Below are 56,800 nucleotides of genomic sequence, written 5' to 3'. Positions count from 1 at the left end.
TCGCAGCTCCGGCGACGGGTGACGCGCCGAGCACTGACGGATCAGCAGCACCTTAGCCCCCCGGCTACCCCGGAGTAACGTCTGACCCATGCCCGACCAGCAGAATGTCGACGAACTCGCCGCCATGCGAGTCGAATACGCCGCCTCGCAGGCCGACGGCGCCGGTGACCTGGACGAGTCCTGGGTGGCGGAGGGCTGGGCCCCGCTGCTCCGCCGCTGGATCGACGAGGCCCGCGCGGCAGGCGCGGTCGACCCCAACGCCATGGTGCTCGCCACCGTGCGCGCGGTGGACGGCACGCCGCGCCCGGTCGCCCGCACCGTGCTGTGCAAGGGGCTCTCGCCCGACGGCGTCGACTTCTATACCAACTACGAATCGGCCAAGGGCACCCAGCTCGCGGCGGTGCCCTTCGCCGCGGCGACCTTCCTCTGGCAGCCGGTGTCGCGGCAGGTGCACCTGCGCGGCCCGGTCGACAGGGTGGCGCCGGAGGTCACCGCGGCGTACTGGCGCTCCCGGCCGCGGGACTCCCGGCTCGGCGCCTGGGCCTCGGCGCAGTCGCGGCCGATCGGCTCGCGCGCCGCGCTCGACGCCGCGCTGGCCGAGGTCACCGCCCGCTTCGCCGATGTCGACGAGGTGCCGCTGCCGCCGTTCTGGGGCGGTTTCCGGCTGCGGCCGGAGGAGGTGGAGTTCTGGCAGGGCAGGCGGGGCAGGCTGCACAACCGGATAGTGGTCCGGCTCGGCGCCGAGCCGGAGGTCGCCCGGCTCCAGCCGTGAAATCGTCCCACCTTTAGGCTCGACGCGGTGAGACTGCTCGCCGACACCACTCCGCTGCGCACCCCCGCCTACCGGCGGCTCTGGACCTCCAACGTGGTCACGGTGATCGGCGCGCAGCTCTCGGTCGTCGCGGTGCCGCAGCAGATCTTCGCGATCACCGGCAGCTCCGGGTACGTGGGGCTGGCCGGGCTCTTCGGGCTGGTACCGCTGGTGGTCTTCGGGCTGTGGGGCGGCGCGCTCGCCGATGTCATGGACCGGCGGCTGCTGCTGCTGATCACGACCGCGGGCACCGGCCTCACCGCGCTCGCCTTCTGGGCGCAGGCCGCCGCCGGGCTCGGCAATGTCTGGGTGGTGCTCGGGCTCTTCGCGGTGCAGCAGGCGTTCTTCGCGGTCAACCAGCCGACCCGCAGTGCCGCCATCTCCCGGCTGCTCCCGCCGGAGCAGATGGCGGCGGCGAGCTCCCTGAACATGACCGTCATGCAGACCGGCGCCATCGCGGGGCCGGTGCTGGCAGGCGTGTTCATCCCGGTGGTCGGGCTGGCCACGCTCTACCTGATCGACGCCGTCGCGCTGCTCGCCACGCTCTGGGCGGTCTGGCGGCTGCCAGCCATCCCGCCCACCGGGGCCGTGCGCCGGGCCGGATTCCGTACGGTCTGGGCGGGTTTCCGCTACCTGGCCGGGCAGAAAGTTCTGCTCGCCTCGTTCGTGGTCGACATCATCGCCATGGTCTTCGGCATGCCGCGCGCGCTCTTCCCGCAGATCGCGCACGAGACCTTCGGCGACCCGGCCTCCGGCGGGATGGCGCTCGGGCTGCTCTTCGCCGCGCTCTCCGCCGGCGCGGTGCTGGGCGGGGTCTTCTCCGGCTGGATCCCGCGGATTCGCCGGCAGGGGCTCGCGGTGCTGGTCTGCATCGTGCTGTGGGGCGTGGCCATGATCGGCTTCGGGCTGGCCGTCGGCTTCGCCGGGCACCTGTTCGGGCTCGGCGTCTGGCTCTGGATCGCGCTCGCCTTCCTCGCCGTCGGTGGCGCGGTGGACATGGTCTCCGCGGCGCTGCGCACGGCGATGTTGCTGACCGTCGCCACCGACGAGATGCGCGGGCGGCTGCAGGGGGTATTCATTGTGGTCGTGGCCGGGGGGCCGCGGATCGGTGACGTTGCCCACGGTTTCGCCGCGGCCTCCCTGGGTACCGCTGTCGCCGCGGCCGGTGGCGGTGTGCTGGTGGTGCTGGCGACGGTGCTCGCCGCGGTCGCCTTCCCGGCATTCCTCCGCTACCGGATCACCCGGTCCGCGCAGGTACCCGCCGCCGGCTGAGCCCGGCAACCCTCACGTGACGATCCGCGGATTGTGAGGTCGCAGGCCCGGGCACCCTCGTGCGCCGTGGTCGGCGGGATGCGACTAGCGTCTAGGGGAAGCGCACCGACGTGCCGAGGCGCATGTCGATGCCGACGGTCCTAGCCTGAGAGGGATCCTGCCGTGCCCGTTGAGAACAACTCCAAGGTCGACAACGACGCCAAGCCGGTACTCGAGTACCCCGGCGGTCACTTCCCGATGACGGTCACCCCGGCCGCCGAGGGCAACGACGGCATCGACCTGGGAAAGCTGCTTGCCAGCACCGGGTATGTCACCTACGACCCCGGTTTCATGAACACCGCGCCGACCAAGTCGGCGATCACCTACATCGACGGCGCGGAGGGCATCCTGCGCTACCGCGGGTACCCGATCGAGCAGCTGGCCGAGTCCTCGACCTTCATCGAGGTCAGCTACCTGCTCATCTACGGTGAGCTGCCGACGCAGGCCCAGCTGGACGACTTCACAGACAAGATCCGCAGGCACACCCTGCTGCACGAGGATCTCAAGCGCTTCTTCGACGGCTTCCCGCGCAACGCGCACCCGATGCCGGTGCTCTCCTCGGCGGTCAACGCGCTCTCGGCGTACTACCAGGACTCGCTCGACCCGCGCGACCCCGAGCAGGTCGAGCTCTCCACCATCCGGCTGCTGGCCAAGCTGCCCACCATCGCCGCGTACTCGTACAAGAAGTCCGTGGGCCAGCCCTTCCTCTACCCGGACAACTCGCTCTCGCTGGTGGAGAACTTCCTCCGGATGACCTTCGGCTTCCCGGCCGAGCCGTACCTGGTCGACCCCGAGGTCGCCGCCGCGCTGGACATGCTGCTCATCCTGCACGCCGACCACGAGCAGAACTGCTCCACCTCGACGGTGCGGCTGGTCGGCTCCTCCGACGCCAACCTCTTCACCTCGGTCTCCGGCGGCATCAACGCGCTCTGGGGCCCGCTGCACGGCGGCGCCAACCAGGCCGTGCTGGAGATGCTGGACGGCATCAAGCAGTCCGGCGGCGACGTCAACGAGTTCATCCGCAAGGTCAAGAACAAGGAAGACGGCGTGAAGCTCATGGGCTTCGGGCACCGCGTCTACCGCAATTACGACCCGCGCGCCGCGCTCGCCAAGAAGCACGCCGACCGCATCCTGAGCAAGATCGGCGGCGGCGACGAGCTCTTCGACATCGCGCAGGCGCTGGAGGAGGCCGCGCTCACCGACGACTACTTCGTCGAGCGCAAGCTCTACCCGAACGTCGATTTCTACACCGGCGTCGTCTATAAGGCCATGGGCTTCCCGACCCGCATGTTCACCGTGCTCTTCGCCATGGGCAGGCTGCCCGGCTGGATCGCGCACTGGCGCGAGATGCACAGCGAGCCGCTGAAGATCGGCCGCCCGCGGCAGATCTACACCGGGTACGGCGCCCGCGACTACAACGACATCACCGCCCGCTGACAACTATCGAAGGGGATAGCGAATGACCAAGCCGGAGATCGAATTCCAGGCCGGCCCTGCGCCCACCGAGCTCGTGATCAAGGACATCGTCGAGGGTTCCGGGCAGGAAGCGGTGCCGGGTGGCACCGTGGAAGTGCACTACGTCGGCGTCGAGTTCGATACCGGTGCGGAGTTCGACTCCTCGTGGACCAGGGGCGAGTCGATCACCTTCCCGCTGCGCGGGCTGATCCAGGGGTGGCAGGACGGGATTCCCGGGATGAAGGTGGGTGGGCGGCGGCAGCTCACGATTCCGCCGGAGCTGGCGTACGGGCCCGCCGGGGGCGGGCACCAGCTCTCCGGCAAGACGCTGGTCTTCGTCATCGATCTGCTGAACGCCAACTGATCTCTCGCCACATGGCCCGTCACTTCGGTGACGGGCCATGTGGCGTTTCCAGGGGTTTTGCACCCCCTCCGGGGGTGCGCCCACTCGACGGCGAGCTTCGCCGCCGGGCAGTGCGGTGCGCTGTACTCGAAGGTGCCGGGCGGGAGCCCAGCGGGTCGCGCTGCTGGGGCGATCGGGAGGAGCTGTTCGGGGGCGCACCCGGGTCAGTCGCGGACTACCTCGACGGGGTCGGTGAGGGCGAGGGCGATCGCGGACTGCTGCGGGGCGGGGCGGGCCGGGAGGGCGGAGACGGCGGCGTCGGTCTGGGTATTGAGATTGCCGACGACCGTGCGGAGCTGGGTGATGCCCGCGGTGAGCTGGGCGATGGCGTCGAGGAGCTGGGCGCCGCCCTGCTCGGCGAGGCGGGGGAGATCCTTGGCTAATTCGGCGCCCTGGCCGAGCTGGGTGCTTGCGTCACGCAGGCGGGCGACGACGGTGCGGAGGAGGGTGCCGAGGTCGGTCTCGGGGTCGACGGCGCCGCCGACCAGTTCACCGAGGCCGGTGAGCTGCGTTCCCGCCTGGGCGGCGACCCCGCGCAACCCCTCCAGCCTCGCGATGATCTCGGCGAGCGCCGGATCGTCGGCGAAGGGCAGCGCCCGCAGCAGCGGCACGACCTGGTCCAGCCCGGCTCCGACGGTGTTCGCGGTGCCCTCCACCTGCGCGATGGTGACCCCGGTGGTGTCCAGCGCACCGGCCAGCTGATCGGCCTGCGCCGCCGCGCCGTCCACCGTCTCGTTCAGCAACTCGACGGCCGAGGTGAGCGACGCCGCACCGGTTTTCGCGAAATCCAGGAACCCGAGCAGCTGCTCCGCACCACCGCTGAACTGCTCGGCCCCGGTCGCCGCCGCGGCCACCCCGGCATTGAGCAGCTGCGCCGTGAACTGCACCCCGGTCATCCGGCTGCGTGCGTTCGCGGTGGCGGCCAGGGCCGCGTCCACCCCCGCCGCGCCGATCCGGTGCGTCACCAGATCGACCGCCCCGTCCACGAAGGCGCTGTCGGCGTCCGGGTGCGACCGCACGTTCAGCGTGGCCCGATGCGGCCGATCGGTGGCGAGCGTGCCCATGGCCTCGGTGAGATCGGCGGGCAGCGTGACCACCGCGGCGAAGGCGCCCGCGTCCACCTCGCCGGGCGCGACCGCGGTCCAGCTGTACCCGCCGCCGTCCTGCGCGAGCTGCTGCGCGACCTTCGCTCCCGTCGGCCCGGTATCGGCATTGACCAGCGCGATCCCGGTCGGCGCGGAATCCGCGCCCGCACAGGCGACGGCGGTGCCCGCCAGCAGGACACCGGTGAGCAGCAGGGGGAGGCGGAGAATCTTCACGGCATCCGACCGTAGCCATCGAACCTGGCTGTACCGCAGCAGAACTCTGAGAGTTCAGTGAGGTTCGCGCGGCGGCAGGTCGAGCACCAGCCGCACCCCACCCAGCGTGCCGTCGTCGAAATACGCCCGCCCCCGGTGCAATCGGGCCTGCTGCGCCACGAGTGCCAGCCCGAGCCCGGAGCCGCCCTTGCCCGCCGCGCTGCCCCGGAAGAACCGCGCGAACACCCGCCCGCGCTCCGCCTCCGGCAGCCCGCTGCCATTGTCGTCGACGGTCAGCACGATGTGCCCGTCCGCCCGCCGGTGCGCCGCGACCAGCGCCTCGGTGGCGCCGCCGTGCCGCACCGAATTGGCGAGCGCATTGTCCACCGCCAGCCGGAGCCCGGCGGGCAGCCCGGTGGTGACCAGCTCGGCATCGGTCTCGATCCGCACCTTCAACCCGGGGAAGTGCCGCATGGCGTCGTGCGCGGCCTGGTCGCAGAGCTCGGCGACATCGGTGGCCACGTGGTCGCGGTCCTGCACCAGGTCGCCGGTGGCCAGCCGCTCCAGCGCGGCCAGCGTGGTCTCCACCCTGGTCTGGCCGCGCTGCAGGTCGGCCAGGATTTCGGCGCGCTGCGATTCGTCCAGGTCCAGGGTGCGCAGCACCTCCAGGTCGGTGCGCATGGCGGTGAGCGGGGTGCGCAGCTCGTGCGCGGCGACGGCGGCGAAATCGCGCGCCGTCTCCAGCGCGGCGGCGGTCTCGGCCTGGGCCAGATCCACCCGCTCCAGCATGGTGTTCACCGCGTCGGCCAGCTTCTCCGCCTCGTGCACCCCGGCCGCGGCCACCGGATGCGTGGCGTCCGGGTCGGGGAAGGCGCTGCGCGCGCTGACCTGCCGGGTGAGCCGGGTGATCGGCCGCACCGCGGCGCCGGCCAGCAGCCAGCCGAGCGCCGCCGCCGCCGCGATGGCAAGCAGTGCGCCGCCGAGCACCCAGCGCTGTTGCTGCGCGGTGAGCTCGGCGGCGTCGGCGGCCGGGATGCCGATCGCGACCACCCGGCCGTCGGGTTGGTTCGCCGACGTGGTCAGCACCCGGTAGGGCACCCCGCCCACCTCCTCGGTGCGCGAGCCGAGCGGTAGCTCCGGGAGCTGCGGCGGGCTGGCGGCGGTGACGGCGCCGCCGTCCCGCACGGTGACCGAGAGCTCCGCGTCGAGCCCGATCAGCCCGAGGAAGTTCACCGCGACCACCGGCTCGATCAGGATGATCCGGGAGGCGATGCCGAGCTGCTGGTCGATCTGCTGCAGGTTGTTGCGCTCGATGGCGCGCAGGCTGATCAGGCTGATCAGCGTCACCACCACGATCGCGCCCGCGGCGGCCGAGCCCGCGACCCGGGTGCGCAGCGAGAAGGAGCGCTTCACCGGGGTGGGCGCAGCACGAAGCCGACGCCGCGAATGGTGTGCAGCAGCCGCGGGGTGCCGTCCGCCTCCAGCTTGCGGCGCAGGTAGCCGACGAAGACATCGACCACATTGGTGTCGGCCACGAAGTCGTAGCCCCAGACCAGCTCGAGCAGCCGCTCCCGGCTCAGCACGACACCGGTATTCCTGGCCAGCGTGGAGAGCAGCTCGAATTCCCGCTTGGTGAGCTCGATCTCGGCGCCGTGCAGCAGCGCGCGGTACCCCGCGACATCCACCTCCAGCGGGCCGATGGTGATCGCGCCGGGCGCGGAGGGGGCCACCGGGTCGGTGCGGCGGCGCAGCAGCGCCCGGATCCTGGCCACCAGTTCGGCCAGCACGAACGGCTTGACCAGGTAGTCGTCGGCGCCGGACTCCAGCCCCGAGATCCGGTCGTCCACCGAGGCGCGGGCGCTGAGCACGCAGATCGGCACCTCGTTGCCCATGGCGCGCAGCGCCGTCACCACGCCCGCGCCGTCCAGCACCGGCATGTTCATATCCAGCACGATGGCGTCCGGGGTGTGCTCGCTGACGCTGCGCAGCGCGACCGCGCCGTCCCTGGCCACCAGCACCTGGAAGCCGGAGAGCCGCAAGCCGCGCTCGACGGACGCGAGCACATCCTCGTCGTCGTCCACAACGAGCACAGTGGGATTAATGGTCACAGCTCCCATTCTCCAAGTCGCCCCCGAGTAACAAGCCCACAAGGGGGCGAGTCTTACGAGCCCCGTTCGCGGCCCGTCCCGCCGCCGAGTGCTCGAAGCGCATGCGCCGTAGGCGCGAGTCTCGAGTACTCGGCGGCGGGACTTTCAGGGGCCGCGAACACGTCCGGCGAAGCCGGACCGATTAATACTGCGCGCAGGTGTTTGCGACCCTCTGGAGGACGCCCGCGAGCTGCTGGGTGCGGGGGTCGTTCTGGGCCTGCTGCGCCGCCTCCGGGTTCTCCTGGATGGCACGCTCCAACTCGGCGCGGCGCTGCGCGGGCGGAACGTCGAAGCGCTCGGCCAGCTCGGCCTTCTGCTCCGGGTAGGCATCGATCAGCGCGGCGATCTGCGGCGCTTCGGCGTGCAGCGCGGCATCCACCTGGGCGAAGCTGCAGTCGGAGCGCAGCAGCGGCTCGGCCAGCTGATCCAGCGGGGCGGCCGAGGCGGCGCCCGACGAGAGCAGCACGCCGACGGCGGCGATACCGCTGGCGGCGAGCGAGGCGACGATGGGGCGACTGCGGAAGGACTTCATGTGTAGCTCCAGATCATCGGGGGTGCGCCGCCCTCGCGAGCGGCGATCACCCGAAGGGTATTGCCGTGAACTGGCATGCCCATGAAGCGTCTCTGAGGAAACTGTGAGGACGAATCGTCGCGAGATCGTAAAGCGCGCTACTCGCCCGCGGGCAGGTTCAGCCGCACCCGGTCCTCGAACGCGGTGAGCACCGCCGGATCCTCGATGGTGGCGGGCATCTCGACCTCCTCACCCGCGGTGATCTGCCGGATCGTGCGCCGCAGGATCTTCCCGGACCTGGTCTTGGGCAGCGCCGTCACCACCACCACGTCGTGTAGCGCGGCGATCGCCCCGATCTGCTCCCGCACCCGGGCGATCAGCTCGGCCTTCAGCTCCTCCGGCGCCACCTCGACCCCGGCCTTGAGCACCACGTAGGCCAGCGGCCGGTGCCCCTTGAGCTCGTCCGGCACCCCGACCACCGCGCACTCCGCCACCGCCGCGTGCCCGGCCACCGCGGCCTCGATGCTGCCGGCGGAGAGCCGGTGCCCGGCCATATTGATCACGTCGTCGCTGCGCCCGAGCACGAAGAGGTAGCCGTCCTCGTCGAAGTAGCCGGAGTCGCCGGTCAGGTAGTGCCCGGGGAAGGCGGCGGTGTAGCTGCGCTCGAAGCGGTCGTCGTCGTGCCACAGCCCGGTCAGGGTGCCGGGCGGCAGCGGCAGCCCGATGACGATATTGCCCTCGGTACCGGCGGGCACCGGGTTGCCCTCGGCGTCGAGCACCCGGATCCGGAAGCCGGGCACCGGCACGCTGGCCGACCCCGGCTTGATCGGCAGCTGCTGCAGCCCGAGCGGGTTGGCGCAGATCGGCCAGCCGGTCTCGGTCTGCCACCAGTGGTCGACCACCGGGCACTCGGGGCGATCGGCGAGCAGCACGTCGGCGGCCCACTCGTAGGTGGCCGGGTCCAGCCGCTCGCCCGCGCAGAAGAGCGCGCGCAGCCCGGAGAGGTCCGAGCGGTGCGCCAGCGCGGCGTCCGGGTCGGCTCGGCGGATGGCGCGCAGCGCGGTCGGCGCGGTGAAGAGCACCCGCACGCGCTGCTCCTGCACGATCCGCCAGAACACCCCGGCGTCCGGGGTGCCGACCGGCTTGCCCTCGTACATCAGCGTGGTCGCGCCGACCAGCAGCGGGGCATAGACGATATAGGAGTGGCCGACAACCCAGCCGACATCGGAGGCGGCCCACATCACCTGTCCCGGCCCCACGTCATAGATATTGCGCATGGACCAGGCGAGCGCGACGGCGTGCCCGCCGTTGTCCCGCACCACGCCCTTCGGCTTGCCGGTGGTGCCCGAGGTGTAGAGGACATAGAGCGGGTCGCTCGCCCGCACCGGCACCGGCTCGGCGGCGGGGGCGTCGCGCACCGCCTCCGCCCAGTCCAGCCAGCGGCCCTCGGACTCGGCGAAATCGCGGGGCTGCCCCCACTGCGGCCGCTGCTTGACAATCACCGTCGCCGTCGACCCGGCCAGCTCCAGCGCCCGCTCGACGATCGGCAGGTAGTCGATGTTCCGGCTGGGCTCGAGGCCGCCGGAGGCGGTGAGGATCAGCACCGGCTCGGCGTCGGAGATCCGGGCCGCCAGCTCCGGCGCCGCGAAGCCGCCGAACACCACCGAGTGCACCGCGCCGATCCGGGCGCAGGCCAGCATGGCGACCGCGGCCTCCGGGATCATCGGCAGATAGATCACGACACGATCGCCCGCCCGCACCCCGAGCCCGGCCATGGCGCCGGCGAAGCGCGCGACCCGGTCCAGCAGCTCGGTGTAGGTGAGCGTGCCGGTCACCAGCTCGCCGGGCTTGGTCATCGAGGAGACGTGGATCAAGGCGGGTAGATCGCCGTGGCCGGCCGCGATGTGCCGGTCGAGCGCGTTCACCGAGGTGTTCAGCGTGGCCTCCGGGAACCACTCGGCGACCGGCTTGTGCGCGGACTCGACGATCTTGCCGGGCGGGACCACCCACTCGATATGCTCGGCGGCCGCCGCCCAGAACTCCGCGGGATCCACCAGGCTGGTCTGGTAGACCGGCCGATATTCGTGTTCGGTGCTCACCGGTGCTCCCTCGTTCGCCTGTCCTGCGATGTCTACTCGGTGACCTTCCGCTCGGCCGTACCCGCCTCGATAGATCAGCACGATTGTGGCAGACTTCACGCGACGCCCGGACGGGTGCCGCGACCTCCGGTTTTGCCTGGAACAGGCGATTCCTGGTCGCTACCCGTAGACGGCGTCACCCGAGACGTTATTGATCCGTTAGAATCCGATGTCACTTGTTTGGGCCGTCGCAGACGCAAATTCTCGGCCAGCCGCACCTCCGGGCCAGCTCCACCTGTCGAGCCAAGCACGCGATTGTGGAAGTTCGCTGATGGTGCGTGGCGGAGGCCAGTTTGGAAAGTGAGTGGGAAATGCGTGACGCCGCTAGGTCCGGCAGGAAGCGCTGGGCGCTCGGCAACTGGGACCTGCGCTGGAAGGTCACGGCCGTGCTCGCCGTGCCGCTCGCGGTCGCGGTCGGGCTCGGCGTTTCGAGGATCACCTCGGAGTTCGCGGAGGCCGGCCGGCTGGCCCGGGTCGCCGAGAACGTCACCGCGATTCCGGCGGTCACGGGCCTGAGCGCGGGCACGGCCACCGTGGTCGGTTCCCAAATGGTGTCGCTCATGCCGAATTCCTCCGTCGTCACCGATCAAAACCTGGCCGACCTGGACACGGCGATCGCCGAGGCCGAGGCCGCCGCGGGCAGCCTGGACGGCGTGAGCGGGGCACGGGCGGCGCTGGACAGCATGATCAACGACGCCAAGGCCGTGCGCACCCAGGGCAAGGCGCCGACGACGCAGTTCTCGGACGGTCTCGCGGTGATCGACCGGGTGCGCAACAACAGCGTCCGGGTCGTGGAGGCCGCGGTCGGCCAGGTCAGCGACCCCCGCGTGGACCAGGCGAAGCTGCGGCTGGTCGATTCGATGAACACCCGCTCCACACTGGTCGCCGAGCTGGCCGGCTTCGGCGAGGTGCTGCGCGACCGGGAGGCGGGCGTGCAGGCCTTCCTCACCGCCGCCGCCGCCGAGCGCCAGCTGCTGAACGTGCTCGCCAACCGCTTTCCGGCGGGCGACACCTCCATCGCCGACCTGCGCGCAGGCATCGACACCCGCACCGAGCTGCTCACCGGTCCGGCCGCGATGGCCGGCCAGCTGCCCATCGGCGAGCTCAAGAACTCGCTCACCGGCAGCCTGGATGTCTACGAGCGCGTCGTCGCCAGAGCGACCCGCGATATCGACACCGCGATGAACGACCTGGCCTCCACCGCCAACCGCGGCGCCATCACCTACACCGGCGTCGTGATCGCGACCATCCTGGCCGCGCTGCTGCTCGCCGTCTTCGTCGCGCGCTCGATGATCGTGCCGCTGCACCGGTTGCGGCTGGCCGCGCTCCGGGTCGCCGAGAGCGACCTGCCGCACGAGGTCGCCCAGCTCCGCACCGGCGCCGCCCCCGAGGACGTGCCGCTGGAGCCGATGCCGATCCGCAGCACCGAGGAGATCGGCCAGCTGGCCCGCGCGGTGGACGACATCCACGGCCAGGCGCTGCGCCTCGCGAGCGACCAGGCGCAGATGCGCTCGCAGGTCAACGACATGTTCGAGACCCTGGCCCGGCGCTCCAAGTCGCTCGTCGACCATCAGCTCAGCCTGATCGAGGCGATGGAGTACGACGAGAAGGACCCGCGGCTGCTGGAGAACCTCTTCCGGCTCGACCACCTCGCCGCCCGCATGCGCCGCAACGGCGACAACCTGCTGATTCTGGCCGGCACCAAGCAGCGCAGGGCCAAGTCGGCCCCGGTCGAGATCGCCGACGTGCTGCGCGCCGCGATCTCCGAGGTGGAGGATTACGAGCGGGTCAAGCTGGGCGCCACCCCGCGCGGCTCGCTCAAGGAGCCCGCCGCCTCCGACCTCGCGCACCTCTTCGCCGAGCTGCTCGACAACGCGCTGCGCGCCTCGCCGCCGGAGACCGACGTCAAGTTCACCTTCGCGCAGGCGCACGACCAGGGGCTGCTCATCGAGGTCGCGGACCGCGGCATCGGCATGCCGCCGCCGGAGATGGCCGAGATCAACCGCAGGCTGGAGAAGACCGCCGAGCCGGGGCCGGACACCGCCCGCCACATGGGGCTCTTCGTGGTCGGCAGGCTGGCCGAGCGGCACGGGCTCACCGTGCGGCTGCGCCCGACCTTCGACACCGCGCGCGATCCCGGCGTCACCGTCACCGTGCACGTCCCGGTCGGGCTGATCGTCTCCGGCCAGGCCGGTGTGCCCAAGGCGGCGCCGGTGGTGCCGTCGCCCGGCCAGCCGCAGCGGCCGCAGCAGACGGCTCCGGCCGCGCCCGCCGCCCCGGCTGCGCCGATGCAGACCCGATCGATCCAGCGGACGACGGGAGGAAACGTCATGGTGACCGTTGATCCCGGGGTCAGCGGACCGATCTCGACCCGCCCGGGTCCCGGCGCCGCGGCCGGCGGGCTACCGCAGCGGCAGCCGGGCGATGCCATGGCCAAGGCGAGCGGGCAGCCGGGCGGGGCCAGCCTGCGCTCGGCCTCCGAAGCCGCTGCCGCCGCCGCTGCCTCCGCGCCCGCCGCCGGGCCGGGAAGCGCGCCGCAGCTGGGCAAGCTGGCGGCGGCGAATCTGCCCAAGCGCACCGTCGGCGGGGCCGTGCCGCCCCGTCAGCCGGGTACACCGCAGCCCGGGCCGGGCGGTACTCCGCAGCCCGGGCCGGGCGGTACTCCGCAGCCCGGGCCGGGCGGTACGCCGCCGCGCGCGCCCGCGCCGAACGGGACCGGCGGGCTGCCGCAGCGGCAGCCGGGCGCCAATGGTGCGCCCGCTGGTGGCTTGCCGCAGCGGCAGCCGGGGGCCAATGGTGCTCCGGCCGGGGAGCGGCCCGGTGATTCCGCGCCGCCGTCCGGGCCGATGAACCTGGCGGGTGCGCCCGCCGAGCCGCGGACCGAGCGTCCGGGTGGGCTGCCGCAGCGGCAGCCGGGCGCCTCGGGCGCCCCGCGTCCCGCGCCGGGGATCTCGCACCCCGGGGCCGTCCCGTCGCGTCGGCCCGGCGCCGAGCCGCCGCGCGAGCCCGCCTCCGGGCTGCCGCAGCGGGAGCCGAGGGAGACGCCGCTGCCGTCACGCGAGGTGCCGCTGGCGTCGCGGGAGACCGGGTTGCCGCAGCGGCAGTCGGGTGCCGGGGATCGCGGTGCCCCCCCGCAGGGGCTCGCCGGGCGCGGGGAAGGTGCGCCCGGTCGCGACACCGGTCTGCCGCAGCGTGGCGACGGTCTGCCGCCGGGTGCGCCCGGTGGGCTGCCGCAGCGGGGTGAGAACGGGCTGCCCGGCCGTGCGGGCGGGCTGCCGCAGCGTGACGGGCTCGTCGGCCGGGATACCGGCCTGCCCCAGCGGGGCGACAACGGCCTCCCGCAGCGCGGTGACAACGGCTTGGCGTCGCGCGACGGCGGTCTTCCGCAGCGCGGTGAGAACGGCTTGCCGCAGCGCGGTGAGAATGGTCTGTCGTCGCGCGACGGCGGGCTGCCGCAGCGGGGTGAGAACGGCTTGTCGTCCCGCGACGGTGGTCTTCCGCAGCGCGGTGAGAACGGCTTGCCGCAGCGCGGTGAGAATGGTCTGTCGTCGCGCGACGGCGGGCTGCCTCAGCGGGGCGACAGCTTGCCGCAGCGCGGCGAGAACGGCCTGCCCCAGCGTGACGGCGGTCTTCCGCAGCGTGGGGACAACGGCATCCCACAGCGCGACAACGGCCTCCCCCGGCGGGGCGAGAACGGCCTCCCGCCGCGGGACGGCTCGCTCCCGCAGCGCGGCGACAACAGCCTTCCGCTGCGCGGCGAGGCAGGCGCACCCCAGCGCGGCGAGAACGGCCTCCCCGGCCTCCCGCAGCGGGGCGAGAACGGCCTGCCCGCCCGCCAGCCGGGAGCGCAGACCCCGCCCGGCCTCCCGCGCCGCAACCCCGGCGCCATGGTGGCCCCGAACGAGCCGGTCCCGCCGAGCATCGCGCTCCCGCGCCGCGCCCAGGCCGAGCCCGCCTCCGGCGCCCAGCCCGAGGTCGGCGCGGAGACCGGAAGGCACAGCAGGGCCAACCCGCAGCGCACCGCCTCGTTCTTCCAGAGCAGGCTGCAGCCCGCGCCCGAGGGCGGCGCACCGGCGGGCGGCTCGCCGATCTTCGCCGAGATGATGTCGGCGTGGCTCTCCGATCCCGATCCCAGCCGGTCCGAGGCCGCCGCCGCGTTCGAGTCGCCGGGCGACGAGGGCTGGCTGGCCGCCCGCAGGGCCAGTGAGGCCCAGTCCGAGAACCGCACCGCCGCGGGCTTGCCGCAGCGCGCTCCGGGTGTTCGACTCGTCCCCGGCGCCGTGAGCGGCGCGGCGAACCGGACCCCGCCGCGTGACCCCGAAACGATCAGGTCCAGCTTGAGTCGTCACCAGCAGGGCGTCCGGGATGGCCGCGCCATGAGAGCAATGAACCTAACCGGAGATAAAGGAGACCTATGAACCCCGATCTAGGTGGTACGAACCGTCAGCTCGATTGGCTGGTTTCGAACTTCGCCAACGAGGTTCCCGGCGTTGCCCACGCAGTCCTGGTCTCCGCTGACGGCCTACTCATGGCCGCGAGTGCGCAACTGCCCGTCGACCGGGCCGAACAGCTCTCCGCGGTCACCGCAGGCCTGGCCAGTCTCTCGGTCGGTGTGTCGAATCTGTTCGAAGGCGGTACGGTACTGCAATCCGTCGTCGAGATGGAGCACGGCTACCTGCTGCTGATGGCTGTGGGCGACGGTTCGTACCTCGCGGTACTGACCAACACGTCCTGCGACATCGGCCAGGTCGGATACGAAATGGCCTTGTTGGTGGAGCGTGTGGGCCAGACGGTGCAGGCCACCCCACGCGTCACGATGGGTTCCTGATGGTGGGATGGACATAGACGATCACCGCATGGGAGGCGCCGAGCCCAGTCTCGTTCGCCCGTACTCGCTGACCGCGGGCCGCACGAGGCCTGCGGTCGAGTTGGCGTTGGAGGCGCTCGTCGCTTCCCATCCGGTCGCCCTGGAGCGGCAGTTCGAACTGTCCAACATCGAAACGTCCATCGTGGAGTTGTGCAGAGAATCGCCGTCCGTCGCCGAGGTCGCGGCGCGGCTCGGGATACCGATCGGCGTAGCCCGGGTCCTCGTGGCAGACCTCATCGAAGCGGGCCATGTCCGCGTCTCGGCGACTTTGAAAGACGATTCCAGCGACGATGAGCGTCGCGAGCTGATCGAAAGGGTTCTCAGTGGACTCCGGCGTATTTGATTCGACGGCGCAGGTCGACACCCGCACCAGCAAGCCGACGTCGGCGAAGATCGTGGTAGCGGGAGGTTTCGGCGTCGGCAAGACCACCATGGTCGGAGCCGTCTCGGAGATCGTCCCGCTCCGCACCGAGGCGCTGGTGACCAATGCCAGCACCGGAATCGACAATCTGACCGGCATCCCGATGAAGTCCACCACCACCGTGGCCATGGACTTCGGCCGGATCAGCCTCGCCGATGACCTGGTCCTCTACCTGTTCGGCACGCCGGGGCAGTATCGCTTCTGGTTCATGTGGGACGACCTGATCCGCGGCGCCATCGGCGCCGTGGTGCTCGTCGACACCCGCAGGCTGGAGGACAGCTTCGCCGCCGTCGACTACTTCGAGGCGCGCAACCTGCCGTTCCTGGTGGCGCTCAACGAGTTCGACGACGCGCCGCGGTACCCGCTGGAGGACATCCGGCAGGCGCTCGCGGTCCCCGCCGACGTGCCGATCATGTCGATCGACGCGCGGCGCCGGGAGCCGGCCAAGCAGGCGCTGGTCTCGCTCACCGAGTACGCGCTGCGCAAGGTGATGCAGGGCTACTGAGCGCACCCGCGTGGGCACGTCCGCACGAGAACTCATCGATCGGCTGCTCGACCCGGGTACCTTCGTGAGCTGGGACCGGCCACCGGTGCCGGTGGGCGCATCGCGCTCGTACCGCGCGGAGCTGGCGAGGGCCGCCGCGGCAGCGGGCACCGACGAGTCGGTGCTCACCGGTGAAGGGCTGCTGCGGGGGCGCCGGGTCGCGGTGCTCGCGTGCGAGTTCGGCTTCCTGGCCGGCTCGATCGGGGTCGCCGCGGCGGAGCGGATCACGGTGGCGATCGAGCGCGCCACCGAACTCGGGCTGCCGCTGGTCGCCTCGCCGACCTCGGGCGGCACCCGGATGCAGGAGGGCACCGTCGCCTTCGTGCAGATGGTGAAGATCGCCGGGGCGGTGGCCGCGCACAAGGCGGCGGGCCACCCGTACCTGGTCTACCTGCGCAACCCCACCATGGGCGGGGTCTTCGCATCCTGGGGCTCGCTGGGGCACATGACCTTCGCCGAGCCGGGCGCGCTCATCGGCTTCCTCGGGCCGCGGGTCTACCAGGCGCTGTACGGCGAGCCGTTCCCGGACGGCGTGCAGACGGCGGAGAACCTGTACCGGCGCGGGGTGATCGACGGGGTCGTCGGGCTCACGGTGTTCCGGCGGATCGCGTACCGCGCGCTGAGCGTGCTCAGCGGGGAGGTCGTCCCCGACGCCACCGCAGGCAGAGCCGACCGGTTCGTTCCTCCCCCCGGCGCGGCCGGTGGTGCCGCCTCGGCCTGGGAGTCCGTGCTCATCTCGCGCAAGCCGGAGCGTCCAGGGCTGCGCGACCTGCTGCGCCACGTGACGCACCGGGTGCCGCTGAGCGGCACCGGGCAGGGCGAGCACGACCGCACGGTGGTGCACGCGCTGGCCCGGTTCCGCGGGCGGCCGTGCGTCGTCTTCGGCCACGACCGCGCCGGCTATGGCTTCGAGGCAGTCGGGCCCGCCGTGCCCGACGCCGCCCCGCTGCATGAGGCGATGGGCCCGGCCGCGCTGCGCGAGGCCCGCCGCAGCATGGCCCTGGCCCGCGAGCTCGAGCTCCCGCTGGTGCTCGTCATCGACACCGCGGGCGCGGCGCTCTCGAAGGAGGCCGAGGAGCGCGGCCTCGCCCCGGAGATCGCCCGCTGCATCGCCGACCTCGTCACCCTGCCGACCCCGACCCTCTCGGTGCTGCTCGGCCAGGGCGCGGGCGGCGGCGCGCTGGCCCTGCTCCCCGCCGATCGGGTGCTCGCCGCCACGCATGCCTGGCTCGCCCCGCTGCCGCCGGAGGGCGCGAGCGCCATCGTGCACCGCGACACCGGGCACGCCGCCGAACTCGCCGCCGCGCAGCGCATCGGCGCCCCCGACCTGCTCGCCGACGGCGTGATCGATCGCATCGTGCCCGAGCTGCCGGACGCCGCCGCCGAGCCGGTGGCCTTCGCCCGCCGCACCGTCGCGGCGATCGCCGACGAGCTCGCCGAGCTCACCGCCGCGCCGGACGGCGGCCGCGCGGCGGCAAGGTACCACCGCTTCCGGACGCTCGGCTTGCCGGATCAGGTGGGCCAACACACCGAAAAGCGTCGTTGACGCCTCGCCGAACCTTTCCTACGGTCGGTGTGTGACTTTCCGAAGCGATAAGAGCGCTGTACCTACGATCGTCCTGCCCGACGGGAACGTGATCCCGCAACTCGGCTTCGGAGTGTTCCAGGTGCCCGCGGACGAGGCGGCGACCGTGGTCGCCAAGGCCCTGGAGGTGGGCTACCGCAGCATCGACACCGCCGCCATCTACCGCAACGAGGAGGGCACCGGCCGCGCCATCCGCGAATCCGGGCTCTCCCGCGACGAGGTCTACGTGACCACCAAGCTGTGGAACTCCGAGCAGGGGTACGACTCCACGCTGCGCGCCTTCGACGCGAGCATGAAGCGGCTCGGGCTCGATTACCTGGATCTGTACCTCGTGCACTGGCCGGTCCCGAAGGCCGACCGCTACGTCGACACCTTCAAGGCGTTCCAGGCGCTCAAGGCCGACGGCCGGGTGCGCTCGATCGGCGTCTCCAACTTCACCCCCGCGCACCTGGAGCGGATCATCGCCGAGACCGGCGAGATTCCGGCGGTCAACCAGGTCGAGCTGCACCCGCGGCTCATCCAGGCGCCGCTGCGCTCCTTCCACCAGTCGCACGGCATCGCCACCGAGGCGTGGAGCCCGCTCGGCCAGGGGCGGGTGCTGGACGACCCGGTGATCACCTCGATCGCCAAGCAGGTCGAGCGCACCCCGGGGCAGGTCGTCATCCGCTGGCACCTGCAGCTCGGCAATATCGTCATCCCCAAGTCGGTGACGCCGGAGCGCATCGAGTCCAACTTCGACGTCTTCGGCTTCGAGCTCACCACCGAGCAGGTCGAGGCGATCAGCGGCCTGGACGCCGACGCCCGCATCGGCCCCCACCCCGACGACCTCACCGCCGGGCTCGACTAGCCCTTCCGGCCGATACCCAGGTACTCGGTGAGCTCGGTCGCCGCCGCCCGGCCTGCCCGGTTCGCCCCGACCGTGCTCGCCGACGGCCCGTAGCCGATGAGGTGGATGCGCGGGTCGGCGGCGACCCGGGTGGCCAGCCGGCCGTCCATGGTGATGCCGCCGCCCGGCCCGCGCAGCCGCAGCGGGGCGAGGTGGTCGAGCGCGCTGCGAAAGCCGGTGGCCCAGAGGATCACGTCGGCGCGCTGCGCGCGGCCGTCGGCCCAGCGCACGCCGTCCGGCTCGATGGCGCTGAACATCGGGTTCCAGTCGAGCACGCCGCGGGCGCGGGCGGCGCGCAGCCGGTCGTCCAGCGGGAGGCCGGTCACCGAGACGACCGAGCCGGGCGGAAGGCCGCGGCGCACCCGATCCTCGACCCTGGCGACGGCGGCGCGGCCGTCCTCTTCGGTGAACGGCGTCTCCCGGAAGCGCGGCGCGGTGCGGGAGACCCAGGTGGTCGTGGTGACGGTCGAGATCTCGTCCAGCAGCTGCACCGCGGAGATGCCTGCGCCGACCACCACCACGTGCTGCCCGGCGAACTCGCCGGGCGTGCGGTAGTCGTGGGTGTGCAGCTGCCTGCCGCGGAAGGTGCCCGCGCCGGGGTAGTGCGGCACGAACGGGTGCTCCCAGGTGCCGGTGGCGTTCAGCAGCCCGCGCACCCGCAGCGTGCCCGCGGTGTCGGTCTCCACGGCCAGCTCGGGGGCGCGGTCGCAGACCACCGTGGCCGTGACCGGGCGGCGCACCCGCAGGTCGAAGCGCCGCTCGTAGCGCTCGTAGTAGCGGGGGACGGCGGTGGCGGCGGGCGCGCTCGCGGAGCCGGGCGGCAGCGTCTCGGCGAACTCCATGCCCGGCAGGTCGTGCACCCGGTTCACGGTGCTCAGCGTGAGCGTCGGCCAGCGGAACTGCCAGGCGCCGCCCGGGCCGGGTGCGTGGTCGAGCACCAGGAAGTCGTGCTCCGGCCGCAGGCCGCGGCGGCGCAGGTGGTAGGCCGCGGAGAGCCCGGCCTGGCCGGCGCCGAGCACCAGGATGTCGTAGTCGGTCGGCACGGCAGCGATGCTAATCGGCGACGCGGCGTGATCCGGCTCGCGTGCCGGGGTAGGCGGTGCTCGCTGTGGCAGAGTTGGAACAGCAGAAGGTGGTCGGTATTCAGCCGGGGAGGACGCATGCTCGGAGTCAACCGCGACGGTGACGTCGTCGGCATCGAACTACAGCGCGAGGATCGCCGGAACGCGCTCAACACCGACATGGTGATCGCGCTGCGCGAAGCGGTGCTGGCCGCGGTCGCCGAGGACGCGCGCGCCGTCGTCATCTCCGGCCGCGGCAAGGTCTTCAGCGCGGGCGCCGACCTCTCCGGCATCTACTCGGAGAACTTCCTGGACGAGCTGCTTGCCATGCTGCACACCATCGAGGCCGCGCCGGTGCCGGTGATCAGCGCCATCCACGGCGCCGCCTACGGCGCGGCGGTGCAGCTCGCGCTCGCCTCCGACCTGCGGGTGGTCGACCCGGATGCCTACATCGCCATCCCCGCCGCCCGGCTCGGCGTCACCGTCGACCGGTGGACCGCGCACCGGCTGGCCGCGCTGATCGGCGGCGGCCCGGCCCGCACCGTGCTGCTCGGCGCCGAGCAGATCTCCGCCGCCGACGCCTACACCTTCGGCTTCGCCAACAAGCTCGGCACCGTAGCCGACGCGCACACCTGGGCGAAATCCATCGCCGAGCTCGCGCCGCTCTCGCTCCGGCACCTCAAGCTGGTGCTCAACGACGACGGCACCAGGCAGCCGGAGAACGCGCAGCAGCGCGCCGCGCTCGCCGCCGCCTGGGGCAGCGAGGACGCCGCCGAGGCCCGATTGGCGCGCGAGCAGAAGCGCGCCCCGAGATTCGTGGGACGCTGATGAACTTCCGTACCGCCGCCGCATTCGGACTCGCCGCCGCCGGGCTGACCTGGGTGGTCAGGGCCGCATGGGGGCTGCCGTCGGCGCTCGGCGCCGGGGCAACCGCCATCCAGCCCATCGCCACCGGCGCCATCGGCTACCGGGACCGCCGCTTCCACAACACCGAGCCGAGCTCGGCCATCGACCCGCAGGCCGGCGGTTCGCTGCTGGTCTCCGCGCTCAGCGGGCGCGCGGCCGGGCGGCCGCGCGGCCGGGTGCCGCTGGTCGAGCCGGAGCTGCCGCGGGACGCCGCCGAGCTCGCCGTCACCTGGTACGGCCACGCCACCGCGCTGGTCGAGGTGGACGGCTACCGGGTGCTCGCCGATCCGGTCTGGAGCCACCGGGTCTCGCCGTCGGAGCTGGTCGGCCCGGCCCGGCTGCACCCGGTGCCGGGCGCGCTGGAGGCGCTGCCCGCGCTGGACGCGGTGATCATCTCGCACGACCACTACGACCACCTGGACAAGCCGACCGTGCTCGGGCTGGTGCGCACCCAGGTCGCGCCGTTCGTGGTGCCGCTCGGCATCGGCGCGCACCTGCGGCGCTGGGGTGTGCCGGAGCACCGCATCGTGGAGCTGGACTGGGGCGGCTCGGTCACGCTCTCCGGCGGCCTCACCCTGACCTGCACCGAGGCCAGGCACTTCTCCGGGCGCGGGCTGGTGCGCAACACCACGCTGTGGGCATCCTGGTCGATCGCCGGGCCTACCCGCCGGGCCTACTTCGGCGGCGACACCGGCTACACCGCTGCCTTCGCGCAGGCGGGCGCGGCCACCGGCCCGTTCGACCTCACCCTGCTCCCGGTCGGCGCCTACGACGTGCGCTGGCGCGACATCCACATGAACCCCGAGGAGGCGGTGCACGCGCACGCCGACCTCAACCGCGGCGACGCCGGGCACGGGGTCCTGGTCCCGATCCACTGGGCCACCTTCAATCTTGCGTTCCACCCCTGGTCCGAACCGGTTCGCCGGCTGATAGCCGCGGCCGAGCAGGCGGGTACCCCGATCGCGATCCCGCGGCCGGGGCAGCGGCTGGATCTCGCAACCCCGGCGGCCACGGATCCATGGTGGGAGAATGTGGATAAATCAGGCACCAGACCGGAGGAGCAGCGATGAGTTTCGCGGACAATCTCAAGGGCCTCGTCAGCAAGGGTAAGGACGCGGCGGCGAAGAACTCCGACAAGATCAACCAGGCCGTCGATAAGGCGGGTGACTTCGTCGACAACAAGACCAAGGGCAAGTACCGCAACCAGATCATCAAGGGCAAGGAAGCCGCCAAGAAGGTGGTTCCGCCGCAGCAGCCGCCCGGCGGCCCGCGGCCCTGACGCCCGCGCACCGCGATGACCCGCCGTGACTTCGGTGGCGTTCCGGTCGAGCTGAGCAACCTGGAGAAGGTGCTCTATCCGGCGACCGGCACCACCAAGGGCGAGGTCATCGCCTACTACGCGGCCGTGGCGCCGGCGATGCTCCCGCACATCGCCGGTCGCCCGGTGACCAGGAAGCGCTGGCCGAACGGCGTCGGCAGCGCGGCCTTCTTCGAGAAGAACCTGGCCGCGCACGCCCCCGCGTGGCTCGATCGCCGCACCCTGAAGCACTCCGACCGCTCGGTCACCTACCCGCTGGTCGACTCCGAGGCGGGGCTGGCCTGGCTCGGCCAGCAGGCATCGCTGGAGGTGCACGTCCCGCAGTGGCGCTTCGAGGGCGACGCGCGGGGGCCCGCCACCCGGCTGGTCTTCGACCTCGACCCGGGGCCGGGCGCCGGGCTCGCCGAGTGCGCGCGGGTGGCCTGCCTGGTGCGCGAGCTGGTCGAGGACATCGGGCTGCGCAGCTACCCGGTGACCAGCGGCAGCAAGGGGATTCACCTCTACGTGCCGCTGGACCGCCCGGTCGGCTCGGCGGGCGCCTCCACCGTCGCCAAGCAGGTCGCCACCAATCTGGAGCGGCTGCACCCCGAGCTGGTGACCGCCACCATGGCCAAGGCCGCCCGGCCCGGCAAGGTCTTCCTGGACTGGAGCCAGAACAACGCCGCCAAGACCACCATCGCCCCCTACTCGCTGCGCGGCCGCGCCGAGCCGAACGCCGCGGCGCCGCGCTCGTGGGCCGAGATCGAGGACGGCGCGGCGCTGCGGCACCTGCGCTTCGACGAGGTGCTCGCCCGCTACCGCGCCGACGGCGACCTGCTCGACGGCCTGGACGAGCTCGGCCCCGACGCGCTGGCCAGGTACCGCTCGATGCGCGACCCGGCCCGCACCCCCGAGCCGGTGCCCGCCGCGCGCCCCGCGCCCGGACCGGGCAACCGCTACGTGGTGCAGGAGCACCACGCGCGCAGGCTGCACTGGGACGTCCGGCTGGAGCGCGACGGCGTGCTGGTCTCCTGGGCGGTGCCGAAGGGCCCGCCCACCTCGACCGAGCAGAACCGGCTCGCCGTGCACACCGAGGACCACCCGTTGGAGTACCTGACCTTCCACGGCAGCATTCCGAAGGGCGAGTACGGCGGCGGCGAGATGACCATCTGGGATTCCGGCACCTACGACACCGAGAAGTGGCGCGACGACGAGGTCATCGTGCGCTTCCGCGGCGAGCGGCTGACCGGCCGCTACGCACTCATCCGTACCAGGGGCAACCAGTGGCTCATGCACCTCATGCGCGAGCAGCCCGCCGTCGCCGAGCTGCCGCGCGGGCTCGCGCCGATGCTCGCCACCCCCGGCGAGGTCGGCGAGATCGACGGCGGGGACTGGTATTTCGAGACCAAGTGGGACGGCTTCCGGATCATCCTGGAGTTCGACGGCGAGCGGATCACGCTGCGCAGCAGGCGCGGCAGCACGGTGAACGACCGCTACCCCCGAATCGCCGCGCTGGCAGCGGAACTCGGCGGGCACCGGGTGGTGCTGGACGGCGAGGCGGTGGTCTTCGACGAGCGCGGCATCGCCAATCTCGCGCTCATGCAGGCGGATCCGGCTGCCGCCGTCTTCGTCGCCTTCGACCTGCTCTTCCTGGACGGCACCTCGCTGCTCCGCAAGCGCTGGACCGACCGGCGCCGGGTGCTGGAGGCGCTCGCCGCGACGGTGCCTGCGCTGCGGGTGCCGCCGCTGCTCGACGGCCCCGGCGCCGCCGCCGTCGAACACAGCAGGGCGGAGGGGTCCGAGGGGGTGCTCGCCAAGCGCGGCGATTCCGTGTATTTGCCCGGCAAACGCGGCCACGCCTGGGTGAAGCAGCGCAACTGGCGCACCCAGCGGGTGGTGGTCGGCGGCTGGCGGCGCAGCGAGGCGCGCAGCTTCAAGTCGCTGCTGGTCGGCATCCCGCACGACGGCGGGCTCTACTATGCGGGCCGGGTCGGCACCGGCTTCGACGAGAACGACCTGGCTGACCTGGCCGAACGGCTGAAGGGGCGGGAGCGCCGCACGCCGCCGTTCGACAATGCGCTCACCGCGGAGGAGCGCAGGGAGGCGGTGTGGGTGGAGCCGGAGATCAGCGGCACCGTCCGCTTCATGAACTGGACCGAGGCAGGCAGGCTCTGGCACCCGGCCTGGCTCGGCGCCGACTGAAAACGGGTTGCTCTCGGTACGCTGTCGAGCACGGTTGTCTCGACGCGAGGAGCGGACGATGGATTTCAAGAACCTGGCCGACCGGGCGCTGGATCTCGCCCGGCAGAACGCCGACAAGGTCGACGACGTGGTCGACAAGGCCGGTGACCTGGTGGACGACAAGACCGGGGGGAAGTACGCCGAGAAGGTGGATGCGGCGCAGGACGCGGCGAAGAAGGCTGTGCGCAAGGAGAACTGAGCGCTACGACGGAGCCCGGCACCCCTGTCGAGGTGCCGGGCTCCGTCGTGTTCCGGGTGTTACTTGGTGGCCCACTGGGTGGTGCCGGGCGGGGCGTTGAGCGTGTTGATGAGCTCGATGCCCGCCATGACCAACGCCGGGCCACCCGCGATGAGGGTGCCGATGATGCCGCCGATCGCGGCGCCCGCCGTCACGCTGGCGATCACCGTCGGGCCGCCGATGATGCCGGTCAGCCCGATCAGCGCGCCGATGGCGGTGCCGATGAAGCCGCCGATGGCGGTGGCGAGGCCGAACTGCGTGAGGAAGGCGTCCTGCGCGCGCAGGTTCTCCACCGGCGAGGCCACCGGCATCGCCCGCGCCGGCCGCGCCGCCGCCTCGTTCTTCACCGGGGTCAGCTCGAGCACCCGGTTGTCCTCGCGCAGCGCGTGCGGCAGCGGATACTCGGTGGCGCCCTGCCGGATCGCCAGCGGCAGCGATACCAGCACGGCGCCGTTCGCGTCCTTGACCTCGACGTTCTCACCGGTCACCGCGAAGGTGCCGTTCGTCAGCGCGGTGACGACCTTCCCGTCCACCATCTTCACCTCGTACCCGACGTCGGGCGTCGGCGTGTCGGCGTGTACGACGCCTGCCCCGACCGTGACGACGGTGAGCAGCGGTGCGATGACCGCGGCGATTGTGCGCAGAATCATTCCAGGGTCCCATCTCCAGCACGTATGGGTGGCGCGCACTGCCGCACGACGGATTCCTATCCCCCCGGAATGCGGAATGCAGCCACGAATCAAGCCTGTGAACAGCTACTCCCGAGACAACCGTACCCCGCGTTACGGCTCTCGACACCCCGATTCCCCGGGTATGTTTTCGCCCCCAACGGCAGGGTTGCCGCCATAGCCGGGGTCTATCGTCGCACGCCGCACGGCACACCAGGTTGCGGCTCCGCGCGGTCGGCGTGTCGGAACCCATCGGTTCCGGCTCCGGCCCGCGCCCGCCGCGCCGCGGTGCTGCCGCGCGCGATATCTTCTAGGGAGAGCGGGGCGGGTGATCGGAGGGGGAATCATGGTACGGATCACGGACTTCATGGGGCGGGTGGGGGAGTACCTGCCGGGGAACGACCGGGTCGGCGAGGCGCTGGGCAGGCGGGTCGGGCAGGTCTTCGACACCACCGTGGACACCTCGGACGCGCAGCGGGACGCGCAGGACGAGGGGAATCGGTCGCGGGAGCGGATCTACTCGGAGAACGCGGGGCTGAGTTCGGGGTTCACCGGTGAGTTCGCGCCGCAGGTGCTCGGACCGGGGGTGATGGAGAACTTTCTCGGGATGTCGCACGAGGAGATCATGCGGTTCGTGCAGTCGATCGAGCCGGGGGAGATGTACGAGAGCGTGAGCTCGTGGCGGCAGCTGGCCGAGGATACCGCAAACGCGGCCAAGGCATTTCGGGCCGCTATTCTCGCGCAGGTCAACGCCGGGTGGACCGGGCTGGCCGCGGAGAGCGCCAAAGCGAAGGTCACGGAGTACGTGACCCATATGGACGGACTCGAGCAGGCGGCGCTGCTGGTGGCGAACAAGGTGGAGGAGGCGTACTCCGGGTTCAACCAGGTGGTGGCGCAGATGCCGCATCCGCCGGAGCAGCCGGGGTCGATCACCTCGGCCGTCGTCGGCGCCATTCCGGTGGTGGGGTCGAGTGCGAGCGCCGCCATGTCCATGGCGTACGAGGGGCGGTCGGAGAATGCGCAGAATCGGGCGCGCGAGGTGATGGACACCGTCTACAAGCCGGTGGCGACGCAGTCGGACACGAATGTGCCGCGGATTCCGGGGCCGGCGGTGCCCGGTGCGCAGGCCCCGTCGGGGCCGGGCGCGTCCGTCGACAGCCCGAGCGGCCCCGGTACGCCGACCGGCACCGCGGGCAGCCCGTCGGCCACCGGCGACCCGGACCAGAAGAACGAGGACGGTACCGATCCGGGCCAGGACCCGTCGGCCGCCGACGACACCGGCACCGGCACGGACACCGAGGACGACACCACCGCGACCGATACCACGCCGACCGGCACCTCGACCGATCAGCAGGCCGCGCCGACCTCGACGGTGCCGTCGAGCACGGTGCCGTCGAGCGCCACGCCGACCTCGGCCGACCCGGCCCGCACCGGAACCCCGGCCGGCCCGGGGAGCCCGGGCTCGCCGGGCACGCCCGCGGTGCCGCCAGCCCCCGGGCGCAGCATCCCGGGCACCGTGCTGCCGGATCAGGCGGCGGCCGCCGCGGCGGCGCGCACGGCGAACCCGGCGGCGAGCCGGAGCGGGATGATGGGGATGCCGATGTCCGGCGCGCGCGGTAAGGGTGACGACGACCGGGAGCACGAAATCCCCGACTACCTGCGCCGGGTGCAGGAGGAGTTGCTGCCGCAGGACCACAGGACGGTGCCGCCGGTGATCGGGGACGACTGATGCCGAACGCCTGGCGGCTCAGCGCGCTGGAGTTCCACGTGGCGTGGCGGGCCATGGACCGGGACCGGCTGCCCTTCCCGCTCACCCTGACCACGACCGCCGCCACCGAATTCGAGTTCGAGCAGCAGCGGGCCGCCGCCGCGGGGGCGCTCTACGAGCGGCTGCGCGTGGACGACACCATGTTCCGAGCGCTGCACGCGCTGGTGGAGCCGCTGGTGCGGGTGGAGCTGCTCGGGCACCTGCCCGGCGAGCGGCGGCTGCGCCTGAGCGCGGGGATCGACAACGATCTCGGCGCGCTCGCCACCCAGCAGGAGGACGGCTCCGTCGTGCTCTCGCTGCGGTCGCACGCGCACGTGGTGCGGCGGGTGCTCGCGGTACTGCCGGAGTGCCCGCCCGGCACCGGCCCCGGATTCCGGGCGCACCCGGAGGAGCTGCGCCCCGACGCGAACGGCCTGCGCGGGCGCTCGCACAGCCTGAGCCTCCGGGACCGGGCGGTGCGGCTGCTGGAGGGGCCGCACCGCTGCTACACCGAGATCCGGGTCGATATCGGGCCGGCGCTGGACGGGTGGCAGGAGGGTGGTGAGGTGCTCCAGGTCGTCGACAGCGAGGACGGGCGCTACCTCGTCACCCGCACGCACGTGGTCGAGGCGGTGCCGGGAACGCCGGAGCGGCTCGCCGCCGAGCTCGGCTCGCGCGTCGAGGTCGCGCTGGAGCAGGCCCGCGAGCCATTGCGCCGGTGAGTCGTTGCGCCGGTGAGTCGTTGCGCCGCTGATCGGCGGAGGCCGCCGCGCCGGCGTCGGCCGCGGGAGCGGCGTGGACGGGCGGGGAGACGGCTCGGCCGTCCGGCGGCGCGCTGTTCATAGCGCCAGCGTCAGCGCCACCGAACCCGCGCAGACCGCGACGACGATCGCGATGGCGACGGCATCCGCCCGCCCCGGCGCGCTGGGATGCGCGGTCAGCATGCCCGTGCCCCCGCGCGCGGTGATCGCCTCACCCAGCTCGGCGGCCCGCCGGGTCGCCACCGCCATGGCGGCGGTGAGGATGTCCACCAGCGGGTTGTCATCGGCCCGCGGCACCACCCCGGTGCGCGGCCGCAGCCGCCGCGCCGCGCGCAGCACCCGGATCTCCTCCAGCAGCAGCGGCAGGCTGCGCAGCGTGAGCGCGACGACGACGGCCCACTCGTCCACCGGCATCCGCAGCCGGCGCAGCGGCTTCCCGAGCTTGGCCAGCGCGGGCGCGATCTCGCCCATGGGCGTGGTCCAGGCGATCAGGAACGACGCCGCGACCAGGATCGCGCCGAAGGCGAAGATCTGCAGGTAGCGCAGCACCGCGCCGGCCCCGATGGGCAGATTGAGCAGCGCACCCGCCAGCACCAGACCCCAGAACCACCACGGCAGCCGCGGCAGCGTGCGCAGCGGCAGCCGCGCGACCGCCCCGATCACCACGAGGAACACCACGAGCGCGCCGAGCACCGGCCAGGCCGGCAGCACCATGAGTACCAGGCTGATCAGGAACGCCGCGATCATCTTGGTCCCGGCCCAGAGCCGGTGCACCGGGCTGTCGCCGGGCACCCGGCGGAAGAGCACCAGGCTCATCGCTGCCCTCCGTCCAGGCCGAGCGCGGTGCCGGGCCGCAGCCGTGGCGCCGGCGCGGGCACCGGGTCGTGCGCGGTCTCCGGGATGCGCCCCTGCTCGAGGTGCACGGTGCGGTCGCAGACCGCCGCCATGTCGTCCACATCGTGCGAGATGACGATGAGCGTGTGCCCGGCATCCCGCAGCCGGGCCAGCAGCTCGACGATATCGGCGCGCCCCTGCGGGTCGAGCCCGGCGAGCGGCTCGTCGAGCACCACCACCTGCGGCCCGCTCGCGACGATGGCCGCGAGCACCACCCGCTTGGCCTGCCCGCCGCTCAGCTCCTCGATCGAGCGCGCGGCCATCGCCCGATCCAGCCCGACCGCGTCCAGCGCCCGCCCGACCGCACCGGAGCCGGTGGCGCGGCCACCCCAGTCCGCGATCTCCTCGCCCACCCGCTGCCGCTGCAGCTGCAACCGGGAGTGCTGGAAGGCCAGCGCGACCCGCCCGATCTGCCCGCTCACCGGCTTGCCCGCGAGATCGCAGCGGCCGGAGCTCGGCTCGACCAGCCCGGCCATGATCCAGGCCAGCGTCGACTTGCCCGAGCCGTTCCCGCCCACGATGAGCAGCGCCTCGCCGCGGCGAACGGTGAGGTCGACGCCGTGCAGCGCGGGCGCCTCCCACGGGGTGCCGCGGTTGTAGGAATGCCGCACGCCGCGCAGCTCGAGCACCGGCGGGCCCATGGGCGCGCTGCGCCGGTCGTCGGCGGGGCGGCGCCAGCTGGGCAGGTGCTCGACGGTGCGGCCGTCGGCCAGGTGCACCACCCGGTCGGCGGCCGCGGCGTCGGCCTCGTGGTGCGTCACCAGCACCACGGCCATGGGGTGCCGCCTGGGCAGCCCGCCGAGCAGCGCGACCAGCTCGCGCCTGCCCTGCGGGTCGATCATCGAGGTGGCCTCGTCGGCGATGAGCAGCGCGGGGCGCCTGGCCAGCGCCGCGGCCACCGCGAGGCGCTGCTGCTGGCCGCCGGAGAGCGCGGCGGTCTCCCGCTCGCCGAACCCCGCCAGCCCGACCTCGGTGAGCAGCGCGTCCACATCGACCTCGGCCGCGCGCTCGGCGGAGAGTCCCCACACCACGTCGTCGGCGACCAGCACGCCGAGCGTCTGGCTCTCCGGCCGCTGCAGCACCAGCGCCGTCCCGCCCAGGTGCCCCAGCCCGGCCGAGCCGGGGCGGGAGACCGCGCCCGCGGTCGGCGGCCTACCCGCGAGCAGCCTGGTCAGCGTGGACTTCCCGGAGCCGTTGTGCCCGACGACGGCGACGAACTCGCCCTCCGCCACGGTGAGGTCGATGCCGTGCAGCGCGTCGGCGGTGGCGCCGGGGTAGCGGTAGGCGACGCCGTGCAGCCGCACCGGCAGCGGCGCGATCGGGCGGTCGTCCGGCGGGGCGTCCAGCCGGTCCCGGCTCGGCAGCCAGGCCAGCCGGTCGAGCACCGCGCCGAGCACGTACCAGGAGAGCACGGCGGCGGCCAGCATGCCCGCCAGCACGCTGCACCCGATGAACACCCACCACCAGCGCAGCACCAGGTCGGCGCCATCGGCGATCCACCGGCCGACCGCCTCGGACCAGGACTGCCGCGCGGTGAGATTCGCCAGCCCGCGGCTGGTGTTGCGGATGGTGTCGAAGAAGAGTTCGCGCAGCGGCGCGAAGAGAAACAGCATGCCGATCGAGAACGCCGCCCAGACCACCCCGGTCAGCGTGGCGAGGCCGAGCACCGTGAACAACCCGCCGCCGCGGCGCTTGACGATGCCGATGATGCCGCCGAGCGTGGCGGTCGCCGCCAGCCCGACGGCGGGGGTGACTCCGGCGGCGACGAAGGTCACCAGCGCGGCGGCCACCGAGGCGGTGGCGAGCGCGCGCAGCCGGTAGCGGTGCGCGATCATGCCGAGCGGCACCGCGGCCACCATCTGCAGCGCGGCCGCGAACGGCACCACCGCGCCCACCGTGATCAGCCCGACCGTCATGCCGCCGAGTACCGCCCCCGTCGCCAGCTCGATGGGGCGCAGCGGGCCGTGCGCCGCGGCGTCTGCGCTCGGGGACAGTTCGGTCACGGGACAAGTCTGCCAGCCACGTAGGGCTTGCATCCATGCGCATGTACGCATATTTTGGACCGGTGGGACACGATCACGCACACGGACCTGGGCTCGCACACGCGGAGAGCGCCTCCGCGAAGTACGTCGTGCGGCTCGCGCTCGCACTCGGTATCGGGCTCGCGGTCATGCTGGCCGAGGGCGCCGTCGCCATCGCCACCGGCTCGCTGGCGCTGCTCTCCGATGCCGCGCACGTCTTCACCGACGTGCTCGGTATCGCCATGGCGCTCACCGCGATTCTCTTCGCCAAGCGCAGCAGGCCCACCTTCAGCCGCACCTTCGGCTACTACCGGGCCGAGGTCTTCGCCTCGCTGACCAACGCGCTGCTGCTCTTCGGGGTCGCGGGTTACGTGCTCTACGAGGCGATCTCGCGGCTCGGCGAGCCGCCGGAGGTGCCCGCGGTGCCGGTGCTGATCGTCGGGCTGATCGGCCTGGTCGCCAATATCGCCGCCTTCCTGCTGCTGCGCTCGGGCGCGGCGGAGAGCCTCGCGGTGCGCGGCGCCTACCTGGAGGTGCTCGCCGACCTGCTCGGCTCGATCGGCGTGCTGATCTCGGCGATCGTCACGCTCACCACCGGCTGGCGGTACGCGGACATGATCGTCGGCGTCGCCATCGGGCTCTGGGTGCTTCCCCGCACCTACCTGCTGGCCAAGCGGTCGCTGCGGATTCTCTTCCAGCACAGCCCGGAGGAGCTGGACGTCGCCGAGGTCGCCGCGGCGCTCGGTGGCCTGGAGGGCGTCGCCGATGTGCACGACCTGCACGTCTGGACGCTCACCTCGGGCATGGAGGTCGCCTCCGCGCACATCACGACCGCCGCGGGCTACTCCGGCGACGACGTGCTGCGGGCCGCGCAGCACGTGCTCGGCGAGCGCTTCGCGATCGAGCACGCGACGCTCCAGGTGGAGAGCACCGACAGCGCCAAAAGGTGCTCCGAGCTGTCCTGGTGAGCATCGATCCGGCCATCCGGCGCACCCCGGCCGCCCCGCCCGGACATAATGTCCGGCGTGGGGCGGGTACTCGATGCGGGAGTCCGCGATTGGAATTTTCCGCGCGGAGTCGCGAGCGTGGCGCTGATGGCAGGCTACGCCGCGGACCACGGCGTGCCCGCGACCGTCGCGCTCGCGGGCACGCCACTCACCCCCGCCCTCGTCCGTGACCCGGACGCGCAGATCGACGCCCGCACCGAGCTCGCCGTCGTGCGCAACCTGGTGCGCGCCTTCGACGATCACCCCGAGCTCGGGGTGCGGGTGGGGTCGCGCTACCGCATCACCACCTTCGGCATCTTCGGCTTCGCCTGCGTGAGCAGCCCGACGCTCGGCGAGGCGATCGAGTTCGCGCTGCGCTACCTGGAGCTGTCCTTCACCTTCTGTATTCCGGTGGCGCACTGGAGCGGTGGCGAATTCGTCGCGGTGATCCACGACGAGGCGGTCCCCGCCGACGTGCGGCGCTTCCTGGTCGAGCGCGACGTCACCGCCATGCACCGCATGCTGAGCGACCTCATCGGCCACCCGCTCCCGCTCACCAGGGCCGAATTCCACCACCCCGCTCCGCTCGACCCCGCGCCGCTGCGCGCGGTCACCGGCATCGCCCCCGCCTTCGGCCGCCCGGAGAACCTGTTCGCCATCGACCCGCGCGTGCTCGACCAGCCGCTCCCGCTGGCCGACCCGACCACCTGGGCCATGTGCCTGGCCCAGTGCCGCGACCTGGTGCACCGCCGCCGCGCCCGCTCCGGGATCGCCGCCGAGGTCAGGGCCAGGCTGGTGCCCGGCGACGCGGTCGGCTTCACCGCGCCGCCCGGAATCGACGCCGTGGCACGGGATCTCGCCATGAGCACCCGCACCCTGCGGCGCAAGCTCGACGCCGCGGGCACCAGCTACCGCGCCCTCCTCGACGAGGTGCGCCTGGCGCTCGCGGAGGAGATGCTCACCGCGACCCCGCTGTCCGTGAGCGACGTCGCGATCCGGCTCGGCTACGCCGAATCGTCCACCTTCATCCACGCTTTCAAGCGCTGGACCGGCACCACCCCGGCCGTCTACAGAAGAGTTCGGCCCGGCTCCGAACGGGGCTCGTAAGACTCGCCCCCGTGCGATCTAGGCTCCTTCGCCGCGGCCGCGGCGGCTGCCGGTGTAGGCGATCTCGCGGATGCGGCCCACCGCCCTCGGCACCATGACCACGTTCTGCGGGGCGTTCAGCATGGGGTCGAAGTAATCGGTGCGCTGCTCGGCAGGCTCGGCGAGGCGCAGCGCGATGGTGGCGATGTGTTGCTTGGACACGCCGAACCCGGAGGCGTAGAGCCGGAAGGTCACCTGGTGCTCGCGCAGATGCTCGGCGAGGTCGGCGATGGCGGCCGACTCCGGCTGGCCCGGTTCCGGCTCGGCGAAGATCCACATGGGTGTGGAGTCGCCGAAGCGGTACGGGACCAGGCTGCCGTACCGCGCGCTGGCCCAGCCCCTGGTCAGCGTCACCAGCAGCCGCCCGACCAGGCTCTCGCCGGTGGTCGCGAGCGCGAAATCCCACGGCTTGTCGTCGTGGTCGAGCACCCGGAAGGCGAGGCCGAGCACGTCCGGCCAGCCGCTCGGGGTGCCCGCGCCCTTGGAGAGCCGCGCGATCACCGCGCGCTCGCCGGCGCCGAAGAGCGCCTCGAACTCGGGCTCGGCGTGCAGCCTGCCCGCCAGCTCCAGGCCGTCCGGGTGGAAGACCCTGGCGTGCCGCAGCCGGGCGCCGACGGCGAAGGCGCCGCGCAGCGCGGCCGCTGGGAACTCGGCCACCTTGGCGACCGGGGCGGCGGGGGAGGTGAGAGTGGGCAGCGTAAGGCTCGGCATGCTCGGCCCTTTCCATCGGTGCGGGCAGCGTCGTCGCTGATTCCTCCCCCGGTTGCCCCGCGCCAGGAGCGGTAAACGGCGCGGCTCAGTCCGGCTGGACGCTGATCCGGCCGCCCGCCGGGACCGTCCGGAAGTGCGTGACCAGGCGATATCCCCCGTCCTCCGCGCGGTCGATCAGGTGCAGCGCGTACCCGGGGTCGGGTGCGTAGTCCATGACGTGGTCCGGCGCATCCAGCTCCCACGCACCGCGCAGCACCGATGCCGTGCTCGGGCCGACCACCAGCGGCTTGCCCGCGAAGAGCGTGCTGATCGGGGAGTGCGCGTGCCCGGTGAGCACCCCGGCGATCCGGCCGCTGCCCGCCACGATGGCGGCCAGCGGCGCCGGGTCGGCGAGCGCGATGGAGTCGACGATGGGGCTGTGCACCCGGACCGGCGGGTGGTGCAGCGCCAGCAACACCGGGCCGTCGCCGTCGGCGAGGGTGGCGCGCAGCCAGTCGTAGGTGGCGACGCTCAACCGGCCGGCCGGCTCCCCGGGCACGCTGGAGTCGAGCAGCACGACGGTCAGCTCGCCGACCCGGTGCGCCTGGTTCAGCGGGGCGTCGGAGGGGTGGGTGCCGAGCAGGTCGGCGCGGAGCGCGGCGCGGTCGTCGTGGTTGCCCGCCGCGACGAAGAGCGGCAGTTCCGTGCGCAGCGCCCGCGCGGCCTGCGCGTACTGCTCCGGCTTGCCCGCGTCGGTGATGTCGCCGGTGTGCACGATCGCCGCGGGCGGGAGCCGGAGCTCGGAGAGGTGGGCGAGGACCCGCGCCGCCCGCTCGGCATTGCGGGCGCCGAGATCGAAGTGGGTGTCGCTGACCTGGGCCACCAGGATCATCGGCGTATCGCCTTCCGCGGAAGACCGCATCGTTGCGTCGGGAGCCGCCCGGACACCGGGCTCTTCCAGGCTAAGGCAAGGGGGTTATTCGGGACCACGGTGAGGTGGGACACGCTCGGCGAGGAGGTGGTCGGGGTTGCCTGTCACCCCGGGCAGGGCGGCCCAGAAGTCCGGCCCCGGATCGGCGGTGAGGTCGAGCGGCTCCGGTTCGTGCTCGAGCCGCAGTTTCCACGAGTGCAGGGCCGTGCGCGGCTCCGTCCCGCTCCGGTCGAAGAGCGGGTCGCCCACCAGGGCGTTTCCGATCCAGGCCAGGTGCACGCGGATCTGGTGCCGCCGCCCGGTGATCGGGCGCACTACGAGCAGGGCCCGCTCACCGTCGCGGTGCACAGTGTGGAAATGCGTGGTCGACGGGTAGTTCTTGCCGGGCAAGATCTCGCTGTCCGCCACCGACCAGCGATCCCCGGTACGCCGGATAGCCTCGCGCGGCGCCGCGATCCGCACCCGGTTCTTCCGCCCGACCGCGAGCGGCAGCTCGATCACCCCGTCGTCCGGCAGCTCGGCGCCGGTCACCACCGCGAGGTACGACTTCGCCGCCGTGCGTGCGGCGAACTGCCTGGTGAGCGGGGCGTGCGCGGCGAGTTCGCGAGCCAGCAGCACCAGCCCGGAGGTCACCTTGTCGATCCGGTGCACCGGGTAGAGCGTCTCGCCGGCAGCCGCGGCGAGCTCGACCAGGTCGGTGTCGTGCCGCTCCCCGGTCACCGAGATCCCGGCGGGCTTGTTCAGCGCGAGCACCGCGTCGTCCTCGAAGAGCAGGCACGTGCGCCGCAGGGTTGCCCAGTCGGCGGCCATCAGCGCCGTTCGCGGAGGCGCAGCACGTGTGGCCGCAGCCGGTTGAAGCCGCGCACCCGGACGCTGCGCAGGTGCCGGATGGAGTACTGCGGCTCGTCGGCCAGTGCGCTCGCCGTCGCGTCGTCGATCAGGACCGTGCCCGGCCGGGCCACGCCGGTGAGCCGGGCGGCGATGTTCACCACGGACCCGTAGAGGTCGCCGAACCGTTGCAGTGCGGGCCCGTAGGCGACGGCGACCCGCAGCTCCGGCGTGCCGCCGACCATCATGGTCGACTCCTGGACCGCGAGCGCGATCTTCGCCGCCTGCAGCGGCGTCTCCGCCGCGAACATCACCTCGTCGCCCACGTTCTTGATCACCCACCCGCCGTTCTGCGTGATCGCCGCCGTGGTCGTCGACTCGAACGCCTCCAGCAGCATGCCCAGCTCGTCCGGGTGCAGATGCCTGGTCAGCCGGGTGTACCCCACCATGTCGGCGAACCCGACCGCCAGCGTCCTGGTGCTGTCCTCGCTCCCGCCGTTCCCGTCCAGCGACCGGGTGATCGCCGCGGCCAGATGCCGCCGCCACGCGTACTTCTGCAGCTCCTCGAACTGCGCAACCGCCGATTCGGTTGCCGCGCGCACACTCTCGGCCGACCCGTCGGCGCGCTCCAGGATCTCCGACGCCACCAGCTCGGCCTGCCACTCCGCCAGCCGCGCCATGCTCTGCCCGAGCGTGCGCGCCGCCGCCGCGGCCGCCCGCGGATCGGTGTCCTCGAAGACCGCGAGCCCGCGGAACCCGCGCACCGCCGCGACGTCGGCATCGGTGTACTCCACCGCGTCGTCCGGCCCCGCCGGGAAGCCGAGCGCGCCCCACAGCCGCCGCGTCGTCTCCGGCTCGACCCCGGCCAGCTCCGCGACCTTCGTGCGGTCGTACCGCCGCTCGCCGTCGAGCAGGTACGTCTCGATGATCGCCCGGGCCTGCTCGGAATTCTCGGTGGAGACCATGGGGTAACCCTACGGTGCCGGGTGGTCGGTCCGGGAGGGCTCGTGAGAGGTCACTGTCCCGCCCACCGGTGCCCGGGTTCCAACCGAACCGACCCCTCGACCAGATGCATCGCCACGCCGGAATCGTGCCGGAGCCCGCCGCCCTCGCTCGCGGCGGCGAGCCCCGCATCCCGGCCTAGGCCTGAACGACCTCGACCCGCGTCAGCGCGTTGAACGAGTCGCACGCCGCCCACGACTGGTTCTGCCCGTACTGGACGGGCCCGTACTTCCAGTACGTGAACGGCACCGGCCAGGCCACGCAGGTGAGCTTCACCTGATGCCACGTCGGCAGTTCGCAGTTCGCCATTCCGCCGGTGTTGAAGATGTTGTAGACGCGGCAGTTCGCCTGCCAGACGGGCACATCCGCCTGCGCGGTGCCGCTCCCGGCGAGCACCGCCGCTGCGGTTGCGGTGGCGACGGCGGCACTCGCGGCGAGCCGCTTCACAGAACGCATCTCGAACCTCCTGAGTCGATGTTGTCTGGAAGATCGCTGGCAGTTCTCAGATGTTACTCAGGAAGGTTATCGAGGCTGCGCATTGTTCGATGCTGAGTATGAGCTCGGGTGTCCGCTCACCGAGCGGTACCGCCGGACCGTGTCCGCTGGCTCGACGCACCACCCGGCGGCACCCTCGCAGCTGCCCGGACTACCGATGTCTTCCGGCGGAAGCCGGGTGCCGCACCTTCGCTGTGCCCTCGCCCTGGCTCCGCAAACAATCGATGGCGGTCACGCGGCGGGCAGCAGCGTGACGAGTTCGACGGTGGTGCCGCTGCCGTCGACGCTGACCCTGGCCTCGTCGACGAGCGCGGCGATCAGCTCCAGGCCGCGCCCGCGCAGCGGGTCGCCTGTTCCCGGTGCGGGCGGGATCCAGGTTCCGTTGTCGTGAATGGTGATCCGGATGGTGGTGGCGTCGGCGGTGGCCTCGAGCCGGATGGGACTCCGGTCGCTGTCGTGCCCGTGCTCGATGGCGTTGGTGCATGCCTCGCCCGCGGCGAGCAGCAGGTCGTAGACGTGGCCGGGATCGGGGAGGAGCGCGGTGAGCCACTGGCCGAGCTGCTTGCGCACCGCGGCCAGCTCGCGCGGGGCCGCGGGGAATCGGATCGTCAGTGCCGGCACGTCACCGTCTGTCGCGGTCAGGACATCACCCCTCTTCTCTGGAGCGGAGCTATCCGGTGGCGGGTCCGCGCACCGGCCGTTCGGGGTGGCGCTCGCGGCACATGGGGATGTCCTGCCGCGGTGTGGGGTCAGGCGGTCGCGGCGGCCGGTTCGTCGAGCGCCTGCTTGCGGAGCCGGGTGAGGACGCCGGTCAGGATCCGGGAGACCTGCATCTGGGAGACGCCGATCGCGGCCGCGATCTGGTTCTGGGTGAGCCCGTCGCGGTAGCGCCAGATGAGCACCTGCCGGTCGCGTTCGGGGAGCGCGGCGAGCAGCGGGCCGATGGTGATGGCGTCCTCGACCAGGGTGAAGCCGGGGTCGGGGGCGGCGAGGTTGTCCAGCACCGAGCCGACGGCGTCGCCGTCGTCGTTGCGCCGTCCGGCATCGACCGATTCGCTCTGGTAGGCGTTGCGCGCGATGAGCGCCTGGGTGACCTGGACGAGGTCGACGCCGAGTTCGGTGGCGATCTCGCGGGCGGTCGGCATGCGGTCGAAGCGGTGGGCGAGCGCCTCGATCGCGGGCGCGAGGTGCTGCTGGAGCTCCTTGGTGGCGCGCGGGACCCGCACCGCCCAGGTCTTGTCGCGGAAGTGCCTGCGCACCTCGCCCATCACGGTGGGAATCGCGAAGGCCAGGAACGGGACACCCTTGCCGACGTCGAAGCGGTCCACCGCCTGCACCAGCCCCACCATCGCGACCTGGATCAGGTCATCGATGTTCTCCCCGCGCCCGGCGAAGCGCATCGCGATGTGCTCGGCCAGCGGCAGGGCGGCAGTGATGATGTCGGCGCGCAGCCGGTCGCGGTCGGCGCCGGTGCCGGGCAGCGCGGCCAGTTCGGTGAAGCGGGGTTCGAGGTTTTCGTAATCGGCCTTCCCGGCGCCGCTGCGGCGGGCGAACTCGGCGTACGTGGTCGTGGTCTTCTGGCTCGTCACAGTGGACGCCTTCCGGCCGAGCACGCGAACACGAAGGCTCGCGAGCGATGTTCTCGCTGCTTACCCGCGCTCAGGACAGCCAAACCCGGTGGAGTGCGCTGGTACGGGCCGATCTGACCCTGACCCTCACCAAGACGCAGTTGCTCGGCGCGCTGGCCGGGGTCTGCCTCGACGGCGTCGAGGCTACTCGCCGACTTCACCGGGCTGCTCGCCACCGCTGACCCCGGTTCCCCACCGCCACCCTTTGAACGCCGCGGCGGTGCCCGGCCCGCACGTGCGCGGCACCGCCGCGGGCCGGGGCTCAGCCCAGCAGCTTCGCCTTGGCCGCGGCGAACTCGGCGTCGCTGAGCGCGCCCGAGCCGTGCAGCCGGTCCAGCTCGGCGAGGCGCGCGACGAGGTCACCGCCGGGCGCCGGGGCAGGCGCGGGCGGGGCGTAGCTCTGCTGCTCGGCATAGGCGCGCTGCTCGGCCGAGCGGCGCGTGGCGCGGGCGTTGACCGCGTTCGAGGTGGCGGTCGCGGTACCCGCGACGATCGCGGTCCGCGCGACGGTGCCGAGCAGCCCCGGCCTACCGAAACGTGCTGCGCGCAGGGGCATCTCGAGTCCTTTCGTAGAGGCGGATCAGTCGGCGGCCGCGGCCAGCGCGACCTCGACGGCATCGCGGGGGACCTGCACGTGCAACGTCACCTCGCCGTCGGCGGCGCGGACCCGGTCGGCCAGCTCGCGCGCCCAGGTCTGTTCGTAGACCACCACCACCGCGGTACAACCGGGCCGCAGCCCGGCCCGCACCACCTCGAGGTCGGCGTCGCTGACCAGGTCGATGTCGGCGGCGGTCAGCCCGGTCACGCCCACCTGCGCGAGATCGTCCTCGATCTCGCGCTCGGTGATCACGCCGTGCTCGTCCATCGCCACCACGATGAGATCCAGCACCGTGACCAATCCGCCCGCGGCGACACGGGCCAGCAGCTCCGACAGCGCGGCGTCGGCACGCGCGGCCGGGAAGGTGAACGCGACGAACTCGACCGGGCCGAGACCAATGGTTGCGGACATGGTCCCATCCTCGGACGTGCTCGCTGTCCGCACATCACCCGAATCGGGTGAGCCAGCCCGTCCGCCGCGCACCCATGGTCGAGTGGTGCGGACCCTGATCCTCGGCGGCGACGGCTTCTGCGGCTGGCCGCGCGTACCTGGTCACCGACTGGATCGGGAACGCGCCGAGTACGACGCCGCCCGCCTCGCCCGGGACGGACCACCCGGGGCCGGAATTGGTCAAGTCCAAATGCGTGGTGTAGCGGGAACGGTCTCCGCGTGATCGGGGTGGGTCGGGCGGTCAGTTCGGCAGGGGCCAGTCGTAGGGTTCCGGCGCCCATCGGGTGCCGGGTTTGGCTTCCATTCGTCTGGCAGACGTTGTGGCTTAGCACGATTGGCCGCCCGGCACCCCTCGGCGACTCGGCCGTCGACTCCCTACACAGCGATGATTTCGCAATTTTACAACTATTTTGGAAACGCGCTTGCCAGTCGCATCCCTCTTAATTAGCTATAACCCTCATTCGGTAAAGCGTAGACTATTGAATTGTTCAATATGGTTGGCGCTGGTATTCCACGCCGATTGCGTGCTTTACTCTAGGTCCGCTACAAGTGGAACTCGACGTATCACCCGCCACGAGTACAAACGTCCGCGCTGCTCCAGCGCCACCATCATGACCTCCGATACCACGACATCGACCCCGTCGATCGTCGTGTTCATCGTCTCCGCGGTTGCCGCTGCTCTCGCCTGTAGATCCTCGAAGATCGGGTAGGCGATGGTGACGTGAGGTGGGGACGACGAGTCTTTCACCCGTGCATCAGGAAAGACGGAGAGTGTCGCCGCTCGTAGCGTGTCCCGGAGGGAACGAACAGATTCGGCAGGCGAGACGGCGAAGCCAACCGCACCGCGAAGATTGGTCATCTGGTCGAACGTGAGCGTGATCGGTCCCTGATCCCCGCAGACCCGGCGGGCTGCCTCCGCGATCGATGCACGCTGCTCCGGGGTGCTGGCGCCGTCGTGGGCGATTCGATCAAGCGTGAGATGAAGTTCGTCGGCCGGCGTCGCATCGAAGAAGGCCGGATCGATCGCCTGCTGGCAGGTCTTTGTCAGCGCATGAAGTTCCGGCGCGTCACCGAAGGTCAGGAACCAGTAGTGGCCGAGCGGGCCGGTGTGCCCTTCACGCAGGTGCAGGTGCGCATCGTCGGTCGTACTCGTCATCGCTCCTCGTGGCCGCTCGCTAGTACGTCCTCTACCGTCCGCAGTTCCGGCGTCGGTCCCCACCGGGCCGCAGCATCCCGCACGAACTCCGACCCCCGCCGCTGAACTTGCAGCATGAGGTTACCGCGCGCCGGTGTCAGCGCTTCGTGCATGACTGCCACCGCGGCGTCCAGGTCAGCGTCCTCGCTGAGAACATGCGACCGCGCCACGTCGATCATCACCAGGGAACGGCCCCACGGAGAGTTCTCGTCGCTCATCTCCGACAGAGCCAGTCCGGCGTAGTGCTCGACCCGGTCCGGCTTCGCCAGCGACAGATAGGCCGTGGCGGCGTTGCCCGCGATCTGCGCTGGGCTGTAGCTCTCCAGCGAGATACTGGACGGCACTCCGACCGGCGTGTCAGGTCCCGGCAGCAGTTCATATGCCCTGTCGACCGCACGGTGCACGCCATCGACATCACCGAGTTTGCCGCTGGCACGGGCAACGCCATTGATCGCCAACCGGACGCCCTGGGGTCCGGCCGCAGTTCGTGCAAGGCCATCCTCCGCGTAGTGCAGTGCCTCGGCGAAGCGACCCGCATAGTATTCGCAGAAGCTTTGCATCCCACGTGCCCACGCTGCGAGATTGTCGTCCTGGGCGTAGTCGCCGAGCAGGTAGGACTCCTGGCAGTAAGCCCGCGCCAGCGAGAACTGAGCACAGCCAACTCCGATGTAGCCGAGCAGGCCGGAGGTCATACTGGCGACCTCGTACAGTCGACTCCGTGTTGCTGGATGCCCACAGTCATCGATCAGTTCGTCCAGCCAGGCGCGTTGATTTCTGAGCGGCGCGACCAGGATGGCCGGATCGAGAATCTCGTACTGAGCGATAGTCCGGTAGGTGCTGTCATAAAGCTGGTCAAATACGTCGAGATCGATGGTGCGATTCAGCTTTTGGAGACGACTGAGCACGGTGAGCAATTCATCGGAGATGCCAAAGTCGAGAGGGGCGGGCGTGTCGGGATCGCCGAGCGTGACGTCCAGCGGTGAAGCCGCCGCAGGCGCGAGCTGCTCCGTGCGATTGTTTTCCAGCGCACGGTGTCGATCCCGCCACGCCGCTTCGCCTTCGGCCACGATTTGCTCGAACCTGGCCCGGTCGTCTTCGGATGCCCGCGATTGGTAGGCTGTATCCAGAATCGCCTGAGTGTTGGAACGCGGGACAACCATGCTCAGTCCGCTGCGCCAGTTGGCGATCGTGGTGGTATCCACGCCGAGCAGGGCCGCGAAGTCACGGACCGACTTCCTCATGGCCTCCTGCAATGCGGCTGCTTCAAAGCCGGTCCATTCCCGCCCTCGTACCATCGCCCTCTACCTAATTTTGTAGTCCTGACCTGGGCAAACCCCTACCAAAGACCAACAGTACCCCAACAAACACCCAGTCCGGGCCAAACCCCCTGTGGGCCAGAGTCGAAGGCGGTACCCGGTACCGGGCTGACGCCTGGAACCCCCGTCCGGCGCACTGGCCCGCCAGGGTGGCAGGCCGGTGGCGAAACGCCCCCGGTGCCGGGTACCTCCGCCAATTTCGCTTGTTCTGCCACGGAGTATTCCGGTGACTACGAATTCGCTTGCCATGTACCACCTCATCGCTATGACGCGGCAGGAAGCCCACGCCACACCGGTCTCGCCGTTCACCGTCGAACAGGCGCACCAGATCATGCAGTTCCACGTGGCCTGCCGGGCGAATCGGTGCCCGCGAAAAGCCGCCGCGCTATCCAGACTGGTAGAGGCCGGACGGGTGGTGCCCAGCACCACGAAGCCGCGGTGATCGGCGATGACCTTCACCCCGGACAACGATCCCTCTCAACCCGACGCGGTGCCAGATCGGTCTCTCCCTGAACTGTTGCCTTCATCAGAGATGTTCCTGGCGTCGTTCGCGGGAGTTCGGCCGGTCACTGGCATCGACATCCTCGATCCCGCCTTCGACCTGGTGGGCTGTCAGCGTGAGGAACGAGTCGCCGAAGAAATCCTGACGGATGAAACCGCTTCTCTCGATGAACTCCGCACAGCGGGCCGGAGCCTGGCAGCCGCCCGCGCGGACATCAGCATGCTGGTCACGATCATCAACGAGGCGGTGCGTGACCGGCTCGAGGCGCGGCATCACCGCGATCCCAACACGCCGCTGGCACCGTCCATCCCTGCGTACCGCCCGACCAGCGTGGTGGTCCGTACCGAATCGGTCGGCGATGTCGCTGCTCGGATGGCCGAACTGTGGGAGCTCCTCGATGCCCGCGAACCGGACGAGCTTGATCCGCCCGAAGCGGTGCTGCTGAGCGAGCTGTGTGACGGCTACGACGCGCTGGCGGCTGAGATCGAAGCTGGACGACGGATTCCGGCGGGGGTGTGAGATATGCCGACATGGCTGAATCTACTGCTCGTCGGCGTGGCGGGTGTCGCCGCGATCTCGCTGCTCGTCGGCGTCATGATGCTTGCTACCAGCCTGGGCCGCGATCCGCACAGCACGAGCCCGGCCCGCCCGGCGCCCGGCGGCGATGCGGCATCTATACCACCGACCGTCGAGGCAGCATCGGATATCTGGCCGCACTCCTGGACGCACGAGGGGCCCGACACCCCTCTCACTGCTGACGAGGCGCATCGCGAGATGCAGATCCACCGCGGCTGCCGTCTGGATGAGTGTGCCCGCAAGGCTTCCGCTTTCAGGACGCTGATCAAGGCCGGGCGGGTGACACCGGATTCAGGGCGGATGCCGTACTGAACAGCGCGCGAGTCACGAGATGCACCGGGCCGGATCAGTCCAAGGCGCATCTGTAAACGGCGGTCAAGCTGCTGCTCCCCTCGGGGTGCGGTGCTACGGGTCAGGAACATGCGGCGGGTTTGGTGGAACGGTGCGGTGAAGGCGGCAGGGCTGGGGCTGACGCCGCACGAGCTGCGCCATAACGCTGCTTCGCTCGCTGTCTCGCAGGATGCGTCGGTGCTGGCATTGCAGCGGATGCTCGGGCACGGCAAGCCGAGTACCACGCTCGACTTCTACGCCGACCTGTTCGATGACGACCTTGACGACGTGGCGGCATGGCTCGATGCGGCGCGGTCGGGTTTCGCTGCTGCGTACTCACTGCGTACCGAGCAGGGTCCGGCGGGTGGCGGCTCGGATCGACGGATGGCCTGACCTGCGGTGATGGGTGTGCCCTCGGCAGGATTCGAACCTGCGACACCGGCTTTAGGAGAGCCGTGCTCTATCCCCTGAGCTACGAGGGCGGGGCCGGGGCCGCTCGGCGGTCCGGGTAGGCGGCAGTCTACCGGGTGGGGGTGCGGGGAGCCGCATCGTGGGTGGGTCAGTAGGGCGGGTCCAGGCCGCCGGGGTCGTAGGCGCCGCCTTCGTAGCCGCCGAGGTCTTCGTAGCCGCGGGGGCCGTGGGGGCGGTGGCCGTTGCGGGTCGCTCCGTTGTAGTCGGCGCCGTTGTTGCCGGGGGCGGGGTGGTCGGCGGTGATGCCGTAGCCGTTGGCGCGGTATTGGGGGTCGTCGTAGGGGAGGTCGCGGCGGGTGGGGTCGGCGGCGCCCGCGGGGGAATCTTGCTCGGGGATAGGGACTTTCGGGGCTTCGGCTGAATCCGGTGGGGTGGGGTTGTCGCCTGTGGCCGCGGTTTCAGGCGGGGCGGGCGAGCCGGGGAGCGGAGGCTCCGGGGTGGGCGTTGGATCGAGCACCGGAGGTGCGGGGGCTGGTGCGGGGCCGGGGACCGGAGGTACCGGGGCTGGTGCGAGGCCGGGGACTGGAGGTGCCTGGGCTGGTGCGGGGCTGGGGACTGGAGATGCGGGGGGCGGTGATGGGGCGGAGGTCGGTGATGTGAGGGCCGGTGCTGTGGGGGTGGCGGGGTCTTTGCGGTCCAGGCCGATGCCCGCACCGGGGCGGGGCGGTTCGTCGGCGAAGAGGGCGGTGAAAAGGGCGTCGGTGCCGGGGGGCCAGGCGCCGGTGGCGAGGGCGGGGCGCCACCATTGCTCCGAGTACCACCCCGCGGGGATCAGGCGGTCGGCGATTCGGCCGCCGGGGTGGTGGTGCGGGGTGGCGGGAGAGGGGCTGGGGGAGAGGGTGATCCGGGTGCCGCGGTAGGTGCGGGTGCGGGTTTCGGGGACTTCGCCCGCTTCGGTTTGGGCGGGGAGCGGGGGTAGCTCCTGGCCCGGGTCCATGCGCATGGCTATCCGGGCGGCGCGGATGTAGAAGAGCCCCTCGCGGGCGGTGAGTTCGGCTTGCTCGAGGTCGGCTCGGGCCAGCAGGAAGCCGGCTACGCGGCGGCGGTCGGCGGCGGCTTCGAGTGCCTGGCGGGCGGCTTCGGTACGCGGGGTGTGGACGCCGAGGGCCTGGCTGAGCTGGGTGAGGGTTCGATGGGCCGGGGATAGCGGCTCCAGCGCGGGGGCGGCGGTGGCGCGACGGGCGTAGCCGGGCTCGGCGGTATCCGAACCGTCGAAGGGCGATCCGGGATCGGCTGCGACCGGGTCTCGGTGCCGGCCGCGGGTGTCGGCGGCCTCCGGCTCGTCGGTGGCCGACTCCCGAGCGACGTCCGCGGAATCCGCCCGCCCGAGCCCACGCTCGCGCAGCAGATACAACCCCAGCACGGCGACGATCAGCACAGCGAGCAGCACCCACAGCATCGCGCACCTCCTGGTCGGAACCGGTGCGCACAAGATTACTGGAGAATTGCTACAGGGGTGCAGAACCGAAGCTACGAGGCTTTTGTGTATTCGCTGTAATCGTCGGGGTTGAAGCGGCGGGTGCGCCAGCGGTAGAGCGCGGTGGCGCCGGGCCAGTTGTTGGTGATCCGCCCGGCGGCATTGCGGTACCAGCTGGTGCAGAAGTTCCACGGCGTGTCCTTCAGGCGCCGCTGGAGGTAGTCGTCCCAGTCCCGCTCGGCCTCGACCTTGGCGGCGACGGCGGTGCCGGGGCGACCGGCGAGGTGCTGGACCACCTGGCGGATGTACCGCGCCTGGGATTCGAGCATGTAGATCACCGAGCCCGCCCCGATATTCGTATTGGGGCCGTACATCATGAACAGGTTGGGGAAGTGCGGGACGGAGAGGCCGAGGAAGGCCCGCGCGCCCCCGGTGCCCCACTCGTCGGCGAGTTTGCGGCCGCCCGCGCCGGAGATGGTCATGGGCGCCAGGAACTCGGTGCCCTTGAAGCCGGTGCCGTAGATGATCACGTCGACCTGGTGCTCGGCGCCGTCGGCGGTGCGCAGGCCGGAGGGCGTCACCTCGGTGATGGCGGTGGTCTCGACTGTGACATTGGGCCGTGCCAGGGCGGGGAAGTACTCGTTGGAGAAGAGCCCGCGCTTGCAGCCTGCCGCGTAGTCGGGGGTGAGCTTGGCGAGCAGTTCTGGGTCGGTGACCTGCGTCTTGCGATGCCGGTCGGCGATGGCGACGACGGGGCGCTTGATGGCGGGGAGGTCGGTGAGGCCGAGGGCGAGGAATTCGAAGAAGGCCCAGATGGCGAAGCGCTCGGCGAGCCGGGTGGGCGGCAGGTACCTGAAGAGGGCGTGGTGCACGGCGCTGTACTCGACATCGCCCTTGGGCAGCACCCAGGCGGCCGAGCGCTGGAAGAGCGTGAGGTGCGCGGCCGCGGGGGCGATGCGCGGAATGTACTGCACGGCACTGGCTCCGGTGCCGATGCAGGCGATCCGCTTGCCCGCGAGCTCGACGGAGTGGTCCCACTCGGCGGAGTGGAAGGCGGCGCCGGTGAAGGTCTCGATGCCGGGGATATCGGGCAGCGCGGGGCGGGAGAGCTGGCCGACGGCGGGGATCAAGACATCCGCCTCCAGGCGGTCGCCCGCGGCGGTGCGGACGGTCCAGCGGGCGGTGCGCTCGTCGTACTCGGCATCGGTCACCTCGGCGCCGAAGCGGATGTGCCGCGCCAAGTGGTGCTTCTCGGCGACGCCGCGCATGTAGTCGTGGATGTCGCGCTGCTCCGAGAAGCGGCGCGGCCAGTCGGATTTCGGCTCGAAGGACCACGAGTACAGCGGCGACGGCACGTCGCAGGCCGCGCCGGGGTAGGTGTTCTCCCGCCAGACGCCGCCGAGGTCGGTCGCGCGCTCCAGGATGGTGAAGTTCTCCAGTCCGGCGCGGCGCAGCTCCATGGCGAGACCGAGGCCGGCGAACCCGGCCCCGATGACGATGATCGACGGCGCAGTCATGGCTCCAGCCTAGGGGGCGAAAGCGCTGGTCCGAAGAGATCCGCGGACAGTGAATCGAGATTTTCGGCCATATCGAGGGTCTTGCGCGATGAAGTCCCCGTGAAGATTCTGCATGTGCATCTGTTCATGCGCTTCGGCACTGTTCACGGAGGAGAAGTCGCAGGTCAGAGAGTTTCGTCCATTTTCGTTCCCGGCCGGTTGGTCTCGATCAGGTCGCCCTCCGGCGAACGGCTGGCCGACACCGTGACCGCCGGGTTACAACGGAGAGCGGATCAACCGGCCGGATCGGCAGTCGGCGACGTCGCAGGGGGTGTCGCCGCCGGCCGGTCCGGCTCACCACCCCCCTCGGGTCCGGTACGGGCGTCCGATTCCACCGGGCTGTCCCACCACTCGCCTACCCTTCGGTAGCATCGCCGGTGTGATCTGGCTCATGCGCGAAAACCGCTGGTAGCGGCGGGCGCGGGCCCCGAGAAGGGAGTTTTGCGAATGTTGAGCACCATGCAGGACGAGCCGTTGTCGATGGCGACGTTGCTGCGGTACGCGTCGACCTTCCTCGGGGATTCGACCGTCTCCACCTGGACCGGCTCCGGGGTGCGGTCCATGACCTACCGCGAGCTCGGCACCGAGTCGGCCCGGCTGGCGAACGCGCTGCGCGGGCTCGGCATCGATGTCGGCGATCGGGTCGGCACCTTCATGTGGAACAACAACGAGCACATGGTCGCCTACATCGCGGTGCCCGCCATGGGCGCGGTGCTGCACGCGCTGAATATCCGGCTCTTCCCGGACCAGCTGGTCTACGTGGCCAACCACGCCGAGGACCGGGTGGTCATCGTGGACGGCACGCTGCTGCCGATGTTCGCCCAGTACCTGCCGAACCTGACGACGGTGCGGCACGTCATCGTGGCCAATGGCGACGCCGCCGCGCTGGAGGCGCCCGCGGGCGTGCAGGTGCACTCCTACACCGAGCTGCTCGCGGCCCAGCCGGATACCTACGACTTCCCGGTGATCGACGAGCGCTCCGCCGCCGCCATGTGTTACACCTCGGGCACCACCGGCGACCCCAAGGGCGTCGTCTACTCGCACCGCTCGAACTGGCTGCACGCCATGCAGGTGCTGAGCCCGGCCAGCATGAACTTCGCCGAGGCCGACTACGTGCTCGCCATCGTCCCGCTCTTCCACGCCAATGCCTGGGGGCTGCCGTACGCGGCGCTCATGTCCGGCGCGAATGTGCTGATGCCGGACCGCTTCCTGCAGCCGGGGCCGCTGCTGGAGATGATGGCCGACCAGCGGCCGACCTTCGCGGCCGCGGTGCCGACCATCTGGGGCGGGGTGCTGGCCGGGCTGGCGGCCGCGCCGCAGGACATCAGCCACCTGCGCTCGGTGGTGGTCGGCGGCTCCGCGGTGCCGCCCGCCATGATGAAGGCCTTCGAGGAGCGGCACGGCGTGAAGATCGTGCACGCCTGGGGAATGACCGAGACCTCCCCGCTCGGCAGCGTGGCGCAGCCGCCCGCCCGGGTCGCAGCCGAGGAGGAGTGGGGCTACCGGATCAGCCAGGGCCGCTTCCCGGCCGCGGTGCAGGCGCGGCTGGTGGACGACGCGGGCGCGGTGGTGGCGAACGACGGCAAGTCGCTCGGCGAGCTCGAGGTGCGCGGGCCGTGGATCACCGGCTCCTACTACGCCCCGGACGGCGGCCAGATCGACCCGGACAAGTTCGACGAAGGCTGGCTGCGCACCGGCGACGTCGGCATCATCAGCCCGAACGGGTACCTGACGCTGGTGGACCGGGCCAAGGACGTGATCAAGTCCGGCGGCGAGTGGATCTCGTCGGTCGACCTGGAGAACGCGGTCATGGCGCACCCGGCGGTGGCCGAGGCGGCGGTGATCGGCGTGCCGGACGAGAAGTGGGACGAGCGCCCGCTGGTCGCCATCGTGCTCGGCGACGGCGCGCAGGCCGAGCCGGAGGAGCTGCGCGATTTCCTCGCGGACAAGTTCGCCAAGTGGCAGCTGCCGGAGCGCTGGACGTTCATTCCCGAGGTGCCGAAGACCAGCGTCGGCAAGTTCGACAAGAAGCGGCTGCGGGCGCAGTACGCCGACGGTGACCTGGTGGTCAGCACGCTGACCTGAGCCTTCACCACTCCAGCATGGGCAGCGGCGACGTGGGATGGCTGCGGAGCCGCTGCCCGGCGAGGGCGACGAGGCGGCGGTGGAAGCCGGCGTCCGGGTAGCGGCGGGTGAGCGCGCGGTAGGCGCGGCGCGGGACGCCGAAGCGGCCGAGCAGGCCGAGCTCCACATCGATGGCGTCGGCGCGGCGGAAGATCTCCACCGGGTCTTCGGCCCGGCCCGCGCGGCGGAGTTTGTGGTGGTGCTCGATCATCGCGGTGACGGTGGGGATCAGCTGTGCCGCATCGGTTTCCCGGAGGTGGGTTTCGGCGAGTGCGATGGAGGGCGGCAGGTAGTCGAAGGTGCCCGCCGACCAGATGCCGAGGTCGTGGAAGACGGCGGCGACCCGGAACTCGGGGCGTTCGCTGGGGCGTGGGGTGCCGGGCGGGGCGACGAGGTCGCACAGTTCGAGTACCCGGAGGACGTGGTGGGTGTACGCGGTTCGGTCCGCGCCCATGGTCTCGGCCCAGGGGGAGAGCAGGGTGTCGATGTCGTCGGCGAGCGCGTCGCTCATGGGCGGAGCCTACGCGCTCGCGCGCGGGCAGGTAGCCGCCGTCGAGCACGGCACTGACCGTCAGTGCGGCTGGAACCGCTGCGCGAGAGCGCTCTCCAGGGCGGCTTTCGCGTCGGCGGCGAGCTGCCGGGTGAGGTCGCCCGCGGGGAGTTCGGGGGCGAGTGCCTGGGTTTGCCCGGCCCAGAGATTCACCGCGTCGGGGTTGCCCGCCGCCCTGGCGGCGGCGCGCAGGGCGGCGGTGGCGTGGTGGATCTCGGGGTAGGCGACCGGGGCGGCGGCGCCGAACTCATCCATGAAGGCATTGCGGATGCCGCGGGCCCTGCGGCCGGTGAAGGCGCGGGTGAGCGCGGTCGGCGTCGACCCGCCGATCGCCGCGCGGTGCACCGGATTGGTCCCCGCCTCCGGTGCGCGAAGATACGCGGTGCCGATCTGCGCGGCGGCGGCTCCCGCGGCGAGGGCGCCCGCGACCCCGGCGCCGGTGGTGAGCCCGCCGGTGGCGACCAGCGGTACCTCGACCGCGGCGCCGGCCAGCTGCAGCAGGGCGAGCAGGGAGAGCGGATCGCCGGCATCGTCGGCTGGGTCGTCGCGGAAGACCGCGCGGTGCCCGCCCGCCTCGGCTCCCTGGACGACCAGCACGTCGGCCCCGGCGCCGACGGCGTGTTCGGCCTCGGCCACCGAGGTGACGGTCACCCACACCTCCGTGCCGACCCCGTGCAGCCGCGCGATCTCCGCGGGCTGCGGGCAGCCGAAGGTCACCGTCACCACCGGCACCGGCGCGGCGGCGAGCAGATCGAGTTTGGCCGCCCAGTCGTCGGTGTCGTGCCGTGCCGCACCCACCTCGAAGCGGGCCCCGAGCGCCGCCAGGTAGTCGGCGTACACCGCTGGCGCGGCGGGCGGGCCCGGCGCGAAGAGGTTGACCCCGAAGGCCCCGGTGGTCAGCTCCCCGACCGCGGCGATGCGGGCCGCGAGCTGCGCGGCGCTCAGGTACCCGGCGGCGAGCAGCCCGAGCCCGCCCGCGTCGGTCACGGCGGCGGTGAGCTCCGGCGTGGAGGGGCCGCCCGCCATCGGAGCGAGCACGATGGGGAGGCCGATCTGGTCGAGGATCACGGCTCCATCCTCGCCCATGACCTGCGCGGATGGAGATTTCGCGCCGCGGTCGGAATCCGAAGGTTGCGGAATGGTCACGACGGGGTAGAGTTCCCATCACGACGGATGCCGAAACGTTATCCGAACCAGGTTTCGCCGGGCGCCCGTTTTCTGTCGGTTCGAACGCAAGGACGAGCTTTGTCGCAGCACCGGGTAGGCCCCGATTCGATCACCGTCATGGACCTCATCGGCGCCGCCGAGACCGGCAGGCCGACGCGGCATCGGGCCGAGATCTCCACGGTCGACCGCGTGAAGAACGCCGCGGGGGTCGCGGTCGCCGCAGGCGCCCTGATCGGCACCGCAGGCCAGATCGCCCCCGCGCTCGCCTACGCCGCGCCGCTGCTGCCCACGCACGACGATAATGCCGCGGCCGAGCCCATCGCGTTCAAGAGCATCGCCGAGGCGCCGCTCGCCGAGCAGCTCGCGGCCGCCGTGCAGCCGGTGGCCCAGCCCTCCCCCGCGCCGGAGCCGGTGGCGCAGGCCGCGCCGGTCGCGCAGCCGGTGGCGGCGCCGTTCGGTATCAACAACCTGCCGCCGGAGCTGGCCGCGCCGCTGGCCCAGGTGGAGGACATGCTCAGGGGCGTCACCCAGCAGGCGGCCCCCGCGCAGGCCGTGCGGCCGGTGGCCGGGGCGATCAGCTCCGGCTTCGGTACCCGCTGGGGCGCCTTCCACTACGGCGTCGACTTCGCCGACACCATCGGCGCGCCGATCCACTCGGTCAGCAGTGGCACCGTGATCGAGGCCGGGCCCGCGTCCGGGTTCGGGCTCTGGGTCCGGGTGCTGCAGGACGACGGCACCACCGCGGTCTACGGCCACGTCAACGAGATGCTGGTGCACGAGGGGCAGCGGGTGAACGCGGGCGATGTGATCGCCACCGTCGGCAACCGCGGCCAGTCCACCGGCCCGCACCTGCACCTGGAGATCTGGGATCAGGGCGGCAACAAGACCGATCCCATCGCCTACCTGGCCGCCAAGGGCGTGCCGCTGCACTGGGGCCCGTCCGCGCACTGAGTGCGCGAGGCCGCGGCCGAGCGGAATGGTGCCGCGCTGCGCGCGAGGGTGCGTGCGGCTGGTTCGCCGCCGGGGCGGGTGGTGCCGCACGGGCGGCGAGTTCGCCGCCGGGCGGAGCGCCCACGGTTCTCGGCGTGACAATTCGCGCCGAGATCGCTCGGGAGCCTGCCCGCGAACCGGCGGCAAACGCCACGACTCCGGCTGCCGCGCCAAAACGGCAGCCGCCGCGGAAGTGGCGCGGAGACCGAACTCCGCCACGTACCCTGGACGCGGCTCGTTTCCGAGCCGGGCGGCCGCGCCGTCACGCGATCCGGCGAGTTCCGCGCGGTCCCGCAGGGCACCGTGCCGCCGGGTGGTACCCCGCGCACACCCTTGTGACCTCGGTCACCCGCGGCAACGGGCCTGGGCGCGGCCTCGATAACCAACGGTCCGCCGCGAGCAGCACCCGAGCCGGATCGGCGCAGTATGCCTTGCTTATATGATTGCCGGGCTGTGCCGACCGGGAAGAGCTACCTTTTCCTCGGTCTCCCCGGCGGACCCGTCGAAGTGTGGCAAGGCTCGAAGCGAGAGGTGAGATCAGTCGAATGGATGGTGTCCGTCGTTCTGCTCGGGGCAACCGCCGACGGCGTCCGGGGAGCCCGCTGTTCGGGCAGCTGCTCACCGCGGCGGTGGAATCCGCCGCCGACTCGGTGGCCATTCGCTTCAACCCCACCGGCGACCCGGCCGACCAGCGCGAGCTGACCTACCAGCAGCTGGACCAGGCCTCCTCCCGGCTGGCACGGGAGCTGATCGAGCGCGGCATCGGCCCCGGTGACGTGGTCGCGGTCGGCATCGCCCGCAGCGCCGATTCGGTGCTCGCGGTCTGGTCGATCGCCAAGACCGGGGCGGCCTACGTTCCCGTCGACCCGGCCTACCCGGCCGAGCGGATCGGGCACATCGTCGCCGACTCCGGCGCGCTGCTCGGGCTCACCACCGCCGCGCACCGCGGCGCGCTCGGCGACGGCGTCGAGTGGCTGGTGCTCGACGACCCCGCCACGGCCGAGCGGATCGCCGCGCGCCCGCAGCACCCGGTCTCCTACACCGATCGGGTGCGTCAGCTGGACGAGCGGCACCCGGCCTACGTCATCTACACCTCGGGCTCCACCGGCAAGCCGAAGGGCGTCGTGGTCACGCACGCCGGGCTGAACGGGCTGGTCGCGGCGGAGCGTGAGCACTACGGGGTCACCGGCGAATCCCGGGTGCTGCACGTCTGCTCGCCCAACTTCGACGTCTCGGTGCTGGAACTGCTGCTCGCCTTCACCGCGGGCGCGACCCTGGTGATCGCGCCGCCCGCGGTCTTCGGCGGCTTCGAGCTGGCCGATCTGCTGCGCCGCGAGCGGGTCACGCACATGCTCATCACCCCGGGCGCGCTGGAGTCGGTGGACTCCGAGGGCCTGGACGACCTGCGCACCGTGGTGGTGGCAGGCGACAAGTTCGGCCCGGAATTGGTAGGACGCTGGGCTCGGCCTTCGGGTGACTCCGACACCGGCGCCGAGCGCGCCTTCTACAACGGCTACGGCCCCACCGAGGCCACCATCCTGGCCACCAGCACCCCGCCGATGGATCCGGCGCAGCCGGTGACCATCGGCGCCTCGATTCCCGGCGTCGGCGCCTTCGTGCTGGACAGCCGGCTGCGGCCGGTGCCCCCCGGCGTGGTCGGCGAGCTGTACCTGACCGGGCCCGCGCTGGCCCAGGGCTACCTGAACCGGCCGGGGCTCACCGCGGAGCGCTTCGTGGCCAGCCCGTTCGGCGCCGACTCCGGCAACCAGGGGCTGCGGCTCTACCGCACCGGCGACCTGGTGCGCCGCGCCGAGACCGAGGGCACCGACGGCGGGATCTTCGAGTACCTCGGCCGCTCCGACTTCCAGGTCAAGGTGCGCGGCTTCCGGATCGAGCTGGGCGAGATCGACAACGCGCTCACCGCGCACCCGGACATCGACTTCGCCGCCACCATCGGCCGCACGCTGCCCTCCGGCGCGACGGCGCTGGTCTCCTACGTGCTGCCGCGCGCGGGGGCCGAGGTCGACGTGCCGGCGCTGGACGCGCACCTCGCGCAGTCGCTGCCCGGCTACATGATCCCGGCGGCCATCATGGCGCTCGAGAGCATTCCGCTGACCCCGGTCGGCAAGCTGGACCGGGCCGCGCTGCCCGAGCCGGTCTTCGCGGCGCGGGAGTTCCGCGCGCCGTCCACCCCGGTCGAGGAGATCGTGGCCGAGGTCTTCGAGGCGCTGCTGCTGCCGGGCGCGCCGGACGAGGGCCGGGTCGGCGCGGACGACGACTTCTTCGAGCTCGGCGGCAACTCGCTGCTCGCCGCGCAGGCCGCGGCCAGGATCGGCACCGCGCTCGGGGCGCGGGTGCCGGTGCAGCTGCTCTTCGAGGCGACGACGGTGGCGGCGCTGGCCGAGCGGGTCGAGCACCACGCGGGCTCGGCGGTCGGCGAGGAGCTGACGGCGGGCGAGCGCCCGGACCGGGTGCCGCTCTCCTACGCGCAGCAGCGCATGTGGTTCCTGAACCGCTTCGACCCGGAGTCGGCGGTGAACAATATCCCGGTGGCGGTGCGGCTCTCCGGCGCGCTCGACGTCGCCGCGCTGCGCACCGCGGTCACCGACCTGGTGACCAGGCACGAGGTGCTGCGCACGGTCTACCCGGAGGTGGACGGCGAGGGGTACCAGCTGGTGCTTCCGGTGCACGACCCGCGCGCCGTGCCGCTCTTCGAGCCGGAGCCTGCCGCCGAGTCGGCGCTGCCGGGGCTGGTGGTGGCCACGGTGACCGGCGGCTTCGACGTCACCGAGGCGCCGCCGCTGCGGCTGCGGCTGCTGCAGCTGAGCGAGACCGAGCACGTGCTGGTCTGCGTGGTGCACCACATCGCGGGCGACGGCTTCTCCATGGGCCCGCTGACCCGCGACCTGATGACCGCCTACGTGCGCCGCCGGGACCGCGACACGCCGGACTGGGCGCCGCTTACCGTGCAGTACGCCGATTTCGCGCTCTGGCAGCGCCGGGTGCTCGGCGCCGAGGAACAGCCGGATTCGCTGCTCGCCCAGCAGATCTCGTTCTGGCGGGAGACGCTGGCCGGGCTGCCGGAGCAGCTGGAGCTGCCCGCCGACCGCCCGCGCCCGCCCGCCGCGTCGAACCGCGGCGCGGTGCTGCGCTTCGAGGTGGACGCGCACACGCACGCCGGGCTCAGCGCGCTGGCGCACCGGAGCAATGCCACGCTCTTCATGGTGGTGCACGCCGCGCTCGCGGTGCTGCTCGGCAGGCTCTCCGGCACCGCCGACGTCGCCGTGGGCACGCCGACCGCGGGCCGCGGTGACGCCGCGCTGGACGACGTCATCGGCATGTTCGTCAATACCCTGGTGCTGCGCACCGAGATCGACCCCGCGGTGCCCTTCGCCGAGTTGCTCGCCGAGGTGCGGGCCAGGGACGTGGCCGCCTTCGGCCACGCCGACGTGCCCTTCGAGCGGCTGGTGGAGCTGCTCGACCCGGTGCGCTCGCCCGCGCGGCACCCGCTCTTCCAGGTCATGCTGACCTTCCAGAACCTGGCCCGCACCGAGCTGGAGCTGCCCGAGCTGACCGTCGGCGGGCTGGACCTGGCGGTGCCGCTGGCCAAGTTCGACCTCCAGTTCTCGCTCGCCGAGCACCTCGACCGGAAGGGCACCGCGCACGGCATCGCGGCCGAGATCACCTACGCCACCGACCTCTTCGACGAGGGCACGATCCAGCGGGTGGCCGAGCGCTTCCAGCGGGTGCTCGCCGCCGTCGCGGCCGACCCGCGGGTCCAGGTCGGGGCCATCGAGCTGCTCGACGCCGACGAGCGCAGGGCGGTGCTCACCGGCTGGAACGACACCGGGCGCGAGCTGCCCCCCGACGAGACGCTGGTCTCGCTCTTCCAGGCCAGCGCCGCCGCCACCCCGGACGCCGTCGCGCTGGTCGGCGCGGACGGCGAGCAGCTCACCTACGCGCAGTTCGCCGCGCGGGTGCACCGGCTGGCCCGGGTGCTCACCGCCGAGGGCGTGGAGCCGGATTCGCTGGTGGCGCTGGCCATCCGGCGCTCGGTGGAGCTGGTGGTCGCCATGTACGCGGTGCTGGAGGCCGGTGCCGGGTACGTCCCGCTCGACCCGGATCAGCCCGCCGACCGCATCGGCTACGTGCTGGAGACCGCCCGCCCCGCCATGGTGCTCACCACCGCGCGCGACGAGTTCCACACCGCCGCGGCGCCGGTCACCGTGCTGGACGCGCTGGACCTCACCGGCACCGCCGACACCCCGCTCACCGAGCCGGAGCGCGGCGGCCCCGTCCGCGCCGGCTCGATCGCCTACGTCATCTTCACCTCCGGCTCGACCGGCAAGCCGAAGGGTGTCGCGGTGAGCCACCGCGCCATCGTGAACCGGCTGCTCTGGATGCAGGACGAGTACCCGCTCACCGCCGACGACGCGGTGCTGCAGAAGACCCCGGCCACCTTCGACGTCTCGGTGTGGGAGTTCTTCTGGCCGCTGCAGGCGGGCGCCCGGCTGGTGGTCGCCACCCCGGACGGCCACCGCGATCCGGTGTACCTGGCGGAGACCATTGCCACGCAGGGCATTACCACCGCGCACTTCGTGCCATCCATGCTCGCGGTCTTCGTGGCCACGCTGGACGAGGCGGCGGGCGCGTCGGGCAGGCACTCGGGGCTGCGTCAGGTCTTCGCCTCCGGCGAGGCGCTGCCCGCGCCGACCGCGGCCAGGCTGCGCGAGCTGACCGGGGCCAGGCTGCACAACCTGTACGGGCCGACCGAGGCGGCGGTCGACGTCACCTATCACGAGGTCGTCCCGGCCGACACGGTCAGCGTGCCGATCGGCCGCCCGGTCTGGAACACCGCGCTCTACGTGCTCGATTCCCGGCTGCGGCCGGTGCCGCCCGGCGTGCCGGGGGAGCTGTACCTGGCCGGCGGGCAGCTGGCGCTGGGGTACCTCGGCCGCTCCGACCTCACCGCGGACCGCTTCGTCGCGAACCCGTTCGGCGCCGACGGCAGCCGCATGTACCGCACCGGCGACCTGGTGCGCTGGAGCGCCGCGGGCGAGGTGGAGTACCTGGGCCGCACCGACTTCCAGGTGAAGCTGCGCGGCCTGCGCATCGAGCTGGGCGAGATCGAGGCGGCGCTGCTGGAGCAGCCCGGCGTCGACCGCGCGGTGGTGGTGCTGCGCGCGGACACCCCGGCGGGCGAGGCGCTCATCGGGTACGTGGTGCCCGCGGCGGGCTCGCCCGTGGAGCCGGAGGCCGTGCGCACCGCGCTCGGCGCGCTGCTGCCGGGGTACATGGTGCCCGCGGCGGTGGTGGTGCTCGACGAGTTCCCGCTGAATGCCAGCGGCAAGCTGGACCGCAGGGCACTGCCCGCGCCGGTCTTCGTCGGCGCCACCGGGTTCCGCGCCCCGCGCACCCCGATCGAGCAGACCGTGGCCGATGTCTTCGCGAGCCTGCTCGGCGGCGGCCGCGAGGTCGGGCTGGACGACGACTTCTTCGCGCTCGGCGGCAACTCGCTGCTCGCCACCAGGGTGGTGGCGCGGGTGAACGAGGCGCTGCACACCGACCTCTCGGTGCGCACCCTCTTCGAGGCGCCGACGGTGGCGGCGCTGGCCGGGCGGATCGTGCCCGGCTCGCGCAC

The 56,800-nt window shown here is 71.9% G+C and carries 51 protein-coding genes and 1 tRNA gene (1 of these 52 cut by a window edge); 26 read left to right on the top strand and 26 right to left on the bottom strand.

Features of this window, described 5'->3' with window-relative positions; genetic code table 11:
• Positions 1-88 precede the first annotated feature (88 nt).
• The 4 genes from pdxH to NH2_RS01925 all read left to right on the top strand — a co-directional run bounded on the left by pdxH (position 89) and on the right by NH2_RS01925 (position 3,941).
• Complete coding sequence (gene pdxH / locus NH2_RS01940) at positions 89-772, top strand: pyridoxamine 5'-phosphate oxidase (RefSeq protein WP_067647111.1); 684 nt, start codon at positions 89-91, stop codon at positions 770-772.
• A gap of 27 nt (positions 773-799) precedes the next feature.
• A complete protein-coding gene (locus NH2_RS01935; protein ID WP_067647108.1) occupies positions 800-2,083 on the top strand; it encodes an MFS transporter in 1,284 nt (427 codons plus the stop codon).
• Between the two features lie 162 nt (positions 2,084-2,245).
• Positions 2,246-3,559, top strand: coding sequence for a citrate synthase (locus tag NH2_RS01930; RefSeq protein WP_084505135.1), 1,314 nt, complete (start codon positions 2,246-2,248; stop codon positions 3,557-3,559).
• A 22-nt stretch (positions 3,560-3,581) separates the two neighbouring features.
• Positions 3,582-3,941, top strand: coding sequence for an FKBP-type peptidyl-prolyl cis-trans isomerase (locus NH2_RS01925; RefSeq protein ID WP_067647105.1), 360 nt, complete (start codon positions 3,582-3,584; stop codon positions 3,939-3,941).
• A 203-nt stretch (positions 3,942-4,144) separates the two neighbouring features.
• On the opposite strand, the gene NH2_RS01920 is transcribed toward NH2_RS01925, so the two are convergent.
• The 5 genes from NH2_RS01920 to NH2_RS01900 all read right to left on the bottom strand — a co-directional run bounded on the left by NH2_RS01920 (position 4,145) and on the right by NH2_RS01900 (position 10,035).
• A complete protein-coding gene (locus tag NH2_RS01920; protein ID WP_067647102.1) occupies positions 4,145-5,299 on the bottom strand; it encodes a YhgE/Pip domain-containing protein in 1,155 nt (384 codons plus the stop codon).
• A gap of 54 nt (positions 5,300-5,353) precedes the next feature.
• The gene (locus tag NH2_RS01915) at positions 5,354-6,691 is read right to left on the bottom strand and encodes a sensor histidine kinase (protein WP_174552783.1); all 1,338 of its coding nucleotides are present in this window, start codon (positions 6,689-6,691) and stop codon (positions 5,354-5,356) included.
• A complete protein-coding gene (locus tag NH2_RS01910) occupies positions 6,688-7,395 on the bottom strand; it encodes a response regulator transcription factor (protein WP_067647099.1) in 708 nt (235 codons plus the stop codon). Before NH2_RS01910 ends, NH2_RS01915 begins: the two co-directional genes overlap by 4 nt.
• Positions 7,396-7,567: 172 nt before the next feature.
• Positions 7,568-7,957, bottom strand: coding sequence for a hemophore-related protein (locus tag NH2_RS01905; RefSeq protein ID WP_067647096.1), 390 nt, complete (start codon positions 7,955-7,957; stop codon positions 7,568-7,570).
• 137 nt (positions 7,958-8,094) lie between these two features.
• Positions 8,095-10,035, bottom strand: coding sequence for an AMP-binding protein (locus NH2_RS01900; RefSeq protein ID WP_067647093.1), 1,941 nt, complete (start codon positions 10,033-10,035; stop codon positions 8,095-8,097).
• Positions 10,036-10,385: 350 nt separating this feature from the next.
• Here NH2_RS01900 and NH2_RS01895 point away from each other — a divergent pair, with 350 nt between their 5' ends.
• The 6 genes from NH2_RS01895 to NH2_RS01870 are packed head-to-tail and all read left to right on the top strand — an operon-like array spanning position 10,386 to position 18,338.
• Positions 10,386-14,492: an ATP-binding protein gene (locus NH2_RS01895; RefSeq protein WP_084505134.1), complete on the top strand. Its 4,107-nt coding sequence runs from the start codon at positions 10,386-10,388 to the stop codon at positions 14,490-14,492.
• Positions 14,489-14,902 carry a roadblock/LC7 domain-containing protein gene (locus NH2_RS01890; RefSeq protein ID WP_011207200.1) on the top strand — a complete coding sequence of 138 codons (414 nt, stop codon included), beginning with the start codon at positions 14,489-14,491 and terminating at the stop codon, positions 14,900-14,902. The genes NH2_RS01895 and NH2_RS01890 overlap by 4 nt, the downstream gene beginning before the upstream one ends.
• Positions 14,903-14,909: 7 nt before the next feature.
• Entirely contained in the window at positions 14,910-15,284 is a 375-nt protein-coding gene (locus NH2_RS01885) for a DUF742 domain-containing protein (protein ID WP_067647090.1), read from the top strand.
• A complete protein-coding gene (locus tag NH2_RS01880) occupies positions 15,265-15,867 on the top strand; it encodes a GTP-binding protein (RefSeq protein WP_174552782.1) in 603 nt (200 codons plus the stop codon). The genes NH2_RS01885 and NH2_RS01880 overlap by 20 nt, the downstream gene beginning before the upstream one ends.
• Before the next feature lie 10 nt (positions 15,868-15,877).
• Positions 15,878-17,452, top strand: coding sequence for a carboxyl transferase domain-containing protein (locus NH2_RS01875; RefSeq protein WP_067647088.1), 1,575 nt, complete (start codon positions 15,878-15,880; stop codon positions 17,450-17,452).
• 31 nt (positions 17,453-17,483) lie between these two features.
• The gene (locus NH2_RS01870) at positions 17,484-18,338 is read left to right on the top strand and encodes an aldo/keto reductase (RefSeq protein WP_067647085.1); all 855 of its coding nucleotides are present in this window, start codon (positions 17,484-17,486) and stop codon (positions 18,336-18,338) included.
• Here the strand turns inward: NH2_RS01870 and NH2_RS01865 are convergent.
• Positions 18,335-19,420, bottom strand: a complete 1,086-nt coding sequence (locus NH2_RS01865; protein ID WP_067647082.1) for an NAD(P)-binding domain-containing protein — start codon at positions 19,418-19,420, stop codon at positions 18,335-18,337. The genes NH2_RS01870 and NH2_RS01865 overlap by 4 nt on opposite strands.
• 117 nt (positions 19,421-19,537) lie before the next feature.
• Between NH2_RS01865 and NH2_RS01860 the strand changes: the two genes are divergently transcribed.
• Genes NH2_RS01860 through NH2_RS01840 form a run of 5 tightly spaced genes read left to right on the top strand, consistent with a single transcriptional unit; the run spans position 19,538 to position 24,081 of the window.
• The gene (locus tag NH2_RS01860; RefSeq protein ID WP_067647079.1) at positions 19,538-20,266 is read left to right on the top strand and encodes an enoyl-CoA hydratase; all 729 of its coding nucleotides are present in this window, start codon (positions 19,538-19,540) and stop codon (positions 20,264-20,266) included.
• Positions 20,266-21,414: an MBL fold metallo-hydrolase gene (locus tag NH2_RS01855; protein WP_067647077.1), complete on the top strand. Its 1,149-nt coding sequence runs from the start codon at positions 20,266-20,268 to the stop codon at positions 21,412-21,414. Before NH2_RS01860 ends, NH2_RS01855 begins: the two co-directional genes overlap by 1 nt.
• Positions 21,411-21,623, top strand: a complete 213-nt coding sequence (locus NH2_RS01850; RefSeq protein WP_067647075.1) for an antitoxin — start codon at positions 21,411-21,413, stop codon at positions 21,621-21,623. The genes NH2_RS01855 and NH2_RS01850 overlap by 4 nt, the downstream gene beginning before the upstream one ends.
• Before the next feature lie 15 nt (positions 21,624-21,638).
• Positions 21,639-23,843 (top strand): ATP-dependent DNA ligase, encoded by a 2,205-nt coding sequence (locus NH2_RS01845; RefSeq protein WP_067647073.1) that lies wholly within the window; start codon positions 21,639-21,641, stop codon positions 23,841-23,843.
• A 58-nt stretch (positions 23,844-23,901) separates the two neighbouring features.
• Positions 23,902-24,081: an antitoxin gene (locus tag NH2_RS01840; RefSeq protein WP_067647069.1), complete on the top strand. Its 180-nt coding sequence runs from the start codon at positions 23,902-23,904 to the stop codon at positions 24,079-24,081.
• A 59-nt stretch (positions 24,082-24,140) separates the two neighbouring features.
• Here the strand turns inward: NH2_RS01840 and NH2_RS01835 are convergent, their stop codons facing one another.
• Entirely contained in the window at positions 24,141-24,770 is a 630-nt protein-coding gene (locus NH2_RS01835) for a DUF8020 domain-containing protein (protein WP_067647064.1), read from the bottom strand.
• A gap of 364 nt (positions 24,771-25,134) precedes the next feature.
• On the opposite strand from NH2_RS01835, the gene NH2_RS01830 reads away from it, so the two are divergent.
• Both NH2_RS01830 and NH2_RS01825 read left to right on the top strand, forming a co-directional pair.
• Positions 25,135-26,517 (top strand): PPE domain-containing protein, encoded by a 1,383-nt coding sequence (locus NH2_RS01830; protein ID WP_084505133.1) that lies wholly within the window; start codon positions 25,135-25,137, stop codon positions 26,515-26,517.
• Positions 26,517-27,257, top strand: a complete 741-nt coding sequence (locus tag NH2_RS01825; RefSeq protein WP_067647058.1) for an ESX secretion-associated protein EspG — start codon at positions 26,517-26,519, stop codon at positions 27,255-27,257. The genes NH2_RS01830 and NH2_RS01825 overlap by 1 nt, the downstream gene beginning before the upstream one ends.
• A gap of 117 nt (positions 27,258-27,374) precedes the next feature.
• On the opposite strand, the gene NH2_RS01820 is transcribed toward NH2_RS01825, so the two are convergent.
• Together NH2_RS01820 and NH2_RS01815 are read right to left on the bottom strand one after the other, a co-directional pair.
• Positions 27,375-28,112, bottom strand: coding sequence for an energy-coupling factor transporter transmembrane component T family protein (locus tag NH2_RS01820; protein WP_067647055.1), 738 nt, complete (start codon positions 28,110-28,112; stop codon positions 27,375-27,377).
• Positions 28,109-30,184 (bottom strand): ABC transporter ATP-binding protein, encoded by a 2,076-nt coding sequence (locus NH2_RS01815; protein ID WP_067647656.1) that lies wholly within the window; start codon positions 30,182-30,184, stop codon positions 28,109-28,111. Before NH2_RS01815 ends, NH2_RS01820 begins: the two co-directional genes overlap by 4 nt.
• A gap of 71 nt (positions 30,185-30,255) precedes the next feature.
• On the opposite strand from NH2_RS01815, the gene NH2_RS01810 reads away from it, so the two are divergent.
• Entirely contained in the window at positions 30,256-31,179 is a 924-nt protein-coding gene (locus tag NH2_RS01810; RefSeq protein ID WP_067647053.1) for a cation diffusion facilitator family transporter, read from the top strand.
• A 126-nt stretch (positions 31,180-31,305) separates the two neighbouring features.
• Positions 31,306-32,304 (top strand): AraC family transcriptional regulator, encoded by a 999-nt coding sequence (locus NH2_RS01805; protein ID WP_245650377.1) that lies wholly within the window; start codon positions 31,306-31,308, stop codon positions 32,302-32,304.
• A gap of 18 nt (positions 32,305-32,322) precedes the next feature.
• Here the strand turns inward: NH2_RS01805 and NH2_RS01800 are convergent, their stop codons facing one another.
• The 7 genes from NH2_RS01800 to NH2_RS01770 all read right to left on the bottom strand — a co-directional run bounded on the left by NH2_RS01800 (position 32,323) and on the right by NH2_RS01770 (position 37,878).
• Positions 32,323-33,054: a phosphodiesterase gene (locus tag NH2_RS01800; protein WP_245650376.1), complete on the bottom strand. Its 732-nt coding sequence runs from the start codon at positions 33,052-33,054 to the stop codon at positions 32,323-32,325.
• A gap of 85 nt (positions 33,055-33,139) precedes the next feature.
• Positions 33,140-33,925, bottom strand: a complete 786-nt coding sequence (locus NH2_RS01795) for a metallophosphoesterase (RefSeq protein WP_067647049.1) — start codon at positions 33,923-33,925, stop codon at positions 33,140-33,142.
• A gap of 84 nt (positions 33,926-34,009) precedes the next feature.
• On the bottom strand, positions 34,010-34,774 hold the full coding sequence (locus NH2_RS01790; protein WP_067647045.1) for an RluA family pseudouridine synthase: 765 nt from the start codon (positions 34,772-34,774) through the stop codon (positions 34,010-34,012).
• Complete coding sequence (locus NH2_RS01785) at positions 34,774-35,757, bottom strand: adenylate/guanylate cyclase domain-containing protein (RefSeq protein WP_067647044.1); 984 nt, start codon at positions 35,755-35,757, stop codon at positions 34,774-34,776. The genes NH2_RS01790 and NH2_RS01785 overlap by 1 nt, the downstream gene beginning before the upstream one ends.
• A gap of 175 nt (positions 35,758-35,932) precedes the next feature.
• Positions 35,933-36,250, bottom strand: coding sequence for a hypothetical protein (locus NH2_RS01780; protein WP_067647041.1), 318 nt, complete (start codon positions 36,248-36,250; stop codon positions 35,933-35,935).
• Between the two features lie 270 nt (positions 36,251-36,520).
• Positions 36,521-36,910 carry an ATP-binding protein gene (locus NH2_RS01775; protein WP_067647038.1) on the bottom strand — a complete coding sequence of 130 codons (390 nt, stop codon included), beginning with the start codon at positions 36,908-36,910 and terminating at the stop codon, positions 36,521-36,523.
• 128 nt (positions 36,911-37,038) lie between these two features.
• Complete coding sequence (locus tag NH2_RS01770) at positions 37,039-37,878, bottom strand: SigB/SigF/SigG family RNA polymerase sigma factor (protein WP_067647036.1); 840 nt, start codon at positions 37,876-37,878, stop codon at positions 37,039-37,041.
• 47 nt (positions 37,879-37,925) lie between these two features.
• Between NH2_RS01770 and NH2_RS28525 the strand changes: the two genes are divergently transcribed.
• Positions 37,926-38,099, top strand: coding sequence for a hypothetical protein (locus tag NH2_RS28525; RefSeq protein WP_157103560.1), 174 nt, complete (start codon positions 37,926-37,928; stop codon positions 38,097-38,099).
• A gap of 80 nt (positions 38,100-38,179) precedes the next feature.
• Here the strand turns inward: NH2_RS28525 and NH2_RS01765 are convergent, their stop codons facing one another.
• From NH2_RS01765 to NH2_RS01745, 5 genes are all read right to left on the bottom strand, one after another.
• Complete coding sequence (locus tag NH2_RS01765) at positions 38,180-38,473, bottom strand: SHOCT domain-containing protein (protein ID WP_067647032.1); 294 nt, start codon at positions 38,471-38,473, stop codon at positions 38,180-38,182.
• A gap of 24 nt (positions 38,474-38,497) precedes the next feature.
• Positions 38,498-38,926, bottom strand: coding sequence for a DUF6325 family protein (locus NH2_RS01760; RefSeq protein WP_067647030.1), 429 nt, complete (start codon positions 38,924-38,926; stop codon positions 38,498-38,500).
• Positions 38,927-38,960: 34 nt separating this feature from the next.
• Positions 38,961-39,155, bottom strand: coding sequence for a hypothetical protein (locus tag NH2_RS01755; protein WP_067647028.1), 195 nt, complete (start codon positions 39,153-39,155; stop codon positions 38,961-38,963).
• A 339-nt stretch (positions 39,156-39,494) separates the two neighbouring features.
• Positions 39,495-40,121, bottom strand: a complete 627-nt coding sequence (locus NH2_RS01750) for a 2'-5' RNA ligase family protein (protein WP_067647026.1) — start codon at positions 40,119-40,121, stop codon at positions 39,495-39,497.
• Entirely contained in the window at positions 40,118-41,455 is a 1,338-nt protein-coding gene (locus tag NH2_RS01745; protein ID WP_501193500.1) for an NsdA family TPR-like regulatory protein, read from the bottom strand. The genes NH2_RS01750 and NH2_RS01745 overlap by 4 nt, the downstream gene beginning before the upstream one ends.
• A gap of 469 nt (positions 41,456-41,924) precedes the next feature.
• Between NH2_RS01745 and NH2_RS01735 the strand changes: the two genes are divergently transcribed.
• The 3 genes from NH2_RS01735 to NH2_RS01725 all read left to right on the top strand — a co-directional run bounded on the left by NH2_RS01735 (position 41,925) and on the right by NH2_RS01725 (position 43,277).
• On the top strand, positions 41,925-42,497 hold the full coding sequence (locus NH2_RS01735; RefSeq protein ID WP_157103558.1) for a hypothetical protein: 573 nt from the start codon (positions 41,925-41,927) through the stop codon (positions 42,495-42,497).
• A 3-nt stretch (positions 42,498-42,500) separates the two neighbouring features.
• Entirely contained in the window at positions 42,501-42,866 is a 366-nt protein-coding gene (locus tag NH2_RS01730) for a hypothetical protein (protein ID WP_067647016.1), read from the top strand.
• A gap of 135 nt (positions 42,867-43,001) precedes the next feature.
• Positions 43,002-43,277 (top strand): tyrosine-type recombinase/integrase, encoded by a 276-nt coding sequence (locus tag NH2_RS01725; protein WP_067647013.1) that lies wholly within the window; start codon positions 43,002-43,004, stop codon positions 43,275-43,277.
• Between the two features lie 16 nt (positions 43,278-43,293).
• On the opposite strand, the gene NH2_RS01720 is transcribed toward NH2_RS01725, so the two are convergent.
• The 3 genes from NH2_RS01720 to NH2_RS01710 form a co-directional block, all read right to left on the bottom strand.
• Positions 43,294-43,366: transfer RNA gene (locus NH2_RS01720), tRNA-Arg, on the bottom strand.
• Positions 43,367-43,443: 77 nt separating this feature from the next.
• Positions 43,444-44,754: a hypothetical protein gene (locus NH2_RS01715; protein ID WP_067647010.1), complete on the bottom strand. Its 1,311-nt coding sequence runs from the start codon at positions 44,752-44,754 to the stop codon at positions 43,444-43,446.
• A gap of 71 nt (positions 44,755-44,825) precedes the next feature.
• Positions 44,826-46,289, bottom strand: a complete 1,464-nt coding sequence (locus tag NH2_RS01710) for a flavin-containing monooxygenase (RefSeq protein ID WP_067647008.1) — start codon at positions 46,287-46,289, stop codon at positions 44,826-44,828.
• A gap of 486 nt (positions 46,290-46,775) precedes the next feature.
• Here NH2_RS01710 and NH2_RS01705 point away from each other — a divergent pair, with 486 nt between their 5' ends.
• Complete coding sequence (locus NH2_RS01705; protein WP_067647005.1) at positions 46,776-48,413, top strand: long-chain fatty acid--CoA ligase; 1,638 nt, start codon at positions 46,776-46,778, stop codon at positions 48,411-48,413.
• A gap of 4 nt (positions 48,414-48,417) precedes the next feature.
• On the opposite strand, the gene NH2_RS01700 is transcribed toward NH2_RS01705, so the two are convergent.
• Together NH2_RS01700 and NH2_RS01695 are read right to left on the bottom strand one after the other, a co-directional pair.
• Positions 48,418-48,963, bottom strand: coding sequence for a hypothetical protein (locus tag NH2_RS01700; protein WP_067647002.1), 546 nt, complete (start codon positions 48,961-48,963; stop codon positions 48,418-48,420).
• A 60-nt stretch (positions 48,964-49,023) separates the two neighbouring features.
• Positions 49,024-50,070 (bottom strand): nitronate monooxygenase, encoded by a 1,047-nt coding sequence (locus NH2_RS01695; RefSeq protein WP_218021649.1) that lies wholly within the window; start codon positions 50,068-50,070, stop codon positions 49,024-49,026.
• A gap of 216 nt (positions 50,071-50,286) precedes the next feature.
• On the opposite strand from NH2_RS01695, the gene NH2_RS01690 reads away from it, so the two are divergent.
• The gene (locus NH2_RS01690; RefSeq protein ID WP_067646999.1) at positions 50,287-51,120 is read left to right on the top strand and encodes a M23 family metallopeptidase; all 834 of its coding nucleotides are present in this window, start codon (positions 50,287-50,289) and stop codon (positions 51,118-51,120) included.
• Positions 51,121-51,704: 584 nt separating this feature from the next.
• Positions 51,705-56,800: the 5' portion of a non-ribosomal peptide synthetase gene (locus tag NH2_RS01685; protein ID WP_067646997.1), read on the top strand. 2,323 nt of this gene lie beyond the right edge of the window; 5,096 of the gene's 7,419 nt are visible here — the first part of the coding sequence; it begins with the start codon at positions 51,705-51,707; its stop codon lies beyond the right edge, outside the window.

The organism is Nocardia harenae NBRC 108248, assembly GCF_001612885.1.
GTDB lineage: Bacteria > Actinomycetota > Actinomycetes > Mycobacteriales > Mycobacteriaceae > Nocardia > Nocardia harenae.
Note: the sequence above shows the minus strand (reverse complement) of the source record. Positions and strands in the feature narration are given on the sequence as shown.

Excerpts from the sequence above, each read along its gene's own strand:
- NH2_RS01760 (WP_067647030.1), bottom strand. The coding sequence starts at position 38,926 with ATGTCCGCAACCATTGGTCTCGGCCCGGTCGAGTTCGTCGCGTTCACC.
- NH2_RS28525 (WP_157103560.1), top strand. The coding sequence starts at position 37,926 with ATGTTCTCGCTGCTTACCCGCGCTCAGGACAGCCAAACCCGGTGGAGT.
- NH2_RS01790 (WP_067647045.1), bottom strand. The coding sequence starts at position 34,774 with ATGGCCGCCGACTGGGCAACCCTGCGGCGCACGTGCCTGCTCTTCGAG.
- NH2_RS01840 (WP_067647069.1), top strand. The coding sequence starts at position 23,902 with ATGGATTTCAAGAACCTGGCCGACCGGGCGCTGGATCTCGCCCGGCAG.
- NH2_RS01785 (WP_067647044.1), bottom strand. The coding sequence starts at position 35,757 with ATGGTCTCCACCGAGAATTCCGAGCAGGCCCGGGCGATCATCGAGACG.
- NH2_RS01750 (WP_067647026.1), bottom strand. The coding sequence starts at position 40,121 with ATGACGAGTACGACCGACGATGCGCACCTGCACCTGCGTGAAGGGCAC.
- NH2_RS01765 (WP_067647032.1), bottom strand. The coding sequence starts at position 38,473 with ATGCCCCTGCGCGCAGCACGTTTCGGTAGGCCGGGGCTGCTCGGCACC.
- NH2_RS01820 (WP_067647055.1), bottom strand. The coding sequence starts at position 28,112 with ATGAGCCTGGTGCTCTTCCGCCGGGTGCCCGGCGACAGCCCGGTGCAC.
- NH2_RS01910 (WP_067647099.1), bottom strand. The coding sequence starts at position 7,395 with ATGGGAGCTGTGACCATTAATCCCACTGTGCTCGTTGTGGACGACGAC.
- pdxH (WP_067647111.1), top strand. The coding sequence starts at position 89 with ATGCCCGACCAGCAGAATGTCGACGAACTCGCCGCCATGCGAGTCGAA.
- NH2_RS01855 (WP_067647077.1), top strand. The coding sequence starts at position 20,266 with ATGAACTTCCGTACCGCCGCCGCATTCGGACTCGCCGCCGCCGGGCTG.
- NH2_RS01705 (WP_067647005.1), top strand. The coding sequence starts at position 46,776 with ATGTTGAGCACCATGCAGGACGAGCCGTTGTCGATGGCGACGTTGCTG.
- NH2_RS01700 (WP_067647002.1), bottom strand. The coding sequence starts at position 48,963 with ATGAGCGACGCGCTCGCCGACGACATCGACACCCTGCTCTCCCCCTGG.
- NH2_RS01745 (WP_501193500.1), bottom strand. The coding sequence starts at position 41,455 with ATGGTACGAGGGCGGGAATGGACCGGCTTTGAAGCAGCCGCATTGCAG.
- NH2_RS01830 (WP_084505133.1), top strand. The coding sequence starts at position 25,135 with ATGGTACGGATCACGGACTTCATGGGGCGGGTGGGGGAGTACCTGCCG.
- NH2_RS01825 (WP_067647058.1), top strand. The coding sequence starts at position 26,517 with ATGCCGAACGCCTGGCGGCTCAGCGCGCTGGAGTTCCACGTGGCGTGG.
- NH2_RS01835 (WP_067647064.1), bottom strand. The coding sequence starts at position 24,770 with ATGATTCTGCGCACAATCGCCGCGGTCATCGCACCGCTGCTCACCGTC.
- NH2_RS01845 (WP_067647073.1), top strand. The coding sequence starts at position 21,639 with ATGACCCGCCGTGACTTCGGTGGCGTTCCGGTCGAGCTGAGCAACCTG.
- NH2_RS01800 (WP_245650376.1), bottom strand. The coding sequence starts at position 33,054 with ATGCCGAGCCTTACGCTGCCCACTCTCACCTCCCCCGCCGCCCCGGTC.
- NH2_RS01895 (WP_084505134.1), top strand. The coding sequence starts at position 10,386 with ATGCGTGACGCCGCTAGGTCCGGCAGGAAGCGCTGGGCGCTCGGCAAC.
- NH2_RS01805 (WP_245650377.1), top strand. The coding sequence starts at position 31,306 with ATGGCAGGCTACGCCGCGGACCACGGCGTGCCCGCGACCGTCGCGCTC.
- NH2_RS01730 (WP_067647016.1), top strand. The coding sequence starts at position 42,501 with ATGCCGACATGGCTGAATCTACTGCTCGTCGGCGTGGCGGGTGTCGCC.
- NH2_RS01780 (WP_067647041.1), bottom strand. The coding sequence starts at position 36,250 with ATGCGTTCTGTGAAGCGGCTCGCCGCGAGTGCCGCCGTCGCCACCGCA.
- NH2_RS01885 (WP_067647090.1), top strand. The coding sequence starts at position 14,910 with ATGGACATAGACGATCACCGCATGGGAGGCGCCGAGCCCAGTCTCGTT.
- NH2_RS01735 (WP_157103558.1), top strand. The coding sequence starts at position 41,925 with ATGACCTTCACCCCGGACAACGATCCCTCTCAACCCGACGCGGTGCCA.
- NH2_RS01890 (WP_011207200.1), top strand. The coding sequence starts at position 14,489 with ATGAACCCCGATCTAGGTGGTACGAACCGTCAGCTCGATTGGCTGGTT.
- NH2_RS01710 (WP_067647008.1), bottom strand. The coding sequence starts at position 46,289 with ATGACTGCGCCGTCGATCATCGTCATCGGGGCCGGGTTCGCCGGCCTC.
- NH2_RS01795 (WP_067647049.1), bottom strand. The coding sequence starts at position 33,925 with ATGATCCTGGTGGCCCAGGTCAGCGACACCCACTTCGATCTCGGCGCC.
- NH2_RS01925 (WP_067647105.1), top strand. The coding sequence starts at position 3,582 with ATGACCAAGCCGGAGATCGAATTCCAGGCCGGCCCTGCGCCCACCGAG.
- NH2_RS01690 (WP_067646999.1), top strand. The coding sequence starts at position 50,287 with ATGGACCTCATCGGCGCCGCCGAGACCGGCAGGCCGACGCGGCATCGG.
- NH2_RS01905 (WP_067647096.1), bottom strand. The coding sequence starts at position 7,957 with ATGAAGTCCTTCCGCAGTCGCCCCATCGTCGCCTCGCTCGCCGCCAGC.
- NH2_RS01850 (WP_067647075.1), top strand. The coding sequence starts at position 21,411 with ATGAGTTTCGCGGACAATCTCAAGGGCCTCGTCAGCAAGGGTAAGGAC.
- NH2_RS01715 (WP_067647010.1), bottom strand. The coding sequence starts at position 44,754 with ATGCTGTGGGTGCTGCTCGCTGTGCTGATCGTCGCCGTGCTGGGGTTG.
- NH2_RS01860 (WP_067647079.1), top strand. The coding sequence starts at position 19,538 with ATGCTCGGAGTCAACCGCGACGGTGACGTCGTCGGCATCGAACTACAG.